46 protein-coding genes and 1 pseudogene (1 of these 47 running past the window's edge) are annotated in these 57671 nt (G+C 42.6%); 29 read left to right on the top strand and 18 right to left on the bottom strand.

Annotated features, from left to right (window positions below):
- Together RG963_RS00880 and RG963_RS00875 are read right to left on the bottom strand one after the other, a co-directional pair.
- Positions 1–835: the beginning of a hypothetical protein gene (locus RG963_RS00880; RefSeq protein ID WP_310574384.1), read on the bottom strand. The gene continues 935 nt to the left of window position 1, outside the view; only the first 835 of its 1770 coding nucleotides appear in the window; the start codon lies at positions 833–835; its stop codon lies beyond the left edge, outside the window.
- Between the two features lie 321 nt (positions 836–1156).
- Positions 1157–1870, bottom strand: a complete 714-nt coding sequence (locus tag RG963_RS00875) for a type 1 glutamine amidotransferase (protein ID WP_310574383.1) — start codon at positions 1868–1870, stop codon at positions 1157–1159.
- Between the two features lie 388 nt (positions 1871–2258).
- Here RG963_RS00875 and glpX point away from each other — a divergent pair, with 388 nt between their 5' ends.
- The 11 genes from glpX to RG963_RS00820 all read left to right on the top strand — a co-directional run bounded on the left by glpX (position 2259) and on the right by RG963_RS00820 (position 14386).
- Complete coding sequence (gene glpX / locus RG963_RS00870) at positions 2259–3347, top strand: class II fructose-bisphosphatase (RefSeq protein WP_310574455.1); 1089 nt, start codon at positions 2259–2261, stop codon at positions 3345–3347.
- A gap of 93 nt (positions 3348–3440) precedes the next feature.
- On the top strand, positions 3441–4751 hold the full coding sequence (locus tag RG963_RS00865; RefSeq protein WP_310574382.1) for a tRNA (N(6)-L-threonylcarbamoyladenosine(37)-C(2))-methylthiotransferase: 1311 nt from the start codon (positions 3441–3443) through the stop codon (positions 4749–4751).
- A 277-nt stretch (positions 4752–5028) separates the two neighbouring features.
- Positions 5029–5619, top strand: a complete 591-nt coding sequence (locus RG963_RS00860) for a hypothetical protein (protein WP_310574381.1) — start codon at positions 5029–5031, stop codon at positions 5617–5619.
- Between the two features lie 74 nt (positions 5620–5693).
- On the top strand, positions 5694–6059 hold the full coding sequence (locus tag RG963_RS00855) for a cupin domain-containing protein (protein WP_310574380.1): 366 nt from the start codon (positions 5694–5696) through the stop codon (positions 6057–6059).
- A 247-nt stretch (positions 6060–6306) separates the two neighbouring features.
- The gene (locus RG963_RS00850; protein ID WP_310574379.1) at positions 6307–7014 is read left to right on the top strand and encodes an endonuclease/exonuclease/phosphatase family protein; all 708 of its coding nucleotides are present in this window, start codon (positions 6307–6309) and stop codon (positions 7012–7014) included.
- Positions 7015–7754: 740 nt separating this feature from the next.
- Complete coding sequence (gene pta / locus RG963_RS00845; RefSeq protein WP_310574378.1) at positions 7755–8756, top strand: phosphate acetyltransferase; 1002 nt, start codon at positions 7755–7757, stop codon at positions 8754–8756.
- Positions 8757–8889: 133 nt separating this feature from the next.
- Entirely contained in the window at positions 8890–10116 is a 1227-nt protein-coding gene (locus RG963_RS00840) for an acetate kinase (protein ID WP_310574377.1), read from the top strand.
- Between the two features lie 337 nt (positions 10117–10453).
- On the top strand, positions 10454–11056 hold the full coding sequence (locus RG963_RS00835; RefSeq protein ID WP_310574376.1) for a helix-turn-helix transcriptional regulator: 603 nt from the start codon (positions 10454–10456) through the stop codon (positions 11054–11056).
- Positions 11053–11913, top strand: a complete 861-nt coding sequence (locus RG963_RS00830) for a hypothetical protein (protein ID WP_310574375.1) — start codon at positions 11053–11055, stop codon at positions 11911–11913. The genes RG963_RS00835 and RG963_RS00830 overlap by 4 nt, the downstream gene beginning before the upstream one ends.
- Positions 11891–13372 (top strand): HEAT repeat domain-containing protein, encoded by a 1482-nt coding sequence (locus RG963_RS00825; protein ID WP_310574374.1) that lies wholly within the window; start codon positions 11891–11893, stop codon positions 13370–13372. The genes RG963_RS00830 and RG963_RS00825 overlap by 23 nt, the downstream gene beginning before the upstream one ends.
- Positions 13373–13579: 207 nt before the next feature.
- A complete protein-coding gene (locus RG963_RS00820; RefSeq protein WP_310574373.1) occupies positions 13580–14386 on the top strand; it encodes an S-layer protein domain-containing protein in 807 nt (268 codons plus the stop codon).
- Positions 14387–14591: 205 nt separating this feature from the next.
- Here RG963_RS00820 and RG963_RS00815 read toward each other — a convergent pair whose 3' ends face one another.
- The 4 genes from RG963_RS00815 to RG963_RS00800 form a co-directional block, all read right to left on the bottom strand.
- Positions 14592–14786, bottom strand: coding sequence for a 4Fe-4S dicluster domain-containing protein (locus RG963_RS00815; RefSeq protein WP_310574372.1), 195 nt, complete (start codon positions 14784–14786; stop codon positions 14592–14594).
- Between the two features lie 31 nt (positions 14787–14817).
- Entirely contained in the window at positions 14818–15012 is a 195-nt protein-coding gene (locus RG963_RS00810) for a 4Fe-4S dicluster domain-containing protein (protein WP_310574371.1), read from the bottom strand.
- Positions 15013–15099: 87 nt separating this feature from the next.
- Positions 15100–15396 carry an Hsp20/alpha crystallin family protein gene (locus RG963_RS00805; RefSeq protein WP_310574370.1) on the bottom strand — a complete coding sequence of 99 codons (297 nt, stop codon included), beginning with the start codon at positions 15394–15396 and terminating at the stop codon, positions 15100–15102.
- A gap of 509 nt (positions 15397–15905) precedes the next feature.
- Positions 15906–16499 carry a uracil-DNA glycosylase gene (locus RG963_RS00800; protein ID WP_310574369.1) on the bottom strand — a complete coding sequence of 198 codons (594 nt, stop codon included), beginning with the start codon at positions 16497–16499 and terminating at the stop codon, positions 15906–15908.
- Positions 16500–16761: 262 nt separating this feature from the next.
- Between RG963_RS00800 and RG963_RS00795 the strand changes: the two genes are divergently transcribed.
- A complete protein-coding gene (locus RG963_RS00795; protein ID WP_310574368.1) occupies positions 16762–18000 on the top strand; it encodes a phosphoglycerate kinase in 1239 nt (412 codons plus the stop codon).
- A gap of 317 nt (positions 18001–18317) precedes the next feature.
- A complete protein-coding gene (locus tag RG963_RS00790; protein WP_310574367.1) occupies positions 18318–18926 on the top strand; it encodes a TIGR00296 family protein in 609 nt (202 codons plus the stop codon).
- A 246-nt stretch (positions 18927–19172) separates the two neighbouring features.
- Here RG963_RS00790 and RG963_RS00785 read toward each other — a convergent pair whose 3' ends face one another.
- The 7 genes and pseudogenes from RG963_RS00785 to RG963_RS00765 form a co-directional block, all read right to left on the bottom strand.
- Entirely contained in the window at positions 19173–19622 is a 450-nt protein-coding gene (locus tag RG963_RS00785; protein WP_310574366.1) for an Hsp20/alpha crystallin family protein, read from the bottom strand.
- 631 nt (positions 19623–20253) lie between these two features.
- Complete coding sequence (locus RG963_RS16525) at positions 20254–20394, bottom strand: type I restriction enzyme endonuclease domain-containing protein (protein ID WP_396654679.1); 141 nt, start codon at positions 20392–20394, stop codon at positions 20254–20256.
- Positions 20379–20564 (bottom strand): annotated as a pseudogene (locus tag RG963_RS16520) (type I restriction enzyme endonuclease domain-containing protein); the annotation flags it as partial. The gene RG963_RS16525 and the pseudogene RG963_RS16520, both read right to left, overlap by 16 nt.
- A gap of 92 nt (positions 20565–20656) precedes the next feature.
- Entirely contained in the window at positions 20657–21622 is a 966-nt protein-coding gene (locus tag RG963_RS00780; RefSeq protein WP_310574365.1) for a hypothetical protein, read from the bottom strand.
- A 483-nt stretch (positions 21623–22105) separates the two neighbouring features.
- Complete coding sequence (locus tag RG963_RS00775; protein ID WP_310574364.1) at positions 22106–22492, bottom strand: GNAT family N-acetyltransferase; 387 nt, start codon at positions 22490–22492, stop codon at positions 22106–22108.
- A gap of 348 nt (positions 22493–22840) precedes the next feature.
- A complete protein-coding gene (locus RG963_RS00770; protein ID WP_310574363.1) occupies positions 22841–23011 on the bottom strand; it encodes a hypothetical protein in 171 nt (56 codons plus the stop codon).
- A 335-nt stretch (positions 23012–23346) separates the two neighbouring features.
- Positions 23347–23769, bottom strand: a complete 423-nt coding sequence (locus RG963_RS00765; RefSeq protein ID WP_310574362.1) for a nucleoside 2-deoxyribosyltransferase — start codon at positions 23767–23769, stop codon at positions 23347–23349.
- 375 nt (positions 23770–24144) lie between these two features.
- On the opposite strand from RG963_RS00765, the gene argC reads away from it, so the two are divergent.
- The 11 genes from argC (at position 24145) to RG963_RS00710 (ending at position 39063) form a co-directional block, all read left to right on the top strand.
- The gene (gene argC / locus RG963_RS00760; RefSeq protein WP_310574361.1) at positions 24145–25158 is read left to right on the top strand and encodes an N-acetyl-gamma-glutamyl-phosphate reductase; all 1014 of its coding nucleotides are present in this window, start codon (positions 24145–24147) and stop codon (positions 25156–25158) included.
- Positions 25159–25232: 74 nt separating this feature from the next.
- Positions 25233–25697 carry a CBS domain-containing protein gene (locus tag RG963_RS00755; RefSeq protein WP_310574360.1) on the top strand — a complete coding sequence of 155 codons (465 nt, stop codon included), beginning with the start codon at positions 25233–25235 and terminating at the stop codon, positions 25695–25697.
- Positions 25698–25716: 19 nt separating this feature from the next.
- Complete coding sequence (argJ, locus tag RG963_RS00750; RefSeq protein WP_310574359.1) at positions 25717–26904, top strand: bifunctional ornithine acetyltransferase/N-acetylglutamate synthase; 1188 nt, start codon at positions 25717–25719, stop codon at positions 26902–26904.
- Positions 26905–27052: 148 nt separating this feature from the next.
- Positions 27053–28528, top strand: coding sequence for an ADP-specific phosphofructokinase (pfkC, locus tag RG963_RS00745; protein WP_310574358.1), 1476 nt, complete (start codon positions 27053–27055; stop codon positions 28526–28528).
- A 55-nt stretch (positions 28529–28583) separates the two neighbouring features.
- The gene (locus RG963_RS00740; protein WP_310574357.1) at positions 28584–30089 is read left to right on the top strand and encodes an ADP-dependent glucokinase/phosphofructokinase; all 1506 of its coding nucleotides are present in this window, start codon (positions 28584–28586) and stop codon (positions 30087–30089) included.
- On the top strand, positions 30076–30918 hold the full coding sequence (locus RG963_RS00735) for a DNA-3-methyladenine glycosylase family protein (RefSeq protein ID WP_310574356.1): 843 nt from the start codon (positions 30076–30078) through the stop codon (positions 30916–30918). Before RG963_RS00740 ends, RG963_RS00735 begins: the two co-directional genes overlap by 14 nt.
- Positions 30919–31213: 295 nt before the next feature.
- Positions 31214–33352: a type I restriction-modification system subunit M gene (locus RG963_RS00730; RefSeq protein WP_310574355.1), complete on the top strand. Its 2139-nt coding sequence runs from the start codon at positions 31214–31216 to the stop codon at positions 33350–33352.
- Between the two features lie 2 nt (positions 33353–33354).
- Complete coding sequence (locus RG963_RS00725; protein WP_310574354.1) at positions 33355–33627, top strand: hypothetical protein; 273 nt, start codon at positions 33355–33357, stop codon at positions 33625–33627.
- A gap of 50 nt (positions 33628–33677) precedes the next feature.
- Positions 33678–34700: a PDDEXK nuclease domain-containing protein gene (locus RG963_RS00720; RefSeq protein ID WP_310574353.1), complete on the top strand. Its 1023-nt coding sequence runs from the start codon at positions 33678–33680 to the stop codon at positions 34698–34700.
- On the top strand, positions 34697–36076 hold the full coding sequence (locus RG963_RS00715) for a restriction endonuclease subunit S (protein WP_310574352.1): 1380 nt from the start codon (positions 34697–34699) through the stop codon (positions 36074–36076). Before RG963_RS00720 ends, RG963_RS00715 begins: the two co-directional genes overlap by 4 nt.
- Positions 36073–39063 (top strand): type I restriction endonuclease subunit R, encoded by a 2991-nt coding sequence (locus RG963_RS00710; protein ID WP_310574351.1) that lies wholly within the window; start codon positions 36073–36075, stop codon positions 39061–39063. The genes RG963_RS00715 and RG963_RS00710 overlap by 4 nt, the downstream gene beginning before the upstream one ends.
- 167 nt (positions 39064–39230) lie before the next feature.
- Here RG963_RS00710 and RG963_RS00705 read toward each other — a convergent pair whose 3' ends face one another.
- The 5 genes from RG963_RS00705 to cca all read right to left on the bottom strand — a co-directional run bounded on the left by RG963_RS00705 (position 39231) and on the right by cca (position 45599).
- On the bottom strand, positions 39231–39431 hold the full coding sequence (locus RG963_RS00705; protein WP_396654678.1) for a hypothetical protein: 201 nt from the start codon (positions 39429–39431) through the stop codon (positions 39231–39233).
- 330 nt (positions 39432–39761) lie between these two features.
- Complete coding sequence (locus RG963_RS00700; protein WP_310574454.1) at positions 39762–41732, bottom strand: S-layer protein domain-containing protein; 1971 nt, start codon at positions 41730–41732, stop codon at positions 39762–39764.
- Positions 41733–42741: 1009 nt separating this feature from the next.
- A complete protein-coding gene (locus RG963_RS00695) occupies positions 42742–43266 on the bottom strand; it encodes a winged helix-turn-helix transcriptional regulator (protein ID WP_310574349.1) in 525 nt (174 codons plus the stop codon).
- Between the two features lie 6 nt (positions 43267–43272).
- On the bottom strand, positions 43273–43542 hold the full coding sequence (locus tag RG963_RS00690; RefSeq protein WP_310574348.1) for a hypothetical protein: 270 nt from the start codon (positions 43540–43542) through the stop codon (positions 43273–43275).
- A 692-nt stretch (positions 43543–44234) separates the two neighbouring features.
- Entirely contained in the window at positions 44235–45599 is a 1365-nt protein-coding gene (cca, locus tag RG963_RS00685; protein ID WP_310574453.1) for a CCA tRNA nucleotidyltransferase, read from the bottom strand.
- Positions 45600–46167: 568 nt separating this feature from the next.
- Here cca and RG963_RS00680 point away from each other — a divergent pair.
- The 5 genes from RG963_RS00680 (at position 46168) to RG963_RS00660 (ending at position 57548) form a co-directional block, all read left to right on the top strand.
- The gene (locus RG963_RS00680) at positions 46168–48750 is read left to right on the top strand and encodes an S-layer protein domain-containing protein (protein WP_310574347.1); all 2583 of its coding nucleotides are present in this window, start codon (positions 46168–46170) and stop codon (positions 48748–48750) included.
- A 389-nt stretch (positions 48751–49139) separates the two neighbouring features.
- Positions 49140–49634, top strand: coding sequence for a YqaA family protein (locus tag RG963_RS00675; protein WP_310574346.1), 495 nt, complete (start codon positions 49140–49142; stop codon positions 49632–49634).
- A 2213-nt stretch (positions 49635–51847) separates the two neighbouring features.
- A complete protein-coding gene (locus RG963_RS00670; protein ID WP_310574345.1) occupies positions 51848–53014 on the top strand; it encodes a cation diffusion facilitator family transporter in 1167 nt (388 codons plus the stop codon).
- Positions 53015–53595: 581 nt separating this feature from the next.
- A complete protein-coding gene (locus tag RG963_RS00665; protein WP_310574344.1) occupies positions 53596–57102 on the top strand; it encodes a PAS domain-containing protein in 3507 nt (1168 codons plus the stop codon).
- 38 nt (positions 57103–57140) lie between these two features.
- The gene (locus tag RG963_RS00660; RefSeq protein WP_310574343.1) at positions 57141–57548 is read left to right on the top strand and encodes a response regulator; all 408 of its coding nucleotides are present in this window, start codon (positions 57141–57143) and stop codon (positions 57546–57548) included.
- Positions 57549–57671 lie beyond the last annotated feature (123 nt).

Genomic DNA, 57671 nt, shown 5'->3' with positions numbered 1-57671 from the left:
ATGGAGTTGTTAAGCTTACTACCCAACGCGGCTGAAGTTTATCTGTAACTTCAAAATTAATATCTTTTAATTCGACATTCTGATAGCCATTTGAATAAAGATGTCTGATAATATAATCACCTAAAAATGAGGAGGTCATATACTTCATTTTATAGCCAGTGTAAAGTTTTGCAGGTGCAGAAGGATCTTCAGCATCTACCATTATGAAGCCGGGTGATGTTTTTGCACTCCACCACTTAAAAATATCTCTAAACTCTAAAGGAGCAACCCAGTACAATCGACCATTTACATTTTGGATCGTAAAATCATTCTGTTTTACTTCAAACTGGCTACCTAAATTCTGCTCACTGCTTCCAATTACTTTATTTCCTAGGTAATAAGCCATGGATTGATCAACAATTCTCATATTCTGAGCATCGATAGGGGCAAAATTAGATCCTTGAGAAATGTTATTATAAACTTTTACTTGGGGAATATCATGTAACTGTTGATTATACAAAATCGGAGTGGCTAGTAAGTATATAAAAACCCCAAGTATTGCTATTATTTTTAATGCCTGAATTCCAATTTCTATATTATCTGAATTACTCGATATACCTATGGATATATAAAGTGCCGAAATTATAAGTATTGGTATTGCTGCGACTATGTAGTACCCGCCTAATATGCCAACAAAAGCAGGAGTGAACAAATATAAGTATACATAAATTAATATAGTTCCAAAAATGGCAGTAATTCCGTAATATTTGAGTGTTTTCTTTAGACTAAATTTTTTGTCCTTAAACCCCAAGAAAAATGAAGCTATGAGAGCTACAATAATTGATTCTACTAGCATATTTTTTACCTCATTAAAATACTATTATCTAAATATGTAAGGGTTTTATTTCCCCCTGAATTAAAATCAACACTCATATTATCCCCGGTAATAATTTTCTGAAACTGCATCCCGAGTTTCTCGTCAGCTTCTCTTTCGCACTTTACTCTATCTTTTACATTTTATTTCTCTTCACACCTTACTTTTCTTTCACACTTTACTCCATCTTTTGCATTTTATTTCTCTTCACACCTTACTTCTCTTTCACACTTTACTTTCTTTTTTTCTTTTTCACTCTGTACTTTATCGAGTCCACATTAGTTCTTTCTCACACCTTTTTTCTTATTTACATTTCTCTTCAAACCAATCCATGAGAGAAAAAGCCAGGCTCATGGAATTTTCAAAAAAGCTTTGCTGCCAGCAGATTTCCTTTTCGGACTGGATATACTTTCCTGGAACAAGCTCGTGCCCCGAATCTTTGATGAGATTTCTTACCCACTGCCTGTCAGCCTCAGGATGGAACTGTAGCCCGAGAACGTTTCCATTATAGATAAATCCCTGATTAGGGCAGGCCTCACTTTCAAAAAGCTTCATTGCGCCGTCTGGAATTTCAAACATGTCCCCATGCCACATAAAACCGGTAAATTCCGGAAACATTCCTGATGGAAGTTTTAAACTTCTGATCTTGTTCAGGTTTTTCCCTTCCATAGCTCGTACCGTGTGCCAGCCGATTTCCTTATACTGATTCCCCGTAACTCTTCCACCCAGCACTTCGGCAATCATCTGAGCCCCAAAACAGCTTCCAAGCACCGGAATGCCTGTTTCTATAACTTTTCTAACAAATTCTTTTTCAGGCTTTAACCAGGGATATTCCTCTTTCTGGTAAACGCTCATGGTGCCACCCATTATCAGGAGCAAATCGAGTTCCTCAGGGTCAGGAAAAAGAGAGTCTTCATAGAGCAGGGTTTTCGTAAGTCTATATCCTTTTCTGGCTATCCAGGTCCCTATATTTCCCAGGGTATCGTTTTTCAGGTGTTGTAAACAGTGAATTCTCACGGGTGTTTCCCCTTGAGGATTAAATAGAGCAGAAACTGCTGTTTTTAAACCACTCTTTAAGTTACGCTTTAAGTTACGCTTTAAGTTACGCTTTAAGTTATGCTTTAAGTTACGTTTTAAGTTAAACTTTAAGTCGAACTTTTTTAGTCATTCTTTTATATTTCTTCTCTTTATTCTCTATTTTGAAGCCCGTATGAAAGCTTTTTATTTACAGAGCTTTCTGCGATAAACGTTTTATAAGATAAATATCTGTTTCCTGCCTGGCAATACATTCATTAATTACGATTGTGTTAAGAAATCACATAAACAGGTAAAGGAAATCACCGAAAAAAGAATTTCATTATCAGGAAGAAGATTATCAGTAAGCAGAAAATGGGAGTTGATTATCATATCTCATCCAAAGACAGTAGAAGAGATGATTGAGTGCGCAGGACCTATTGAGTGTGAGTTATTGCCCAGGCTTATTCAAGTAACAGAAGCTGCTGCCATTGCCGCAGCCTATCAGATGGGGCGCGGGAACAAAAGTTTTGCCGATCAGGTAGCAGTCGCCTCCATGCGAAGGACACTGAACAAGCTTGATATGAAAGGTATAATCAAAATCGGGGAAGGAGAAAGGGACGAAGCTCCCATGCTTTACATCGGAGAGCAGGTAGGAACAGGAAATGGAGACCTGGAGGTCGATATTGCAGTCGATCCTCTTGAAGGAACAAACCTTACCGCAGATGGGTACCCTGGTTCGGTTGCGGTCATGGCCATGGCGGAAAGGGGTGGAATTTTCCACGGCCCTGATATCTACATGGACAAAATCGTTGTCGGGCCAGATGTGGTACGCTATGAAGAAGATCATCCTGGTGAAAAGATTGACCTGGATGCCCCTGTCAGGCACAATCTTGAGATAGTCGCAAAGGCTCTCGAAAGAAGTATTGAAGAGCTTGTTGTTGTAATTCTTGACCGGCCCAGGCACGCCCAGAAGATAACCGAAATTCGGGAAGCAGGCGCCCGCGTAAAGCTGGTCAGTGATGGAGACCTTATGCCTGGGGTTTCAACTGCTGTCCGAGGGTCAGGTATTCATATGGTAATGGGTGCAGGCGGTTCAGGTGAAGCCGTGCTCACAGCGGCTGCAATCAAAATCCTCGGTGGAAAGATCCTCGCGAGGCTTGTGCTCCCCACGGTTGCAAACGGAAAGAGTCAGGATAAGATCGATGAAGAAATCGAAGAAAAAATGCCAAGGCTCGAAAAAATGGGAATTACCCTTCAAAACCTCAACGATATCCTTGATACCAACAAACTTGTGCCTGGGAATGATGTGATCTTTTCAGCAACAGCTGTAACTCCCGGTCATTTTCTGCGAGAAGTCAACCTGTTCGGCGGTGGAGACGCCAGGGTACACACGATTTCGATGGGTGCATCCGGGGCTGTCAGGTTCACGGACAGTATTTATATAAAGGACAAGCAGGAGACTCCTCTCTATCTGTAAATCCTTTTATCCTCTTCTTTTTCATTCTTTTTTGAAACACGAATTTCCAAAAGAGTTACAAAATTAAAAAACTATAGAGTTCAGAGTCAGAATATGAAGGTCTATCTTGAAAGTTTTGGCTGTTCGGCAAGCCAGGCGTCAGCCGAGATAATGAAGGCAAGCGTCGAAAGTCTAGGGCATGAACTTGTGGGTCTTAATACTGTCGATCAGGCAGATGTCTATATTTGCAATTCTTGCACAGTCAAATACACTACAGAGCAAAAGATTCTCTATAAGATCCGCAGGATGGGTGAGCGAGGTATACAGGTGATCGTCTCTGGCTGCATGCCGGAAGTCCAGCTTGAAGATATCCTTCACGCAAATCCCGAAGCTCATATTCTGGGAGTAAACGCGGTTTCCCGCCTTGGCGACGTTCTTTCCTCAATCGAGCAGAGAAAAAAAGAAGGACGATTGCAAGGAGAAGAACGTCTTGAGTTCCGGACTTCCGAACCTCTTGGCTTCCTCAATGTTCCACGAGAGCGCTCCAACCCCAATATTCACATCTGCCAGATCTCTCAGGGCTGCAATTTCGCCTGTTCGTACTGCATTGTAAAGCATGCAAGAGGCAAACTGCGCTCTTTTCCTTCGGATGAGATAGTCGAAGATATCCGCACCGCAGTTGCAGATGGCTGCAGGGAAATCTGGCTCACATCACAGGACGACAGCCAGTACGGGCTGGACACGGAATTCAAACTCCCAGCCCTTTTACGTATGATCGCGGAAATTCCCGGCGACTTCAAAGTTAGGGTCGGAATGATGAATCCCTTCTCCGTCCTTCCTATTCTCGATGATCTTGTGGAAGCTTTTGATTCCGATAAAGTCTTCAAACTACTCCACCTCCCGATCCAGTCCGCATCTCACTCTGTCCTGAAGAAAATGAACCGCCTGCATAAAATGGATGCTGTGGACGCGATAATCACGAAATTCCGTGCCCGTTTCGAAGACCTCTCTCTCTTCACTGACATAATTGTTGGCTTTTGCGATGAAACCGATGATGACTTCAAAGAAACTGTCGAATGGGTACAGAAATACCGCCCGGAAAAAGTAAACATTTCCCGTTACTCTCCCCGCCCGCATACGAAAGCTTTTTCCTTCCGAAACCTCGATTCCAGGATTTCAGTGCAGCGTTCCCATGAACTGCACAAAGTATGTGAACAAATCAAGATCAAGTCCAAGCAGGTAATGATCGGCTGGAAAGGAAAAGCCTTCGTCTCGAAGTACACGGAAATGGGGGATGTTCTCACCCGCACGGACTCCTACCGCCCGGTTGTCATAAGCGGCTCTGATCTCAAGCCCGGCCAGTATGCTGATGTGGAAATCGTTGGTGCGAAGCCTGGTTATTTCCTTGGAAAGCTTATCACTTAAGCTTACAGTTTTTCACTTTTTTCAACTACGTTTTTTCAGTTATACATCTAATTATCTAAAATCAGAATGTTAGATTCTTTTTTTACAGGTTATACATATATATAATATTATTTAGATATAAATCCTATAATTAATACTTTACGACTTTAGATTTGAGTTCTTATAGGCGGGTTTTTTGTCCTTTTATTTTTTTTGGCTGAAGTAAAAGAATGGCATTAGCGGGGGTTTCGTTCTGAAAGATATCGCTATCGGAACATGTGTACACCTGTTATCCCGGATGGATAACGAAGTTCTTGATGGTTTCTGGGAAGAAGTCTCTACAGGAAAATATCCGATAGTTGATTTTCAGGGTAATCTGTGTTATTCGCTTTTGAACCCGGAAGGCCTGTTATTTGTAAAAAATGATTTTACGGCGCCGAGTTATGAAGAGTTTGAGCTGGTTTTTGGGGATCTTTTCCTGCCAGATACGGTCCAGGAGCTTCTTTTTAAAGACAAAGTAATGCTTCTTATGGTGTACGGGAAGGGAACGCAAAACCTTCTATTATCCGAGCTTCGTATGGATGTCAAATTCATGCTTGATCTGCCGCGTGGACAATATTTCTTTTTTGTGTTCCTTCTGGATGTGAGAGATAAATCCCTTTTAAATTCCACAATCCATGCCATAGGTTTTCTATCCAGGCTGCATTTGAACAGTCCGGAGCTTGAGGCTTTTTATCTCAAACATCCTGTTGATATCTGGGAGTTCGTGAACCTCAGTTCTATAGAGATCACGCGTGGAGGACCTTTCTATCTCAATCTGATTATGGTAAATATTGAAGAGATTCCGGGTTGTTCCCTGCTCTTTTCCGAACTTTTGCAGGAAGATTAATCCCCATATCTTCTTTGAAATATTCTTTTTCGAATGGAAAATAGTTATATAATTGTAATTTCCAGTAATTTAGAATGCAGCTACTTACCAAATACAAAGAAGTAGAACCTTACATCACAAAAGACGGTTCCATAATCCGTGAACTTATGCATCCTTCCGTCCACGGCAACTCAAACCAGAGCCTTGCCGAAGCCACCGTCCCTGCCGGCGGAAAAACTCTTCTTCACAAACATCACCTGACCGAGGAAATCTACCACATTACAGAAGGCAGCGGGATAATGACTCTCGGCTCTGAAGAATTTGAGGTCAAAAAAGGGGATACCGTTTGTATTTCTCCAGGAACACCGCACAGAATTCAAAACACAGGATGTGCATTGCTGAAAATTCTCTGCTGCTGTGCACCGGCTTATTTGCATGAGGATGCTGAATTGCTGGAATAAGTTAAGGAATTCTCTTCACAATGTTCGTGCCCATTTATTAAGCATATTGTTTTTGAATTACTTTTTGATGCCTGGGTTTTTTAAGTTTTTCTCTTCCCCACGCTCTCACCGGCCGCAAGCGGCCGGCCTTTAATTAATTGACAAAAAAATGATTTTTTTTCTTCAGGTTTCTTATTTAGAACCAGGATTCTAATTTGATTGAGGTCAAAGACTTTTAGTGATTGGTGACTGTATTAATAACGGTAATATGAAAGTTATAACTTGGAACTGTAATATGGCTTTCCGAAAGAAATACGAACAAATTCTTCCTTATGATCCTGATTTATTAATAGTTCCAGAATGCGAGCATCCAGACAAATTCAACAATAAGTTTTATGACAATGTTTTATGGATAGGCGATAACAGAAATAAAGGTTTAGCTGTTTTTAGTTTCAATGATTTTGAAATTACAACCCACGAGTCCTATTGTAATAATTATAAATATGTTCTTCCTGTCAAAGTGACCGATAATGAAGCAATAAATCTTGTTGCTATTTGGTCACAGAACAATAAAGAAGATCCAAGAAGAAGATACATTGGAGAAATTTGGCAGTCATTGAATTATTATAAAGACATGTTCAAGTCTCCAACAATTATTGCAGGTGATTTCAACTGGAACGTTATCTGGGATAAGGAGAACCCTAATTATCCCCTTAATGGAACACTTACTGATGTAATCAATCTGTTAAAACAATTTGAAATATTCAGTATGTATCATACCTTTACAAATGTAAAGTTTGGGATTGAGGGGGAACCGACACTATATTTTAGGAAAAACAGAAAGACTCCTTATCATATAGATTATATCTTTGCACCTGTTGATATTATTAATAGTGGGAAATCATTTTCTATTGGTAAATATGAAGATTGGATCTCTCTAAGCGATCATATGCCTTTAATAGCAGAATTAGAGTGAACTACTCCCGTCTTGGAGTTTTTATAGTTAACTCTTTTAGTATCTTCTTATTATCTGTCCTCTCTTTTTTTACGGGAAAGGCCGCTCTCCTGCGTCGAGCGTGACAGGAACGATCCGGTATGGCGAATAAGGTTGTAAGGGTTAGAATGATCTGGAATTTAGTTCTTTTGACCGAAAATAATTGCTATAGCCATAAATTAGTCCTCTTGAGCGAAGCGAAAAGGACCTCGTGCTCCCGAAGCGAAACTCGGGAAGCGAAACTCGGGAAGCCGAAACTAGGGCGGGACAGGAAAAGTCAGAATACGCTGGTAAGGTTTCTCTGTCTTGCCTACTTATTTTTTACTCGCTCTTATATGTTTTGCGTTTGTTTTTCAATCCTTTTCCTCATACCACTCGCCCCTCAACTCTCTCTTCTGCAACTTCAAGGACAGATCAGATTATTTTTCACAATTTTAGCCCTTTCGCGGGCTGTCTAATATTCTCATTGAACTCATTCCGGAATTCTTTTATATTAATTTATCATCTATATTCAGTAATATTATTCTAAGTATTATACATCTGCCCTAAAAATAATTCTGGATCTTTATAATTCTCAAGGAAAAAATTCATAACAAATATTTGCTGGAACTCAGAAATATATATTTCTCATTTTTATATATATCATTATGCATTTTACGTAAATTTATATATCAAGACCCAGCTAAAATAAGTCACTCCAATTATATAGGAGGTTGGTTGATTTGGCAAAATTTTTAGATAAAATTAGTGAAAGAGCAAAGAAACTTAACAAGACAATCGCTTTACCTGAATCTGATGATATCAGAACTCTCCAGGCAGCTGCTAAGATCCTTGAGAGAGGTATTGCAAATATTGTACTTGTCGGCGATGAGGCTGATATCAAGGCGCTTGCAGGAGATCTGGACATCTCGGGAGCAAAAATCGTAAATCCTAAAACTTATGAGAAGAAGGACGAATACATTCAAGCCTTCTACGAACTGAGAAAGCATAAAGGTGTCACACTTGAAAGTGCAGCTGAAATCATGAGTGATTACGTGTACTTCGCTGTTATGATGGCCAAACTCGGTGAAGCCGACGGTGTTGTATCAGGCGCTAACCACTCTTCTTCAGACACTCTGAGACCTGCTGTCCAGATCGTGAAAACAGCACCTGGTGCTGCTCTTGCATCCGCTTTCTTCATCATCGCTGTACCTGACTGTGAATACGGGTCCAATGGGACATTCCTCTTCGCTGACTCCGGTATGGTCGAAATGCCAAGCGTAGAAGATGTTGCAAACATTGCAGTGAGTTCCGCAAAGACCTTCGAACTGCTGGTCCAGGACGTGCCAAAGGTTGCAATGCTCTCCTACTCCACCAAAGGAAGCGCCAAGAGCCCGCTGACCGCCGCAACTATCGCTGCTACAAAGCGTGCACAGGAACTCGCTCCTGATGTCGCAATAGATGGTGAACTCCAGGTAGACGCAGCAATCGTTCCCAAAGTTGCAGCCTCAAAGGCTCCAGGAAGCCCTGTTGCAGGCAAGGCCAATGTCTTCATCTTCCCTGACCTTAACTGCGGAAACATCGCATACAAGATTGCCCAGAGACTTGCCAAAGCTGAAGCCTATGGCCCTATCACCCAGGGTCTTGCCAAGCCAATTAATGACCTGTCCAGAGGCTGTAGTGACGAAGACATTGTCGGTGCAGTTGCCATTACCTGTGTTCAGGCCGCAGCACAGAAAAAATAATCTTAAACGTTTCAATACTTACGAACGTTTTAGAAAGCTTTTTATCAACTTTTATACATAATATATACATAATATATTCTACCGGAAACTGTGAATGCGACTTGAAAGCAATTTATTGAACTGGGGTTTACACATGAAAGTACTGGTAATAAACGCAGGAAGCTCGTCTCTCAAATATCAGTTAATTGATATGAGTAATGAATCCGCCCTTGCAGTAGGTCTCTGCGAGCGGATAGGAATCGATAACTCGATCATTACTCAGAAAAGATTCGATGGTAAGAAGCTGGAAAAGCAGACTGACCTGCCGACCCACAAGACAGCTCTTGAAGAAGTTGTCAAGGCCCTTACAGACCCGGAATTCGGTGTCATCAAAGACATGGCCGAAATCAATGCAGTCGGGCACAGGGTTGTGCACGGTGGGGAAAAATTCACTACCTCTGCTTTAATTGATGCGGGTGTGGAAAAGGCTATCACGGACTGCTTTGAACTGGCTCCCCTTCACAACCCTCCAAACATGATGGGAATCTCCGCCTGCGCCGAAATCATGCCTAGCACACCGATGGTTGCTGTATTTGATACTGCATTCCATCAGACAATGCCGGCATATGCCTACATGTATGCTCTGCCATATGAGCTGTATGAAAAGCATGGGATAAGAAAATACGGTTTCCACGGCACCTCTCACAAATATGTTGCCGAAAGGGCTGCCCTTATGCTTGGGAAGCCTGAAGAGGAAACCAAAATTATCACCTGTCACCTTGGAAACGGTTCAAGCATTACAGCTGTGAAAGGCGGAAAGTCTGTTGAGACCAGCATGGGCTTCACCCCACTCGAAGGGCTTGCAATGGGCACCAGATGCGGTTCCATTGACCCGGCAGTCGTTCCCTTCATTATGGAGAAAGAGGGCCTGACATCCAGGGAAATTGACACTCTGATGAACAAAAAGTCTGGTGTGCTTGGAGTTTCCGGGCTCAGTAATGACTTCAGAGATCTCGATGAAGCAGCTTCCCAGGGCAACAGGAGAGCAGAACTCGCTCTTGAAGTCTTTGCATACAAGGTCAAGAAATACATAGGTGAGTATTCAGCCGTGCTCAATGGTGTGGATGCAGTAGTCTTCACCGCAGGCATCGGAGAAAACAGCGCAAGCATAAGAAAGAGAATTCTTACCGGCCTTGACGGCATAGGCATAAAGATCGATGACGAAAAGAACAAGATAAGAGGTCAGGAAATCGACATCAGCACTCCGGATGCGAAAATAAGAGTTTTTGTCATCCCAACCAATGAGGAACTTGCCATTGGAAGGGAAACAAAAGACATTGTTGAGACAGAGATTAAATTACGCAGTTCTATACCTGTCTGATAGTAAAGGAGATTTCTCCTTTACCTTTTTCTATTTATATTCTTAAGCTTAAACAGTGCGCCCTTTTGTTGAAATTATCTTTGCTGTTAAGAATTCCTTTTTTACTATTCGTTTTTCTGTTTTTTTCAGGCTATTTTTTGTTTTAACTTCACTGGACTTCTCAGTTTTTCAAAATGTTATCTAAAACATTTTTTCAGAATCATTTGGCTGTGGTTTCAGAATTCTGAAACGTCTCGAAAGCAGGTCATAGTAAAAATATAACATTTGTTTCGTACATAATAGAGGTAGTAAATGAGGTGGTAGTACGATCCAGGAACGGAAAATATTCATACTTGCTGTGGGCATCCTGCTTCTTTCGAGCACTGTCGCCATCAACCTCCTGCTTGAAGATTCACCTGTGGTTATCCAGCTTGAGGGAGACACGTTCAAGGTTGTGGATATTCCGTATGTATACACTGTAAAAGAAGCGTATATCCTCCTTTTCTCCGGTTTTTTCGGGGGTCTGGCGCTGGCCCGGGTTCTACTGTTCCTGGGGCTTCAAGGTTCTGCTTTTCCAGAAAATGGATCTGCAACACAGGTAATGGCTCTTAATATTGCAGCAGAGAAAATTCCTGAGGAGATTTTAGAAATCTACCCTGAGAATGCCCCTGTTGAGGAATTCAGATCTGCCCGAGCTAACATTGACCCTACAGATGTCCTTTTGCGGGCCCTTGAAGGAGATGAAAGAAAAGCTGTCGAACTAATCACAACAAGAGGAGGAAGAATTCTCCAGAATGAACTCGTCAATTCCCTGGATTTCTCCAAGGCCAAGACTTCCAGGATTCTTATGAACCTGGAAAAAAGAGGCGTAATAACAAAGAAAAAGTATGGGCTTACCAACTGCATTTCGATAGCTGATGAGCTTAAGGATAACACAGGGATAAAGGGGGAAATGAAATGAAGAAAGGTACTCTAATCTCGATCTCAGTTGCCTTTCTGATCCTTTCTTTTGGAGCCTTATGGTATGGAAGCGGGGCTGATGTGAAAATTGTTGATATGCACGCCTCTCCTATCGGGATAGGGGATAGGGGACAGCTGAACATAGTCCTTCAGAACAATGGTTCAAAACCCGTGGATGTCTGGCTTGAAGTAGAGAATGCTTTTGTTGATGAGAACGGAAGGAGCTACTCAACCTCAAGGTTGATAATTTCAAACAATTCCACCTCAGGGGATGAAGAATCAGTTTCGCTCCAGAAACCCATTAATCTTCTTCCAGGAAACAATTCTGTCAGTGTAATGCTTGGGTACAAGCTTCCCGGCAAGTACCCTGTAAAGGTCAAGGTTGTTGAAAACAACAGACTCCTGGATGAAGCCACCTATCTTGTAAATATCCCACTTCCCGAACTTCACCTGAAACTGGAATACGAAGTGGAGAGCAAGAACACTTCTGACGTTTACAGAATCTATGGCTATCTGATCAACAAAGGATTAAGCCCTGCAAGGGATGTTCGCACGAATCTTACAGTAACAAATGAAAGAACAGGAGAGATTGTGCTTAAGTCTTCCGATCTTTATTATGTGGGAACAGAAGATAAAACCGCTCTTTGGACATGGCCGGATTACCCCTATACAATCGTGGAAATCGCACATAAAGAGCCTACAGGGGATTCCTATATGCCTGTCCAGAATGTGGTAGTAGGCGGAAGTGAGGACCGTTTCAAAGTTGATGTAATGGCCAGATGGCAGGACCAGGTAACTTCTGCCGAATTATTGATCCCTCCGAGGAGAGCAGGTGATGCGTATGATAAAGCTAGGTGAACTTTTCAGTCGCAGGCATGCAAAAATTTTGCTTCTCTTGATTTTGCTTTCCGGAATATGTAGTGGTTTTCTTGGCCAGGACCCTCTCAAGGCTAGGGCAGAAAAACTGGTTGGAAGCCTCGGAGATGAGGACCAGAACATTTGCTACGCTTCGGCTGATGCACTTGTCGATATAGGAGAGCCTGCAGTTAGCCCCCTTATTGAGGCCTTAGAAGACGACAATCCACAGGTGAGAAGCCTTGCAGCTCTTTCTCTCGGAGAAATCATGGATAAAAAAGCTGTGAAGCCTCTCCTGGAAACTCTTAATGATCCCTCTCCTGAGGTTCGTATGACTGCAGCTTATTCACTTGGGGAGATTGGAGATATAGAAGCCGTTGAACCCCTTATTGAGCTATTAAAGGATGAAGACGGAGAAGTGGTTCGCTTGACTGTGATTGCGCTTGGACTATTGAAAGACCCCAGGGCGACTGAACCTCTTTGTGAGGTTATGGACCGTGATGATGCTAATATACGCCATGAAGATAATCCCGATATACGCCAAGAAGCTGTATACGCTCTTGGAGAAATCGGCGATCTAGGGTGTATAGATACTCTTCTGGACCTGTTTGCTGATAAAGAACTGGGATATTCGGCGGCTGCCATTCTTGGAAACTTTGGAAGTGAACCGGTTTTTGGAAAACTCACTAAAATGCTGGACAGCAGGAACCCAACAATCAGAACCAACGCAATAATTGCGCTTGAGTCTACCCAAGACCCTGCTAGTGTTCCCTTTATGATTAAAATGTTGAACGATAGATCTCCAGAGGTGCGGAAGGAAGCTGCTTTAGCGCTGAGTCATTTCAAAGGATCTGATGAAGTTGCTCAAACAAAGCAGCCCTTGATTAATGCTCTTGAAGATAATAACTCCGAGGTACAGGAAGCTGCTATCCGCTCTCTCGGAAGGCTCGGAAGCAAAGAAGCTATAACTCCTCTAGAAGGCTTTCTCCAAGCTAATAACAAAAATCTCCAGAGTGCTGCCATTAAGGCTCTTGGAGAGATTGGCGATCCTGAGGCTGTGGACTCTCTTGTTGCTACCCTTGAAGATGAAGACTGGTTAGTAAGAGAAAATATTGTGAATTCCCTGGTGGAGATAGGAGACTCTCGAGCAATTGACCCTTTGATTTCTTTACTTGGGGATGAAAACTACAAGGTGAGGAAAAGTGCTGCAGACGGCCTTGGGAAATTTGGAGATCGTAGAGCTGTCGAACCACTCCTCAAGGCTCTTGAGGCCGAAAGAGAGAGGGACGTAAGGCAATCGGAAGTTCTGGCTCTGGGAGAACTTGGAGGACAACAGGCTATAGAAGGCTTGAGCCGGATCAGCACGGATATGGATGAGTATCGATTTGTAAGAACTGCTGCAGAGGGGTCACTGGAAAAACTCAAGGGAGGTGAGGCAGGAAATGCCTCTTCTCCTTCTTAAACAGTCCATTTGGACTGCAAAATTTACGTTTTTATTAGTCTAGCAATAATTGTAAACATTTGGGAGCCTGGAAAGAGCCTTTACATTTTCCAGATTTTTGATCGATAGTGATCAACTGTTAGTGGAAGCTATGCTAGATTTTGAAAATCCCAAAAAAGAGTGAAGTGTTTAGAAAAAATACCAACAAAAGTAAGGAGGAACAACAAAATGAATAAATATACAGCAATTTCACTGGCTGCTCTTATTGTCTTAGTTGTATTTGCAGCAGACACTGTAAGTGCAGCAGACAGTGCTAGCAGTAATAACAGCACTTGTAATGTTGTAGGCATCAATTATAAATGCGAGAGCTGGTCTGAGGAGCAATATCCAGTAATCGATTTATTTGGAGAAAAGAATGTTCCGCTGTTCAATGCTAGCGAAAATATCTGGAATTCACATGTTAACAAGCTTTCAAGGTTAATTCTTGACAGTAATGAAACATATACCCTCAAAAATGGTGAAAACCTCGACCTCGGCAATGGATATGCGCTCGAAGTCAAGCAGATCGACATTGATAGTGAGAAGGTTTGGCTAGAATTCACTAAAGATGGAAAATATGTAGCGGATCAAAATATCTCAGTTAATACTGATGATACTAACAAAACATGGACAGTTACCCTTGACAATATTCAGGGTGAAAACAATATCGTTGTAATGAAAGTCCACGTCAAACAGTTATTCGTGGGTACAGAAAAGAGCATTGTTTGGATTGATGCTATCTGGCTTCTTGATTACGTGAATGCCAAAACCATTAATACCGGGGACCAGGTCGGAGAATACACACTGACGGGAACCATAAGCGGAGTGGATGAATCTAACCTGGGCAGCCTCGTATTCGAAAAAACTCCAGTTGACAATTGTTCCGCATCTTCTAATTCAGGAAAAGGAGTAACGAAATTTGCTGACAAAAGTACAAAACCATCTACTTCATGGTACCAGGACTTTTGTATATTTGCCGCAATGAAAGGCAAATAAAAAATATCTTAAAAAGCAATAAAAAAGAAGTGGAAAGTCGATTGATAGAAAGGTGTTTTATCCTGAAAAGAAATATTCATAAATAATTTATTGAAATCGAGCATATGGAATCAAAGATTTAACCAGGCTTTTCAAATATTTTAAGGATAAAACACCACCTAACAAGCTTAAACACCAAATAATCTTAAACAGGCATAATATCAACTTAATCTTCTACCAGCACTATTGCATCTGTCGGGCAGACCTGTAAACACTGCTCACACTCTATGCAGTCTTCAGGACGGGCTACCACTGCTCTTTTCCCATCTTCTGTTTCTTCCACGTCAAATACGTCCACAGGGCAGATATCGTAGCATTCAAGTGAGCCAACACATTTATTGTAGTCAATCCTGGGGTGCAATTTTTTTCACCATTCTTTTTGGGGTTTGAATTCAGTCTTTAACAAGTTCGATAGCATCTTCCGGGCACGCTTCCACACACTGGTTACACTCTATGCAATTTTCCGGGCGGGCCACGACTGCCTTTTTTACCCTATCCATTTCCTCAACATCAAAAACCTCTGCAGGGCAAACTTCATAGCAGGCAAGAGCTCCGGTACACCTGTGATAATCGATTACTGGATGCATTTTCTCTCCATCTTATCGGTTTTTTTGAATTACAAAACTCTATTCACTATGCTAATATCAGTATCGATAATTTATTACTCCGGGATTTTACTGAATTTTGATATCCACGGTTTCCGTATTCTCCCTGTAAGGTACTGTTACATACAGTTTTCCGTCGCAGTATTTCGCAACAGCTTTTTCAGGGACGACTCCACAGCAAAATGCGTAAGTTCCGGCGTATTCGACCCCTGTCTCTTCTCTTTTTGCTCTTATGAAGAAACCGTTCTCAACCATCTTTAATTCGATATTCTCTTTCTTTACCCCGAGCAGGTTAATTTCGATTTCCAGATTTCCCTGGTCATCCGAACACGAAAATACGTCAGGCGTCATTTTAACCATTGACATAACCACTACTCCCAAAGAACTTTTTTTCCACATATAGAATAATAAAATATTGTTTACTATTCGGGAATTTGCTATCAGGCGTTAAGTATTTGCGTTTTAAGCGTTCAATTCTGGCGTGAGATGCCCTGGTCATTATTAGTATTTCTTCCCTAATCGCCCTACAAATCCCAATAATAGAGTAAGGATCTCGATATTTATAATTTATGAATCATATATTATTAATTCCAGAGACCGTGCAATTCAAATTTATAAGGGACAAAAAGTTGGTCTATAAACTTTCCAGAAGGCAGAGACTTCTCTAAGCAATTTTCTCTCAGCAATTGACTTTTCCGTTTAAGTTTTTTATGAAAAACTGAAAGTAAAAGTAAGAAATAAACTCCAGGAGATTTAGCTAGGATAATAACGCTTCATTCCCGGATTATCAACGTCAGTGTCTGCAAATCGATTCTTATCGGATAGGTAAATTTTTCTTATTTTTTGCGGAGGATATGGCTGGTCATTCGAAGTGCTCAGCTCCATAATTCCCGGTTTTTGTCAATGAAAGCATGCTGGATCTCTATCTTTGAAGATGTGTAAATCAGCGCTGCAGGATGATAGAGTTTCAGGATCGTTCTTCCTTCATGTTCTACAGGGACTCCCCATTCCAGTTTTTTCTCTGGGCAGTAAGACTTCTCAGCTGTATTGCCAAGGAGAATTATTATTTTCGGATCAAGCAGGGTTATCTGGGCAATAAGGAAGGGCTTGCAGCACTCAATCTCGTTTGCCTTGGGTCTTCGGTTTTCCGGGGGGTGGCATTTGACCGTATTTGTTACCATCCAATCCTTTTCAGAAAGCCCCATATACTCGATCATCTTGTCCAGTTTTTTTCCTGCCCTTCCGTAGAAAGGAATCCCTGTTTCGTTTTCACTTTTTCCGGGTGCTTCTCCTATGAAGAAAACTTTCGGATTACAGGATCCTTTTCCTATTACTCTCCGGATTGCACTTTTATGAAGCGGGCAGCGTGTGCATTTAATTATCTCTCTTCCAACAGTTGTATATCCTGCTTCCACCATAGTTTTGACCCTTTCTTCAAAGTCTCTATGGTTTTCTTTTTCATACGTCATCGCTTTCTACCTCCTTTAATATTTTGCCCTCAGGCGCGGTATATTTTTAAAGTGTTCTGGCTTGATTGGTCCGTTTTTCTGTTATAAAAATTTCACAATCCATCTGGTGAGACCTGGCTGCAGACAAACTTATTTATGGAAAAAAATCCCATGACAAAGATAACCACTATTATAATGAAGAAAAATTCCCTATAATTTTGTCTTTTAAATTTTATTCTTCTATCTATATATAAAATATTATTCACAAAGGTGCGCTGAGGGTATGACTTCTAGAAACTTTCTTACAATCGATGATTTTGACACACATGGAAAGACAATTCTTGTAAGGGTTGACCTGAACTCTCCTATGGATCCACGGGGTAATATTCTGGATGATATGCGAATCCAAAGCCATATTGCTACCTTGAAGGATCTCGAGGACGCAAAAGTTGTTTTGCTTGCGCACCAGAGCAGGCCAGGGAAAAAAGACTTCACAACAATGAAGCCTCATGCCAACTTGATGTCCAAATATCTGGGCAAGCAGGTTCTCTATGTAGACGATATCTTTGGAACTTATGCAAAGACCCGGATTGCTTCTATGGAAAATGGTGATGTCATCCTGCTTGAAAATGTAAGGTTCTATTCCGAAGAAAGCCTCGAAAGGTCTCCGGCAGAACAGGCCAACACATATCCGGTTAAAAAGCTTGCACCCTTTGTGGATATTTTCCTCAACGATGCCTTTGCCGTATCTCACAGGTCTCATCTCTCTGTGGTTGGATTTACGGAAGTTCTTCCGTCTGGAGCTGGAAGGGTAATGGAAAAAGAGATCACATCTCTGGACAGAGGAATCAAAGGAGGGGAAAGGCCAGCTATTTTCGTGCTCGGAGGGGCAAAAGTGGACGATTCTCTTCGAGTGGCGGAAAATGTGCTTGCAAATGGAGGGGCTGACCGTGTACTCCTTACTGGTGTAGTAGCGAATGTGGCTCTTGCTGCATCCGGGGTAAATATCGGAAAAGCCAATTTGGATTTCATCAAATCCCAGGGTTATGAAGGCCAGATCGAAAAGGCAAAAGGCCTGCTTGAGAAGTTCAAAGACAAGGTGGGCCTTCCTCAAGACGTGGCTTTAAACGATAATAAGAAACGGGTCGAAGTGCCGGTTTCGGAACTTGATTCCGATTCTCTTCCCATAAATGATATAGGGCTTGAAACCATAGTGGACTTTACCCATGAAATTGAAAATGCAAAAACCGTTGTCTTAAACGGTCCTGCAGGCGTTTCCGAAATTGACGATTTTGCCCTGGGAACCCACGAAATAATAAAAGCTGCAATTAAATCCGAGTTTTCAATCGTTGGTGGCGGGCATATCTCGGCAGAAGTTGACCATCTCGGCCTTGAACACCGTTTTTCCCATGTCAGCACAGGTGGAGGGGCATGCATTGACTATCTTGCCGGGGTAAAGCTTCCAGGCGTTGAGGCTCTGATAGCTGCGGCCAAAAAATACCAGGACGCTAAGAAACTTTAATTGTTCTGCTTCCTAGAGTTCCGGACTTTATAGAGAGAAACGTAAAACCCCGAAGTCTTTAGCTTCGGGGCAGTTCACAATAGTGAGCTTTCTATTCGGCAGTCCTTTCAGGTAGAATTTTTTAAATTCTTCTTTTTTAAATAGTTTTTCTCATCTTCCGACTGCTCAGAAATCAAGTTCTGGAAATCTACTTTAACCAGCGCCGATAAACATATTGTTATAAGAGCTTCTATACACATCTTGTCATTAACCTGTAGCTGATACTACTGGCTGACATTCACATGTTAGAATAATAAAATAGAGGTGTTGGTTCAAACATGCTTACAGACATCGAAGGCAGAACTGCAGTCAAACTTGCAAGGAAGACAATTGAATCGTTCCTATCTGAAGAAAGGCTCTCGGAACCTCAGGAACTGGGTTTTGAGCTTTCGCCGGTTTTTGGGGAGAAAAGGGGCGTTTTTGTCACACTTACGGAGAACGGGCTCCTTAGAGGCTGTATAGGGCATCCTTTTCCTGATTCCATACTTGAGGAAGCAATTATGGATTCTGCCATTTCTGCAGCAACCCGTGACCCACGTTTTCCACCTGTCGGGGAGGATGAGCTGGATGATATAGTTGTTGAGGTTACAGTTCTTACCCCTCCCGAAAAGATTAATGCTCCTCCAAAAGAGCTTCCTAACCATGTAGAGATCGGAAGGCATGGTCTTATTGTAAAGCAGGGCTATTGTCAGGGACTGCTTCTTCCTCAGGTCGCTCCTGAAAATAATATGGATTCTATCGACTTTCTTAATCATACCTGCCTGAAAGCCGGCCTTTCTCCGGATGCCTGGCTCAAAGGAGCCGAAGTCTCCTGTTTCGAAGGGCAGATTTTCAAGGAAAAAGAACCACAGGGTGAAGTTTTTGAGGAAAAGTTCTCCTGTGAATGAGAATCCTTCCGGCTCCTGAGAGCTCTTAAGCTTCTAAAAATTCTACAATTCAGGTAGTGGATGCGCCGAATAAAAAAAGGTAAATGAAAGAATATTTGAATTTTTTGTTTTGTGGGGCGCAGCCTGCTTGCCTCCAAATCCTGTTTCTGAATCTACCCGCAGGTACCTCTTAGAGTTGGAGATTCTTTTTTCAGGCTGACTTCTGGCTTATTCCGGATTACAATATTCCGTATCCTCAGTACCGGTTTATTCGATCTGAATCCTTTTTCCGGTTACGGGCTCTATTTTTGGCAGGGTGACTGTTAAGACGCCATTTTTGAGCTGGGCATTTGCCCCTTCTTCTGTTACGCCATCCGGAAGAGGAATTTCACGGTAATAGCGCATGAAAGACCGCTCTCTTCTGAGGTAGCCTTCCTTTTCGGCCTCTTTCTCTTTTCCTGCACTAATTACGAGAACATTGTCCCTTAGATTCAGCTCAATATTTTCCCTGTCAATACCAGGCAAGTCGGTTGTGACAATTACCTTATCACCGTCTTCTGCAACATCAGTCAGCGGAGATAAAGTATCGGTTCCGAATCGGCTTTCCAGCGTAGGGTATGTCTTGAACATCTGTCCCATGTATTCCTGCATTCTTCTAATCTCATCAAACGGGTCCCAGCTATATACGCTGCGGTCTGTTCTTTTTATCGGTTTCATATACAGATTCCTCCGTGTCTGATCCCAGGATTTCCCTGGATTCAAAGCTTGCTTGTTTTTCGCAGGTCTTCCTGGTTTTATTTAGCTTCGTAAGTGGTTTATGATGTAATTTCGAAATTGATTTAAAGAACGTCTTTTCCTTCTTCTCAGAAAGCTGCCTGCAAGGTGCGGGACCCGGTCAAGGTGAGTGGAGGGTTTTTATTCAGTAATCTTACCCGCTTCTCACAGACGTGATAAATGAGAGGTTGAAGCTCTCATATTCTTTTTTTCGGAGAGAAAAAAATTCGTTTTTTGAAGGTGTGCAGGGCGCCTTCTGTCTGTTCGCAGGTTGTTGACGGGTAACTGAGGGCCAGTCGCCCTTACAGTTATTATTTCACTTCTCTGTAAGAGGGTTATTGTTTCTCAGTTACTGTCATAAGGTTATCATCATTAGTATTTAACTGTTTCGCTTATTAACATTTGCTGTTTCTAAAATAAGGTTTTTTTCGGGCAAACTGTAAGATTTTTGGGTAAAATAGGGCTCTACCATGGGCTGAACTAACCAACTTCTTTAAAAAAGTTAAGTCTGGAAATTAGAATCTATCAAAGTAAGGTTTATACTAAAAGTAATAAAATAAGTAAAAAGCAAAATTTATGCTACCGAAATGTCCGCATTTCTGCACAGCAATTTTGCCTGTTTAAGGATATTTTCAGTAGTCAGTTTTTGTTTATCCGGAGGATATCCATACCTTTTCAGCAGTCTTTTTACACTCACCTTCACTTTTGTCCGGATATTTTCCCGGAGGGTCCCGCAACACCTGTATTTTGCCTGATAAATCTAACAAATTCTACTGCCATGAGTCTTAACATCCAATTGCCCAGGATTTCCATGGCACTTTCATTGTCAGCAAGAGAATCATAGAACGCAATTTTTTCACAATTCAGGCCGAATTCTTCGCCTCTGTTGTCGGCTTTTCAGTCATTGAAACGACGCCCTCACTCTAAACAATGGCGTAGAAGACCCTGGTAATTGTGGGCTTTCTGCTCGAGCACAGTCATTTTATTTTATCAATTAGATCGAGGAGAGTGTCTTTTAATACTTCTTTAGTGGAGTCCGAAAAGTCTTCGAGTTTATCCAGGCTTTTCAGGGCTTTTTCAAAATAAGATTTTGCAAGAGCAGGGTCTATCTCGACGTAGGCTCCTCCCATGAAAACATACAGGTAAATGAAGTCGTCATATTTTTCAATAAGCTTTCTGTACAGTTCCTGGATCTTTCCAAACTCGCCTTTTTCGGATAGATCTGAGATATAAAGCCCCACGAGTTCATAAAAATCCGGGCCGTTTTCCAGCAGGAAATCAAATTTTTCGGCATCTGTTAGTGAAAGGAACTTTGTTTCCATTTCGGCTATCAGTTCTTCTTCAGTCAACTCTCCCTCTTCGTCGTCTCCATAATTTTCTACAAATTCGAAATAATCATCCTCGTTCCCTTTCAAAAGCATGAGGTCGGCGTGTTTACTGGACAGTCCCAGATTAGCGGCAAACTTTTTGACGCTCTGTTCGTACTCTTCACTCTCTTCTTCCGTGAAAAGCCCCATAAAGTAAGTAGCCCACTTTAGGTACGCCTGTTCGTCTTCCATCCAGGCCCTGTTGTTAATAACCTCTAAAACATAGTCAATTACCAGTTTGAACTCATGATGGGTTATTGGCTCTTCTTCAAGAAGTTCTATCAGGTTTTCGGTAATTTCTTTTTCAAGGTCATGCTTAAAAAAAGAGATATCTTTGTCGCAGTTTTTCCTGATGTTTTTTAATGCTGATAGTGCATCTTTGTCTTTTATTTGTCTGTCGTCCTCATAAAAATGCCTGGCAATCGAATATTCGATTGTCCCCAGATAATCGGAGTATTCATACTCTTCTCCTTGCAGGCTTTTTATTTTCATTACTTCCGGTGTATCGGGCTCAAGATGCAGGAAAAGTGAGTCTTCCCCCTCTTCAGTGAATCTATTCCCATTTTCAGAATTCATGGCTGTGCTCTCCGTTTATTCTTTACCTTCTTTAATATTCATTGTATTCGGCATGTGTTTTAAGCTTTGTTTTTAAGCTTAGTTTTTCTTCTATTTTTTCAGTAATTTTAAGCTCAAAGATCTCAGATTCTTTCAGCCTGAAATCAGAGTTCGTATCGGAGCCCTGCCAGATCTTCCTGAATCTTCATTTCCGGTTCCCTTGATTTCCTGAACTGTTCCGACAGTCCAGCAGTCAGCCTGTCCATTTTCTCTTCAAATCCCTTACCTTGATCTTCGGTTTCTTCAAAATCAACATAGCGGGCTGGGGTGAGAATATAATCGTGCTCCTTTCTCGTGATAGAATAATTTTACAAACAATTGAGAAGTTTTTTGATTAAGCCAGATAATTTTGTTTTTTTGGTTTGCCCTACAATAATGTATTTAATATCTTGAAATGCATTTAAAATCCTGAGTTCCAAAACTTGCCACCTTTAAATTCTGAATTTATTCCCACTTCATCAGGATCATCACGCAGCCTGTATGCTCATCAATCTCTTCTCCGGCTGCTACAAAACCATACTTCTTATAAAAGCCAAAGGCACTTTCGTTTTCTCTGTAGACTTTGAGGGAGAGCTTTCCTCTCAGAGTTTTCGAATTTTCAAGAAGAGTTCTGCCGATTCCTTTGCCCTGCATTTCCGGCGCTACGAAGAGGGCACAGACTCTGTCCTCAACAAGAGAAATGAATCCTGTGACCTTTCCATCTTCTTCAAAAACTAAATTTTCGGCAAGTGGAAGGTACTTATCTTTCATTGCACTTTTTTTCAAAGCCCAAAAAGAGGCCGGGACGAAGGAGTGAGCAACGACAGAGGCATCGTACCAGATTCTCACCATTTCTTCAAGATCTGTTTTCCTGCAATTTCGGATCAATGTATCAAATTCCTGTTTTTAAGGTTCTATCGGTGTTAAAGTTAAATGAAGTATATCTTTATAACTCGAATGTTACAGAGCTTCTTAACTCGAATGTTACGGAGCTTCTTAACTCGAATCTTGTTATGATCTGATAAACCTGAAAGTACCAGTTCAAAATACTGTATGTAAAAAGTTCAGGTAAAAGAAAGGTATATATAGAAAGAAAAAAGTTTAAAAAATGTCAGACCGAAAAAGCTTCGATCTGGAAAAGAGACTTTCATGAAAATGGGTCCGAATCAAAAAGAAAAAGTCGGAAAAATTTATTTTCATTTATTCCATGGACTCGATCTGGCGGATCAAGTCGTTGGTGTATCTTTCGGATAACTTCACACATGGACTGCATGGAATTACTCTTACCAGTTTCCCATATCTGGATACGTACATGTCAGGTCCATGTGAAGTTTTTACTTTTGTAAAATTGTATCCTTTTGTAAAGGTCATTTATTTAACCTCCACTAATTATTATGGCGGGCATTCCATATTAATATTTTTTTACTTAATAATCATTATAGATTATGGCTTCTGTAATTGAATATGTTCTCAGACTTATCTCAATTAAGAAATAATATTAAATACACTCATGGAAAAAAACGAGTTTTAAAAACTTTCTAAATATAAAAGGTTATATTTATAACTCTATTCACGGGCCATATCACTTAAAATTAAATTATAAGCATATCCTCAAAGAAATTAAATTGTAAGCTAAATTAAATTGTAAGCTTATCCTCCAAGAATAAGCTGCCTGTGGATAAACAAGGTCCAGAACCGGCCAGAAGTTACTTGTATTTTTCCATTATTTTGAGCAGTTCTTCTTCATCTCTGGCAAGGGCGACTATAGCCATCTCAACCATCAGGTTAACTATCCCGTCCGACAGAGCCCTGAAATCGGTCCGAAGTCCTATAACAGTTTTTTCACTGGCATAGGCGTAGCCGATCTCCCAGGCAGTCCCTGAGTCTACGTCCACGCCGTCAAGAACCGCAACTACAATATCCGAATTGTCCACGCCTTTCACGCATTTCCTGAAAATGCACTCCTGATTCTGTCTTTCGCGCTCATTTGCGGCATCTTCTGCGTCTTCCTGGGGTAAAAAGACTGAAAAGCCTTTTTTGAGCAGCAGATCCTTCAGTTTACGGTTGTATTCGAGCTCCGCATGGGTAAAAAGGGGGCCTGCAAGGTAGATAGTCTTTTTTTTGCTCATGTTTTTCTTCCTGTCACTTCAGAGGTCATGCCCAATAAAATTTTCTTACAGTAAAAGATATTCAAAAGGTAAAATAGTTTGCCTGTAAACTGCAACTTTTCCTGTACTATTAGCTTGAATAAACCCAATATGGAATACACTTATATATTTAAAAACTTAAGTTCCACTGTATTAATATTATCAATCTCATTAATATTATCAATCCCATTCATTCCTTAGAAGAAATATGCCAAATAAAAATTCTTTCGTAGTGGGATTCTCTTTCTAAGCGCAGTTCATGACCTTAAATCAATATCTGGATTAAGTTTTTCATTTATTATTTCCGATAATAAGTTTAATTATCTTGTATTAAAATTACACAGGCAGTGAATATTTATGATCAAGGCTGGAATAATAGGAGCTTCAGGATATACAGGAGGAGAACTCCTGCGCTTGCTCGTGAACCACCCAAATGTTGAGCTGGAGCTGGCAACCTCCCGAAGTCTTGCAGGGAAGCCCGTAACAAGCACTCACAGGCATCTTGAAGGTTTTCTGGACCTCAAATATGAGAATCCTGATTCTGAATATATCAGGGAGCGCTGCGACGTAGTTTTTCTGGCAGTGCCGCACGGATCTGCCATGAACTATGTCCCTGAACTGCTAGACGGCAGCACGAAGGTTATCGATCTTAGCGCGGATTACAGGCTTGAAACTTCAGAATTTGAACAAATTTATGGGATGAAACACAGCGACCCGAGGAAAGCAGTTTACGGGCTTGTAGAGCTTCACCCTGAAGCTGCAGAAGAAGATCTTGTGGCAAATCCAGGATGTTTTCCCACAGGCGCAACTCTTGCAGCAGCTCCCCTTGCGGCAGCAGGGCTTATCGACATAGCAGTCTTTGATTCCAAAACAGGGGTCTCAGGGACTGGTATTTTGCCTACTGAGACTTCACACTACCCGAACCTTGCGGAAAATATCATTCCTTATAAACTCACAGCCCACAGGCACAGAGCTGAGATCCTTAAGGAACTTACCAGGCTGGATGGAAAGCTTCGGAATATCAATTTCACTCCTCATGTTATACCTTCTATCAGGGGCATATTTACAACCGCTCATCTCTTTACAAAGGAGCCTCTCTCCACAGACGACTTAAAAGCAATTTATGAAGACTTTTACAGGAATATGCCGTTTATCAGGCTTCCTTCAGGAGTTCCTTCCCTTACCGCAGTCAGGGGTTCCAACTTCTGCGACATAAGCTTTGAAGCAGACACGGCAAATAACAGGGTTGTAGTGCTCTCCGCGATCGATAACCTGGTCAAAGGCGCATCAGGACAGGCTATCCAGAATATGAACCTCATGTTCGGGCTGGATGAAACACTTGGGCTCTGGCTGCCTGCGGCAGCTCCTTAAACCCGGATAGGCGAGAACATATAACTGGTGACGGATTAAAGTAAAGAATATGATTTATTTCAAGGGGTAGTCAGATGAAAGTAAAAGATGTCATGAACCCTAACGTTGTTTTCTGCAAGCCTGACGATACAGTCCGGGAAGCTGCAAAAATATTGAAGGAAAACAGTATCAGTGGAGCTCCTATTCTTGAAGGGGAAAAGCTTGTGGGAATAATCAGCGAAGCGGATCTGCTGAAACTGTTGATACTCCCCGAAAAAGGAGAACTCTGGCTTCCAAGCCCTTTTGAGGTTATAGAAGTTCCAATCAGGGAACTCATTGGCTGGGAGGATACAAAAAAGATGCTTTCTGATGCTGGTGCCATAAGGATAAAAGAGATCATGACAAAGGATGTGCACACGATCTCTTCCGAAGCATCTGTAGAAGAAGCCTCCGAGCATATGATCAGGCACAGGATTAACAGGCTTCCTGTAACTGAGGACAACCGCGTTGTAGGAATTGTTACTCGCGGTGATATTATTGAGGGTCTTGCAAAGCTCTGAAAGAAAAGGAGAGTTTTTCATGAAGCAAATCGAGGGTGGAATCTGTGCGGTAAGAGGTGTATCCGCAAACGGAATCAAAGCCGGAAAAATGGGACTCACGGTCATTCTTGCGGAAGGTCCTGCTGCAGGCGTCTTTACGAAGAACAAGGTGACTGCAGCCCCGGTTACCCTGAGCAAAGAAATAATCGAAACCCGTCACCATCTTTCGGCTGTGATCGCAAACAGTGGCAATGCCAATGCCTTTACAGGGGATGACGGTTTTCTGGATACTATGGAGATGGCATCAATGCTTGCCGAAAAGCTTGACATGGATGCTGATACTATTGCCGTTGCCTCAACAGGAGTAATTGGCAGAAGGCTTAACGTCTCCCGGATCAGGGAGCAACTTCCTAAAGTCCTTGAAGGGCTGGGCAGTTCCCCTGAGTGCAGCCAGGAAGCTGCAAAAGCGATCATGACCACTGATAGGGCCGTAAAAGAAGTAGCCATTGAGATGGACTGCGGGATCAGGATAGGTGCAATTGCTAAAGGTTCAGGGATGATCGAGCCAAATATGGGAACTATGCTGTGTTTTGCATATACCGACGCAAAGATGCCTGCAGATGTTTTGGATGCGGCTCTCAAAAAAGCAGTCGATAAAACTTTCAATATGGTTGTTGTGGACGGGGATACGAGCACGAATGACATGGTACTTCTAACCTCTACCTGCAAGTCCGGAGTCAAACCCTGCATGGACTGCCTGGATGATTTTCAGGAAGGGCTAATTTACGTATTCACAGAGCTTGCAAAAAAAATGGCAAAAGATGGAGAGGGAGCTACAAAACTTATCGAAGCAAGGGTCTTGGGCGCAAAAACATATGGGGGTGCAAGGCTTGCTGCAAAAGCAATTGTACGTTCCCCTCTGGTCAAGTCCGCGATCTTTGGAAAGGATCCCAACTGGGGTAGGGTTGTAGCTGCTGCAGGTTATTCAGGTGCAGAACTTGAGCAGGAAAGGCTTTCTCTTTCTTTTTCAGGAGGAGGAGAAGAGGTCGAACTTGTAAGATCCGGCGAGATCTCCGGTTCTTCTGATCTTGCGCTTCTGAAACAGATCATGGCAAATGAGGAAATCGTCATCACCCTTGACCTTGATATGGGGACGGAAAAGGCAACTGCATGGGGTTGCGACCTGACTTACGATTATGTCAGGATTAATGCCGAGTATACGACTTAATGGGGCTATATCCCTTAATTCAGGGTTCGTACACGTCGATATGAAATACAGGCTAGCTTAACTTTAGAAAAAATAAACACCCGGATTTCCCCTAATTTCTGAGAATTATTCTTTGATTCTGGTATTTATTTCCAGGGGGTTTTATTAAGTGGATATACAAGAATGGGAACAGCGCCACACCGATGCCTTTTACAATGTGAAAGAAGCCCTTCCCTATCTGGAAGGTATGTTTGTAGCTTATAACAGTAATATCGATGCCATCAAACACCTTACAGACAAAGAACTGTCCAGGCTTATAGGATTTTTTAAAGAGACTGAAATTCAAGAGAGGGTTGAAACATATCCGAGGGAAATAAAAGACCCTCTGGATTTCATGGCTCGCCTGCTTATTTCAATGCGAGAGGGAAAAGCTGCCGAAATCCCTGCCCATACCTCAGATATCCATGAATGGCTAAAAGAGCACATGGGTTTCGACTATGCGCGCATGGGCGGCCAGGCAGGGATCATTTCTAACCTTCTTGCTTACCTGGAACTTAAAAAAGTAGTGGCATACATTCCCTGGCTTTCTGAAGAACAGGCAGAGTACTTTGTAGCTTCTGACAATCTTCTGCACCCGAAGGTAGAAGGCGAAACAGTCACTCTGAAGCGACCGCAGGAAGCTTTCAAACCCGGAATCGAGTCAAAAGTCAACTGGATCTTTGAATATTCCAAAGACCTGGAAGTAACCTGTAATGGAATCAAATTCAAGGTGCCGAGAGATAACCGCCTGATAATTTCCTCCCGTCCGAAATGGCTACGCCTGGATATGGACAGGGAAGTCTACGAACACCTTGATTCGCTTCTCCCGATTGACGGGGCAATACTTTCAGGTTACCAGATGATAAAGGAGCAATACGAGGACGGGTCTACATATAAGGACTATGTTGCAAACTCCGTAAAAGTCATTGAGAAACTCAAGTCTTTAAATCCAGAACTTCGCATCCATGTAGAACTCACATCCATCCAGAACAGACTCATACGAAAGGCTATCCTGACAGAAATTGTTGCCAAACATGTCCATTCTCTGGGCCTTGATACCGTAGAAGTGGCAAATGCCCTGAATGTGCTGGGACATGAAGAACTCTCTTATTCCGTAATCAAGAAAGAAGAAAACGGGATTATGTCTCTTTACCAGGGAGCTGTACAGCTTTTAAAGGACCTGTCACTTGAAAGAGTCCATGTGCATTCTCTTGGTTTTTACATCTGTATCCTGGCAAAAGGTCACCCTCTTACGCTTAAAGAACACAGGGATTCGCTGCTCTTTTCTTCAACCCTGGCCGCTGCCAAAGCCCTTAACGGAAAAATCGAGAACCTTGCGGAGGCAGAAGCCGGACTGGAGGTTCCTGTTTCAAATAAAGGACTTGAAGACCTGGAAAATTTCAAGCTTTACTGCATAGGGAGAAAACTCTGTACTCCCGAAGAGTCCGAATACGGTTATCTCTACGGGCCAGACCATGATGCAGTTCTTATTCCTTCCAAAGTGGTCGATAAACCCAAAGCTACCGTCGGGATAGGAGATGCAATCTCAGCAGGAGCTTTCACAGCCATGCTCGCGAAAATGAAGCAAAAGCGGGCAGGAAAATAAATTCTCTCTCATTTGATCTTAAGGCTTTCCATTACCCGGATAAGGAACTGGTCAGATGAATATACTTTGCGAATATAATGTCAACATAGACTCTGTATACAGAGTTAGCGGAGCCGAGGTTTCGGAACTGCTGGAAACCTTCGAGAAGGCTGAAATCCTTGAAAAAATAGAAAATCCCCCCGGAAAAATACTTTCAGAGTCCGATTTTGTGGCAGGGCTTGCCTATTGCATGAAAAACGGGTGCGGAGCCGAGTGGCTTGTTTTTGAGCAGTCTATTTTCGAATTTCTTAAAAACCGTTACTTTGAAAAATCTCTCGTAAGAATGGGCGGAAACGCCGGAATAATGGCAAATGCCCTTTCCCAGCTAGGAGCTTCCAGGGTAATTCCGAATGTTGCAGTGCCCTCAAAAACTCAACTTTCTTTGTTCTCAGAAAAAGCAATCTACTTCCCAGCTCCCATTCAGATTAAGGAAAACTCAGGTGGCGAACCTGATAAAAATACGGACATCGTTTCCGGGAGTCCGGAACCAATACATTTCGTGTTTGATTTTTCCGTGGGGGATACTTTTTCCCTGTACGGAATAGAGGTCAGGGTTCCGAGGGAAAATCGCTTCATAGCGACCTGCGACCATTTAAACCTCAGGCTCTTTGTCAATCCTGCTTTTGAGCGGTACGCCCTTCAGCATGTCTGCGAGATTGATGGTGTGCTCATATCGGGTTTTCATCTTCTGCTTGAGAGTTATCCCGACGGCAGCAGCTATAAAATGATCCTTGAAAATTCTCTTTCCCAGCTCAGGCGCTGGAAAGCCGCAAACAATAAACTTCGGATTCATCTGGAATTCGGGCACTTTGCAAGCAAAGAGATTGCAAATTCGGTTTTCTTGGATTTTGCAGCTATTTCCGACAGCATTGGAATGAACGAAGACGAGCTTTCAATGCTTCATCATTTACACGGAATTCCTGTAGAAGACCTTTTGCGCATGGAAGCGGAAGCCGTGGGAAATGCGGCCTGCAGGCTTGCTTCGCGGTACGGGCTTAAAAAGCTCCTTATCCATACAAGGGAATTTGCGCTGACTGTGTTTAAACCGGATTTTAACTTGAATTCTAAACCGGAATCCAAATCGGAATCTAAATCGGAATCAAATTCGGAATCTAAACCTAACCCTGAAAACTCTAGAGATCTCCGGGTCTCAGAGGATTTGGAAGATCTAAAAAGCTCAATCCTGCAAAAGATGGCTGGGAAAAAACTTGAAGCCCTGAGGTTCGGAGTCAGGTGTGCAGGAGCATATGCAGCTTCAGGCAGGCTTGAAGGGCGGGAGTTTGTGGAAGAGGAAGCTTCAAAGCTTCATGAAAGCCTGTTTGGAAGAGAACAGCTTGAACTTTTCCTTAAAGCATTCCATGGAGTAACTTTCGGACAGGGCGCTTATGCTTTTAGGGAAGGATATGTTATTTGCATGATTCCGACGCTGCTTTCCGGCTCTCCGATAACCACGGTCGGGCTCGGGGATACTTTAACTGCAGGGACTTTCCTGAGGGGGCTTGAGCTGGATGTACAGACTTAAACCGGAGCTTTTTGACCTTAATTATACGCTTGACTGCGGGCAGGTATTCCGCTGGGCAAAAGATGGAGACTGGTGGACAGGAGTTGTCGGAGACCAGGTTATCCGGCTTTCGCAGGACAGCGGAGGACTGCTCGTTGATTCGAAACTCCAACCTGAGTTTTTTTCTCGTTATTTCCGCCTGGACGACGACCTGCCTTCAATCTATGAGAGCATAAACAGAGACCTTCTTATAGACAGGGCGATCTGTAAATACAGGGGTTTGCGGTTGATTCGGCAGGACCCCTGGGAATGCCTGATTTCTTATATGCTCGCCACGGCTTCAAGTATCCCCACAATTCAGAAAAGAATCTTCCTTCTCAGCCAGTTTTTCGGACAGGAACTCGAAGCAGGATATTTCAGCTTTCCTGACCCTGAAACCCTTGCAAACGCTGACATTTCCCTGCTTGACAAATGCAAGCTTGGCTTCAGAACCGAACGCATAAAAGAAGCAGCCAGAGAAGTGGCTTCGGGAGAATTGGATCTTGACGTCCTTTTCCGCCTGGAATACAGGTATGCGCGGGAACGCCTCATGAGGATTCGGGGGATAGGAGAAAAAGTTGCTGACTGCGTGCTTCTTTTCGCCTTTGAGAAAATGGAAGCCTTTCCCGTAGATACTCACATCAGGCAGATCATCCAGCATTACCATATCGACGACAATTTCTTTGAAAATTGCACGAACCTGAGCAGGATGGGAGACTGGGGAAGGGAGTATTTCGGTCTCTATTGCGGGTATGCCCAGCAGTATCTGTTTTACCAAAAAAGGATGGAGGGTTTTGTTCCTCTTTATTAAATTCTGTTTTACGAATTTCTCTTTTATCAATCTCCCTTTTAGTGATTTTTATAAGCTCTTCCTTAGTATACGCTTTAATTTCGTGTACACAGGTAATCTTAGAAAGCAGACACACCTGAGTAAGAGTATTCAAAGACTAAATCTCAACCAGTTAATAGGATACGACCAGCAAAATAAAGCAAGAGTTAAAAGGATTATTAGATATACTTGAATATAAAATCCTCAAACAGTAAGATCAAAGGCTAAGAAATCCTCATTGGAAATAAGGATTGAGCGCACATTTCAAGGTTACAAAATGAGTGAAAACAACTTAAGCTGGATCACTAATTTTATCTGGGGAATCGCAGACGACGTACTCCGCGATCTCTATGTTCGTGGCAAGTACCGTGATGTAATCCTTCCGATGATGGTCTTGAGGCGCCTGGACGCAGTGCTTGAACCTACAAACCAGGCTGTTCTCGATATGAAGGAGACTCTCGACAGGGCAGACATAACAAACCAGGACCAGGCTTTACGCGAGGCTGCAGGTCAGGCTTTCTATAACACTTCCAAGTTCACGCTGCGAGATCTGCGTTCCCGTGCAAGTCAGCAGCAGCTCAAAGCCGATTTCGAAGCTTATCTTGATGGTTTTTCTCCTAATGTCCAGGATATTCTTGACAATTTTGAGTTCCGAAACCAGATTCCACGCCTTTCCAAAGCCGATGCACTCGGAAAGTTAATCGAAAAGTTCCTTGACCCTTCAATCAACCTGAGCCCTAATCAGGTGATGAATGGCAATGACTCAGTGAAGCATTCTGGCCTGGACAATCACGCCATGGGTACTATCTTTGAGGAACTTGTAAGGCGCTTCAATGAAGAAAATAATGAGGAAGCCGGTGAGCATTGGACTCCCCGTGATGCTGTAAAACTGATGGCGCGGCTGATCTTCCTTCCAGTAGCCGATAAGATTGATTCCGGCACATACCTTCTCTATGATGGAGCATGCGGAACAGGCGGTATGCTGACCGTAGCTGAAGAAGAATTGAAGCAACTTGCAGAGAAACACGACAAGCAGGTTGCAACACACCTGTACGGTCAGGAAATTAACGCAGAAACTTATGCTATAGCCAAAGCCGACCTTTTACTCAAGGGTGAAGGGGACGAAGCAGACAACCTTGTGGGCGGGCCTGAATATTCGACTCTTGCTAACGATGCTTTTCCTGCACGAGAGTTTGACTTTATGCTCTCAAATCCTCCTTATGGCAAGAGCTGGAAGAGCGACCTTGAAAGGATGGGCGGAAAAGACGGCATTAAAGATCCTCGTTTTGTTATAGAACATGCAGGTGATCCGGAGTACTCGTTACTTACACGTTCGAGCGACGGACAGATGCTATTTCTGGTCAATATGCTCTCAAAAATGAAGCATGGCACCAAACCTGGAAGCCGGATAGCTGAAGTTCACAATGGCTCGTCGCTTTTTACTGGTGATGCAGGCCAGGGAGAGAGCAATATCCGCAGGTGGATCATAGAGAATGACTGGCTGGAGGCAATCGTTGCCCTTCCCCTGAATATGTTTTACAACACTGGTATTGCGACCTATGTCTGGGTGCTCACAAACCGCAAGCCTGAACACAGGCAAGGCAGGGTACAGCTTATAGATGCGACGCAGTGGTATAGGCCTTTGCGTAAGAACCTGGGCAAGAAGAATTGTGAGTTCTCTGAAGAGGATATCCGGAAGATCTGTGATACCTTCCTCGCTTTTGAGGAATCCGAGCAGTCAAAGCTCTTCCCAAATGCCGCTTTTGGATACTGGAAGGTGACCGTTGAAAGGCCGCTGCGCCTTGCCGTGGATCTCAAGCCGGATGCCCTCGACTCTTTCCAGAAGAGCTGTACCGAAGCGGGGGAAGAGCAGCTTGCCACACTTCTCAACAAGGCGGCGGCTCAGCTTGGTCCAGGCCCGCACAATGATTTCAATTCTTTCCTTGATTCTTTTGAGGTTCTGGCAGGTAAAGCTGGACTTAAACTAACTGCCAAAAAACTCAAACTTCTTCAGAACAGCCTTGCTAGAAGAGATGAGGCAGCAGTGCCTGTTATTAAAAAGGTGCATAAGCTCGGAAAAGCTGAAGCCGATCCTCTGCATGGTCGCTTCGAGGCAATTGTAAGTGGCAAACCCTGTGTGGTTGAATATGAGCCGGATACCGAGCTGAGAGACACTGAACAGGTTCCATTACTCGAACAGGGTGGTGTAGAGGCTTTTATCCAGCGCGAGGTACTGCCCCATGCTGCAGATGCATGGATAGACGAGACCAGCATCAAGACAGGCTACGAAGTGAGCTTCACCCGTTATTTCTACAAGCCACAGCCTCTGCGCTCGCTTGAGGAAATTCGAGCAGATATTCTCGCGCTGGAAAAAGAGACAGAAGGGCTTCTGGAAGAGATCATCGGGAGAAACTAGCGATGAAGCTTTCAGGCTATGGAAAAGAGATTGTCATATCACTGTCACACCAATTTGGTGAAGGAATTCTCGTATCAGTGATACGGCAATTCAAAGAGGAAATCGTCTCCGCAGTGAGGAGGCAATTGAACCAGAGATATTTCATGCCGAAGAGGGAAATTCTGCAAGAACCTCTTGCACAAATTCGCTGGTACTACATCCTGCCAACCATCGAGGAACTGAGGAAAAAAGAAAGTGCACTGCTTGGAAAAATTGTCTGGAGAAATGTATCATGATCCGAAAAGACAAGCAGGAAATCGGACCGGCTTTAAATAACTCCCTGCTGGTGAGCGATGTTCGTCAAATGATCAAAGAAACTCGTTCGGCGGTGGCGACTGCTTTTAACGCCGGGCTGACGATGCTCTACTGGAATATTGGTAAGCGTATCCATGAGGAAATTCTGAGAGGGGAGAGAGCAGAATACGGGCAGGAAATTGTCGCCTCGCTGGGGCGAGAATTGGCAAAAGAGTTTGGCCGGGGTTTCGAAGAGAAAAACCTGCGCCGGATGATTCAGTTTGCAGAGGCTTTCCCAAATGAGAAAATTGTCGCCTCAGTGCGGCGACAATTAAGCTGGACTCATTTCAGGATGCTTATCCCTATCGAAGATCCCCTCAAACGTGAGTTCTATGCCGAGATGTGCCGAATCGAACGCTGGAGCACCCGTATACTTCAAGAACTCATCGATTCTATGCTGTACGAGAGGACAGCCATTTCACGCAAGCCGGAAGAGGTAATTCAACACGAACTTGCCATCCTGCGCGAACAGGACAGATTGAGCCCTGAACTGGTTTTCCGCGATCCCTATGTCCTAGATTTCCTTGGCCTGAAAGACCGTTATCTGGAAAAGGATCTGGAAGATGCCATTCTACGTGAACTGGAGGCTTTTTTGCTGGAACTTGGTGCAGGATTTGCCTTTGTAGCCAGGCAGCGGCGCATCCAGATCGACGATGACGATTTTTACATTGACCTTCTCTTCTACCACCGTTCTCTGCACAGGCTGATCGCTATCGATCTTAAGCTTGGAAATTTCAAAGCCGAATATAAAGGCCAGATGGAACTCTACCTGCGCTGGCTGGATAAATATGAGAGACAGCCAGGGGAAGAATCCCCCCTCGGGATCATCCTCTGCGCCGGAAAGAAACAGGAACAAATCGAGCTGCTGGAACTGAACCGTTCAGGAATCCATGTGGCTGAATATCTAACAGAACTGCCGCCTCGCGAACTGCTCGCTGAAAGGCTGCACCGCGCCATCAAGACCGCACGGGCCAGGCTGGAGGCATACGATACTAAAACGGAGGTGGATACATGATCCACGACCTTAAGCCCTACCCCGCATACAAAGATTTCGGTGTTCTTTGGCTTGGAGATGTGCCGGAGCATTGGGAAATTAGAAGGCTGAAACAAGTATGTCGTTTTGCCTACGGCGACTCCTTGCCGACAGAAATTCGACAGCAAGGCGAAATTGCCGTGTTTGGCTCGAATGGTCGCGTGGGTTTTCATTCCACCGCCAATACTCATACACCATGCATCGTGATTGGTCGAAAAGGATCTTTCGGGAAGGTGAATTTCTCTACTGATCCAGTGTTTGCCATTGACACAACATTCTTTATTGATGATCGTTTCACCAAAGCTAATCTGCACTGGCTTTATTATTTACTTGGTTGGCTCAGACTTGATGAAGTCTCGAAGGACTCAGCGGTACCTGGTCTCCATCGTGAAGATGCCTACCAAAGAATTGTTGCCTACCCGACAGATAGCGATGAACAATCTGCTATCGTCCACTACATCGACTACATCGACCGACAAATCCGGCGCTACATTCGTGCAAAACAGAAACTTATCAAGCTGCTGGAGGAGCAGAAACAGGCGATTATCCATCAAGCCGTTACCCGTGGGCTTGATCCTGATGTAAGGCTCAAGCCTTCGGGGGTGGAATGGTTGGGAGATGTGCCGGAGCATTGGGAAGTGTTGAGACTTAAATCGTTGGTTACAGAAGCTGTTGCGGGCCCATATGGTTCTTCTTTGACCAAAGAGATGTATACGCGACAAGGGTATCGAGTCTATGGACAGCAGCAGGTTATTCCAGACGACTTTACCATCGGTGATTACTATATCTCAGCGGAACAGTTCTCCCAGATGCAGCGATACCGTGTGTTTACCGGTGATGTGCTTGTCAGTGTAATGGGCACCGTGGGTCGAGTTGCAGTCGTTCCAGAGAATGCTGAACCTGGAATAATTAATCCTCGACTCGTTCGCTACCGTCCTGACACTACTAGAGTGAAGTCACGTTATCTCCAGCTTGCAATGCAAGGTACCACTTCTCAGGTGCAGCTTCGTGAAGCGGCTAAAGGAACCACGATGGAGGGACTAAATATGCAGATTCTCGGCAAACTCGTATTAGCCATCCCACCGTTGAATGAACAAGATACCATCCTGAATGAGTGGCATACAAAATCGGAGGTTTTGGTATTTACAGAAAACAACGTCCGAAGCGAGATTTCCCTCCTTCGCGAATATCGCACCCGCCTGATAGCTGACGTTGTAACTGGAAAACTGGACGTGAGGGAAGCGGTAGCGAACCTGCCTGAAGAAATCGATGAAACGGAAGTGCTTGATGAAGGGCTGGTCGAGGACGAAGAAACTACTGAAGAAGACCTTGACAGAGAGCCAGAGGAAGAAACATGACAACCGATACCACCGAAAAGGGCCTTGAAACCCTCATCGTCGGAGCGATGACCGGAGCGAAAGCCGACCCTGTGCAAACAGACATAGGCAAAGAACCCACCGCCCTCTACGGGGGTACCGGCTGGATACTCGGGCGCTGGCAGGACTACGACCGCGAATATGCAGTAGACATTATACAGCTGGCTGCATTCCTTAATTCCACGCAGCCCGAAATGGTAGAATCACTTGACCTTAAAAATGCCAGCCCAACCCGGCAGAAGTTTCTTGCCCGCCTGCAGGGGGAAATCACGAAACGCGGCATAATCGACGTGCTGCGCAAAGGCGTAAAACATGGGCCTCACAACCTCGATCTTTTTTACGGCACTCCAACACCCGGAAACACAAAAGCCGAAGAGCGCTATGCTCTGAATCGCTTCAGCGTCACCCGGCAGCTCAGGTACAGCCGGGACGAAACAAAACTTGCCCTTGACCTTGCTCTTTTCATCAACGGGCTGCCTGTAGCTACCTTTGAGCTGAAAAACAGCCTCACAAAACAAACAGTGGAAGATGCTGTAGAGCAGTATAAAAACGACCGTGACCAGAAAGAGCTGCTTTTCCAGTTCGGGCGTTGTGTGGTCCACTTTGCTGTGGACGACCATGAAGTGAAATTCTGCACGCATCTGAGCGGCAAAAGCTCCTGGTTCCTTCCCTTCAACCAGGGCTACAACGACGGAGCAGGCAACCCACCAAACCCGAACGGCATCAAGACCGATTACCTCTGGAAGAAAATCCTCACTCCAAAGGGACTTACGGATATCCTCGAAAATTACGCGCAGGTAGTAGAGGACAAAAACGAGCTGACCGGGAAAAAGAAGAAAGAAGTGCAGATTTTCCCGCGTTACCACCAGCTAGACGTAGTTAGAAAGCTTCTCGCCGATGCCGGGCAGCACGGCGCAGGCAGCCGCTACCTTATCCAGCACTCGGCCGGAAGCGGCAAGAGCAACTCCATTGCCTGGCTTGCACACCAGCTTATCGGCCTCAAAAAAGACGACAAATACGTCTTTGACTCCATTATCGTAATCACTGACCGGCGTGTTCTCGACAAGCAGATCCGTGACACAATCAAGCAGTTTGCTCAGGTGAGTTCGACAGTCGGGCATGCCGAAAATTCCGGAGACCTCAGGAAGTTCATCGAAAGCGGAAAGAAGATCATCATTTCCACGGTGCAGAAGTTCCCGTTCATTCTCGATGAGATCGGAATGGATCACCACGGGCAAAAATTCTCAATCATCATTGATGAAGCGCACTCCAGCCAGGGCGGGAACACAGCTGCAGCAATGAACGAAGCTCTTTCCGATCCTGAATATCCTAAAGATCCGGAAGATACTGTCAACGATGCTCTGGAAAAAAGGATGCAAGCCCGCAAAATGCTGCCCAACGCCAGCTACTTTGCATTTACCGCAACTCCCAAAAACAAAACCCTGGAACTCTTCGGAGAGCCTTATCAGGAAGGTGGACAGGTGAAGCACCGACCCTTCCATAGCTACACAATGAAGCAGGCGATCCAGGAAGGTTTCATCCTTGACGTGCTCAGCTACTACACTCCGGTTAACAGCTACTACAAATTGATCAAGACAGTGGAAGAAGACCCGGAATTCGACACCAAAAGGGCGAAGAAGAAACTCCGCAAGTACGTCGAAAGCCATGATTACGCCATCCAGCTCAAGGCTGAGATCATGGTAGATCACTTCCATGAGCAAGTGATCGCACTTAAAAAGATCGACAGACAGGCGAGAGCAATGGTAGTTACAAGCGGGATTGAGCGCGCCATTCAGTACTATCATGCCATTAGCACCTACCTCATTGAGAGGAAGAGTTCCTATCAGGCAATTGTCGCTTTTTCCGGAGAACACGAATACGGCGGAGTGAAAGTTACCGAAGCTTCGCTCAACGGTTTCCCGTCAAGTAAGATTGAAGATAAGATTAAAGAAGACCCGTACAGGTTCCTCATCTGCGCCGACAAGTTCCAGACCGGCTACGATGAGCCGCTCCTGCACACGATGTATGTTGACAAGGTGCTGGCTGGCATCAAAGCAGTACAGACACTCTCAAGGCTGAACCGGGCGCATCCGCAGAAGCACGACGTTTTTGTACTCGATTTCATGAACGATACTGACATTATCCAGGCTGCTTTCTCAGATTACTATCGCACCACAATCCTGAGCGACGAGACCGATCCCAACAAGCTCCACGACCTGAAGTCCGACCTCGACAGCTACCAGGTCTATGCACCGGAAGATATAGAGCAGTTAGTTGACCTTTACCTCGGCGGGGCCGACAGGGATAAACTCGATCCGATACTTGACACCTGCGTAGCCGTATATAAAAACCAGCTTGATGAAGAAGGACAGGTTGACTTTAAAGGCAAGGCCAAAGCTTTCAATCGTACCTATGGTTTCCTCGCTTCTGTCCTTCCTTACACGGATGCCGGCTGGGAAAAGCTCTCGATCTTCCTCAACTTCCTGGTGCCAAAACTGCCAGCTCCTATAGAAGAAGACTTTTCAAAAGGCATCCTCGAAGCCATTGACATGGACAGCTACAGAGTTGAAAAGCAGGCTGTGGTGAAGATCCAGCTTCCGGATTCGGATGCCGAGATTGAGCCTGTACCGACAAGTGGCGGTGGATTCAAGCCTGAACCGGAACTGGAACGGCTTAGCTACATCCTCAAGGGTTTCAACGATCAATTTGGGACACTATTTACAGATGCCGATCGGACTATCCGCCTGATAACGGAAGAACTCCCGGCAGCGGTGTTGGCAGACGTCGCCTACCAGAACGCCAGAAAAAATTCGGACAAGCAAAACGCCCGCATTGAGCATGACAAAGCTGCTCGACGTGCAGCAATCGCACGCATGAGCGTTGAGACTGAGTTCTTCAAGCAATTTAGCGACAACGAATCCTTTCGGCGTGCTGTGCTGGACACATTGTTCTCACTCACTTATTCGTAATGACAATACATCTGCCATTTTCATCAACTACCAAATCGACGTCTACCTCTGAACGACTCAGCGAAAAGTTATAAGTCTAAATTTCCGTGCTGTGTACATTTCAATTTTTGTACCCAGCTAAACTTAGAAAACAAGTGGTAGATAAGATTATTTTATAGCAAATTTTTTCACAGCCATTTCCTCAAAAAAACCCTGAAATCAGTATCCTTTAACCTGCAAATTTCAGCATTTTCTATAAGCTCAAAGCCCTCATTCACGCTCTGATGTACCTGCTTTCCAAGGGAGCAATGCATAAGCTGGTTTTCAAGAAGTTCTTTTGCCATGGGATATTTGCGCCGGATTTCAAAGACGTATTTTCCATTTTCGATATAGCCTTCTAAACCTCAAATACTTCTCATTCCCTTTAAGCTCCACTTTGGGTTCGTTTTAAGTACTTTTTCACCAGCTCCGTGTCTTTTAGTAATTTAAAACTCACAAATCCTCCTGCTACAATATTCGTATAAAATGTAAAACCCCCCCATGCTGCCACTGTAATTTCCAAGAATATTTGCCGGTACAAAGACTGAATAGAGGAAAATTACGGCAAGTTCCGCCACCCCACTTGAACCTGGGATCAAAGCGTAGAATCCTATCGGTCAATTGGGATTTTAGTAAAAAAAATTAAAAGAAGGATTAAGGAAATCCTTCACTCAGAGAACTTATCTGTTCTTCCTGACTAAGTAGAAGACTGACAGCAGTCCGAGAATTGCTGGGGCCATCTCAAAGCCAGGGGCGTTGTTCTTTGTTTCGGTGGTGTTGTTTGCAGCATCTGGTGTATCTGGAGTTGTTGTAACCGGGGTCTCCGTGGTTGTAGGAGTGTTCGCGTTTACATCTGGAGTTTCAGTGCTGTTCGCAACTGGAGCTGGATTAACACTTGTGTTATCGGTGCTTGTTGTGTTACTCGGGGTGGTTGTAACTGTTCCGTTGCCGAGGGTCTGCTGAATGTATGGATAGTATCTGAGCGCATCCGAGTCAGCAACCTTGAAGTACATTCCCTGTCCGATTTCCTGATCAGAGTCTCTGGTCAGACTGAATGTATCCTTGTTGCTGATGGTAATGGTGGGGCCATTGATGCCTACATTATCAAGTTTGCCGAATTCATCGCTAGTATCGATCTTCATGGCGTTTGCATAGTCAATGAGCCAGAGACCGTCAATCTGTGCAATGCTATCGACTGCACCCTGGAATACCTGATTTACGTGGACCTTCAAGACAGGAACATTGTCTTCGCCCTGCACGTCGTCAACTTCGCAAGTCCAGATATGATCACCAGAGTCAGTTGAGACGATCTGGTCATCCACATACTGTCCGTCCTTGTCTAATTCGAGCCAGACCTTATCACCGTCAACATCTACCTGCTTAGCCTGGAGAGAGTATCCTTCACCGAGGTCAAGGGTTTCGCCGGTCTTGAGAGTGTACTTGTCATCACTGTCAAGAACGAGCTTGGCAAGCTTGCTGGCGTCGTTGGATTTAAGTGGGACATACTTCTGGGCAAAGAAGCCGAGGACAGGGTATGTTCCATTGAAAGCATCACTGGCATCGTAATCAACACTGTTTATAGTGGTGCTGTATTTGAGGCCGTCTTCAGGAATAGTTCTTCCGCTAACGCCAGAAACGCTCAAAGTTTCGGTTCCAACGTTCTTATTCAGGTCGTAGAAGAAGCCAGCAAAGTTGTCTGAAGTCCAGGTGTAAGGCTGTGTGCCTGAAACAACGGTTCCTCTTATATCATAGGTTCCAGGAGTTGTTTGCTGTTTAAAGGCATAGAACCTGAGAGCATCGGAGTCAGCAACCCTGAAGTACAGCCCCTGTCCGATTTCCTGATCAGAGTCTCTGGTCAGACTGAATGTATCCTTGTTGCTGATGGTAATGGTGGGACCGCTGATGTCTACATTATCGAGTTTGCCGAATTCATCGTCAGATTCGATCTTCATGGCGTTTGCGTAGTCAATGAGCCAGAGACCGTCAATCTGTGCAATGCTATCGACTGCACCCTGGAATACCTGGTTTACGTGGACCTTCAAGACAGGAACATTGTCTTCGCCCTGCACGTCGTCAACTTCGCAAGTCCAGGTATGATCGCCAGAGTCAGTTGAGACGATCTGGTCATCCACATACTGTCCGTCCTTGTCTAATTCGAGCCAGACCTTATCACCGTCAACATCTACCTGCTTAGCCTGGAGAGAGTATCCTTCACCGAGGTCAAGGGTTTCGCCGGTCCTGAGAGTGTACTTGTCATCACTGTCAAGAACGAGCTTGGCAAGCTTGCTGGCGTCGTTGGATTTTAGTGGGATATACTTGTCTGCGAAGAAGCCAATCACGCTGTAGTTGCCCCAGTCGACATCTTTATTCTTGTATTCGTTCTTTCCGATTGTTGTCGTATATACTAACCCGTTCTCTCCTATAGTCCTGCCAGAAGTACCGGCAACGTTCTTAATGGAAAGAGACTCGGTTGTTACATTGTCATCAATGTCGTAATAGAATGCTGCAAATTTGTTAGCATCCATTGTAATAGCTGTACCGTTATCGTATGTACTATTTGCAAGGATATCGGTTAAACTTGAGCCATTGTACACAGGACCGCGGATCTCAACTGTACTCGCTGCTGAGGTTGTATTATTATCATCAGCCATTGCGGCGGATGCAAATACAGTCAGAAGCATGAGAACTGCCAGTGTACTGGCTATGAATCTCTTCATTTTATTATTTCCTCCATATTTTTTAAGATCTATTATTATGTAAGAAGAATTATCGGGATCAATAATGAAAGGGGTTCACAATCCTCCATCAATCAGAATTAATTATTACGTCAATTGTCGAAGATAGCTTAGTTTCTCTTCATCCCGAAAATTGGTTTACAGCGTTTTATAAAATAGTGTCTTATAAATCTTTTTTGGTCATTGATTTCTGAAGTCTAAGGTCGCTTGGTATTTTTTCGATAAGCTTCGACGTCATTAGAAAATTAAACTCGTCAACTACTCAGAACCTCAATTATTCGAATATTGTACTAATGTTCGACAATTGTACTAATCTTCGACGAATGTACCAGAATCGTTATCATGTCTAATGAAGACTGAAAACTGAAGGTTATTGTGGTGAAAAATCGGGATCAACACTGCAAAATATTTTGAACCTTCCTCCATAGAAGAATGTGGCGGAACCTTCTTCCATAGGAGAATGTGGCGGGTTTTCCAAGTTTCTTCCATGTTTCCCGCCACCATAAATAATTTCAACTTTTGTTCAGTAAACATAAAAGTTTTCGTCCATTTTTATCCGGTTAATTTTTAAGAACGTATAATTCAGCTAACCTCTTAATGAAATTTGAGTTCGCAGTTCAACGTTCTTTTGCAGGTGTATTTTGAATTTGGTGTATAGATCATCCACGTTAACTAACCAAGATGTCTCAGTAGAGTTTAAAATCAGTGAAGTAGGACTCAGATAACGAGACTAAACCCAAAACTTTGATAGTCCGGCAATACCTGATTGATGTTTTCCTAACGTTACCTGCAACATGGCTTGTGATTCAGTTTAAATGTCATATTGAAGGTTTCTTAAAAAAGTGCTAAGCTTACAGGAAAAGAATATCTAAAGCTGTATTTCGATAATATTGGAATAATATCAATCAAACGATGGACGATCAAATTATTTAGGGTTCTTGAATTCCCACATTTCGATAAAACCATCAACCAAAGTATCAAGAAAGCTTTCTTTGTAGCATATAAGGAGTTCTGCAATCGCGGGAGGGTCAATGATTGTGAATTTACTTATCCTGCCGATTTTTTCCCTTTCAATTATTCCGGCTTTTACAAGTTTGTTCAGGTTCCAGGAAATAGTTGAAGGAGAAAGGCCAACAGCCTGAGAGAGTTCTCTGTTATTCAGATTAGGATTATTGAGAAGCTGAAGAAGAATATGCCTGCAACCGGATCTTCTTAAGAAAGACATTATTTTTCTCTCGGTTTCGCTTAAGCTCCTGTCTTTTACGAAATAACGTACATAATCTCCATCATTCGAAGCCCTTATCAGATTTTTCTTTTCCAGATACTGAAGGTGGTACTGCAGGTTGCCAACTACCATTTGCAGCCTCCGTTCAAGTTCCCGGAAGTGAATACCAGGAGATTTTTTAATTTGTTCATAAATTCTCCTTCTAGTCTCTAATTCGAATTCCATTTTACCTTACTCTTTTGTTATCATGGAAAGAAAAAACAATGCAAGGACGACAAAATTGAGTAAACTTCCCCAGATTTCGGGGTATTCACCCGCTTGAGGGAAAAAAATATCTGCTGCATCCAAGAAATTCATCGTTGAATAAAATAAAAATGCTAAAGATAAAATACAAAGCTTCTTTCTACGCTCTCGAAGATATGCAAGAAGGGAAATAACAAAAAGGATTAGCGCTAATAAACTCGATACTAGTTGGATTATTTGTTCAGGTTCAGTCAGCATGGACTTCAGTTGCCTCCGTCGACGCATTACATTAGATTAAACATTAAAAAGTCAAGTTTTGAGACTCACTCCATAAAATATAAATTTGTAACTGTTTTTGGGGAATTTTATTAACTTTTTATATCTGGCCAAAATAATTTATCATACCACAATGAAGTATTTGAAATCTATGCCATGTTATTAATAATGCTTACACAAATAGGACTGACGCAGTTGAACAGAAAACAGCAACGCTAAATACTTAACTGTCTAAACTCCAATACTCACAATTAAATTGCTTGTACTTGATTTTGTACTTCAACTGCGTAAGTCCTATTACCCTTCCAAATAACTAACAAATCCAAAATAATCCTAATATTTATTAACATGCGCTATCAATTAATGCAACATGAATAAATATTTTGGATTCATCGTTTTCTTAATGTTGCTTTTGTTAATACTAGGATATTTCTTATCAATCAACAAATTAACACTTATTGCACTCGGCATATCATTCTTTTTATCAATAATAACTAGAGTATTATCCGCAAGGGCAGAGAAAAAAAACAAGAATAAGGATTAGAGTCAATTCGATTTTACAGAACTTTCGCTACACTGCCGAAAAGACCCACCAAAAAAGAATTTTTGCGGAAAAATTCCGCTTTGTGTAAAATCAGCTAATTGGCAACTACTTTTTTCCCGTTGAATACTTTTTACATCCATTTTCTCAAAAAAACCCTGAAATCGGGATCTTTTAACCTGCAAATCCCGGTATTTTCTATAAGTTCAAAACCCTCATTCACGCTCTGATGTACCTGCTTTCCAAGGGAGCAGCTCATAATTCGGTCTTCGAGAAGCCCTTTTGCCATGGGATATTTGCGCCGGATCTCAAAGACGTATTTTCCATTTTCGACATAGCCTCCGAAAACATCATCTGCCCCTTTGTATTTCTCCTTGAACTTCTCAGCATGTACTTTGACCCAGACAGGGGGACCAATGTGTTTTTTGACGTTGGGAAGGGTACCTGAGATAAGTTCGAGCATAATTACGGTTTCGTTTTTCCCTGACCACACCCCGGTTTTAATCACGGAAAAATTATATTCACTTAAAAGGGCAGCTACCGCCTGCTCCATTTTATACAGCTGCGGGTAGAGCACGTCCTCGACTACGTCCGGGGTTTTAAAGACGATTGCAAACTGTGCGCTTTTTCTGCTTTCAAGCCTTTTCAGAATTTCTCTGTCCTGAAGGGGCAAGAGGGCTGCGGGGAAGAAGAAGCTGAGTTCCGGGCTTTTTAATAATTCCCGGCAGTGATCTATAAACATGCAGAATTTGTCAAGGGAAAGGGCTGCAGCCACGTTCCGCCTGGGATCGGTCGGATCAACCACTACAAGGGGCTCTACGTGCTCGATTTCCGTATGCTGCATTATATCTATTTTCTCTCCCTGCTTCCAGAAACAGGCTGCATTGACTGTATTTTCGAAGGAACCGTAGTGAATTACCAGGAGTTCGGTCAGGTATCCTGAAAAACCCTGAGTCCTCAATTCCGAGCCGTAGACTCCGCCTCCACGCATGAACTGCTTCAACAGCAGGACCTCATCTTCGCATCCTTTTATACGGGGTTTGATAAAGTCGTTGTGAAAAGGGGTCCTATCAACTGCAGATTTGATCCGGGAAGCTGAGGCAACCCGGAAACACGGAACAAGGTCTACGTCAAATCCTTTGTATATAATATTCAGGTAGGGATGTTCGGCATGGCGGTCTTCGGCGTGTTCCGCAAGCTTTGCCACTTCCCTTGCAATTGCCATGCCCAGGGTTTCCAGGTCTTTTCTGGGTGTCTCTTCAGGAAAGCTTATAAAGACATCAATATCATGAGTGCCTGAAAGCCAGGTGTCTCTGGCAGCGGAACCTACCATTTTTACAAGTACGCCTGATATGCCAAGTTTTTCTGCTGCTGCTTTCACCTCTGAGGCGAGTTCTTCTTGGATCTCCAGGAGCTTTTCTCTTTCAGGTGCAGTGGGTTTTATCCTCTCAAGGACTGCAAGCCTTAATTCTTCGGGAATGCCTGTATACGTTTCCATGCCAGGGACGGCTCCATATTTTTTGCAGAATAGATCTTGATGGTATTCTTGATCATAAATGTCAGAAATCGTCTCTTCAAACTTATAACTTGTGGATCTCGAATACAATTATTGAGGAAAGGGAGTTTTTCGTTAATTTATTTCCTGACCATTATTCTAAACATGTATAAAACCCGGCTGTGATAAAAATACTTTTCTAGCTGTACTGGGGCCATCCCTGTAATTGCTACCTGTGTATTTTTATATTTTCCAAAAAAGCACCTGAAAACAGTTTTACAGTTTTTACGGCCTATAGTTCCTCTTTTTGTTGTTTTTAATTTTTCTATTGCCTAAATTGCTCAAAAATTTTTAATTAATATCCAAAAATTTTTTATTTGATGCCCGAGATATTTAATGCATATAGTTGAATACCTTGATATCTACAGGTAAACGGGCGTACCTGGGTTCAGGATATCTTCCGGATGTTCAGGAAACTATTTTTGTTCCTATTTTTTCCATTCGGAAGCCTGAAAATGCGTTCCCGCTTCATAAACTATAGAGGAGGCTTAATTTGGGGATTAAAAACTACATGAAGATTTTATATCTACTTCTGGTACTCGGGCTGCTATGTATAAATGCTGCTGCCCAGTCAGATTCCACAGGCAACCGCATCTGGGATGAAAATACAAACCAGAGCCTTACTTATACATGGACGCCTCAGACCTATTCGGGCTTTTATTATGACCTGGACACCGGAGAAGGCTCAGAGAATCTTACAGTCCGGCTCACCGAGGGAAGCCGGACAATTGAAAAAAATAACCTGCAGTATGAAACAAAACCCATACAAACCGATTTTGAGCACGGTGAATGGGGTTCGTATCAGGTTATAGGGTTTATGGCAGAACGCTACTTTGCAGGATACACGGGAAACTCCGGATTTGCAAATAAAAATATCAGCGTTATTTCTGAGGGGCAGCTTTCAAAGGTATTGACAGATACCGACGAAAAGAAATCCCTGTACACGGGTTCTTCCCTCATTCTTGAGGAAGGATATACCCTGAATATCGTTGAAGTTGATGTGAACGGAAACACTGTCTGGGTACAGCTTGTAAAGGACGGCAATATAGTAGATGATGCTTTCCTGTCTTCTAACAGTGATTATGTGTATAAAACCGGACTAGGGGATGCAGAAGATGTGCCCATAATTGCAGTCCATTTCGCCCAGATCTTCAGTGGTATAGAGACTAACGCCGTTTTTGTGGAAGGGATTTTCCAGATTTCGGACAAATACCTGGAAATTAAAAATGGAGACGATTTCGGAGAAATGGAGGTAAGTACGATTTCAAGCTCAGGCATAAGGATGAGAAATAGTGATTCCATCTCTCTTAGCAGGGGCGATACAATAGATATCATGGGTAAACTTAGTTTTATTGTGGCTGATGCCAGCGAACTTCGCTTTGCCCCAATAGTTGAAACCTCCGAGCCCGGGACCTATGAGTTAAGGGGAACCGTCCATGATGATAAATTTGATACTTCTATCTGGACACCTTTTAACTTCGAGGGTTTTTATTATAACATCGACGAAAACATCTCCACTGAAAGTCTTGTCATTGAAGAACTCGATGATAGGACAATTGATGATGAAGCACTCGTTTATTCTACAAGACCGGAACCTGTTGAATTTGAGCATGAAAGCTGGGGAAATTATGAAGTTCTCGGCTTCATGGCAGAGAAATATTTCGCAGGATATCCTGAGAACATTTTTGGGAATTCAAAAAGTATAAGTGTGCTTTCGGACAGCATCCTTTCAAAAGTTCTTATTGATGACGATAACAAAAAGTCCCTGTTTACAGGCTCTTCTCTAGCTCTCGAGAACGGCTATTCTCTTAAGGCAGCAGAGGTCGACGTTAACGGGGAAAGGATACTCTTCGAGCTTTATAAGGATGGGAAGCTGCTTGATTCGGGAATAATTCCTCAGAATGGGGACTATATCTACGAAGCAGATCTCGGAGGGGCTGAAGCTGTTCCGACTATTGCAGTCCATGTAAGTACTGTCTTCCGTTCCCGGGAAACTGATGCCGTGTTTATAGAGGGAATTTTCCAGATTTCGGAAGATTACCTGAAAGTTTCTGAGGGAGATTCCTTTGGTGAAATGGAAATAAGCTCGATTTCCAGTTCAGGAATCACAATGAAAAATACGGATGCAATCTCCCTTTCAAAAGGGGACGTTATTGACCTGATGGGCAAAGTCAAATTCAGGGTAGCCGATGCTTCTGTCCTGCGCTTTTATCCCTTCGTTGAAATCGAGACCAGTAAAGGCGATCAGCTGGATATCGAAATGCCCGCTGTCATTGTAACCGGGAACCAGACCGAAATCCTGGTTAAGGCGAGAAATGTTTCAGTCGGGGGCGTTGAAGTCTCCTTTGGAAATGAGAGCATAGGGACTACCGGAGACGGTGGGAACCTTACCTATACACCTGGTAAGGAAGGAAGCTTCACTGTATCTGCAAGCAAAGCAGGTTACGTCTCGGGAAGTAAAAAAGTTGATGTCGTTAAACAGGGCGTCCTGAAACTTCAGCTTTCAGTCTCTCCGAACATCATCAGGGAAGGAGATCAGATAAAAATAAAAGTTACTGACTCAGCGAATAATGGGTCTATATCCGGAGCAGATGTCTTTTTCGGCGGGAAGAAGATTGATGAACAGACCAACGCAGAAGGTCTCACATCTTACTGGGTTACTGCTCCGGGAACTTATATGATAAATACTACAAAAGCAGGTTATGAAGAAGGGGAAACCTTGATTGAGGTAATTGAAAACGTAGCACAGTTTACCTTTTCGAACCTCACGGTAGAGCCGGCTTCAGTTGAGGCCGGAACCGCAGTAAATATCAGGGTAAATGCTACGAATAGCGGAAACGTTGCAGGAGGATCAAAAGTGGAATTGCTGGTTAATAACGAATCAGTTGATTCAAAAAACATAAGCCTGAATCCAGGTGAGAGCAAGCCAGTCGAATTCTCCCATACTGAAAATGACGCAGGAACATACAAAATTGAGGTAGGAGGCCTGAGCAAAAGTTATGAGGTAACGAAAAAAGCTCCTTTCTTCAGTGGGATGGCAACTGTTGGAATACTTGCCACAGCATTTGTCGTTCTCCGGAAAAGGAGGAAATAACCGAAACTTCTGGCTTTCGTACTGAAAGCTGTGTAACCGGAAATCCCAATCCTGATTTCCGGCTCTCAAATCTTTTTTTCCTAAGTTTTTATCTCTTATGATCTTAATCGGGCTCTTTTTTGCTTTAATTTTATATTTGTAGCCAGGATAACCCTTATATTTAGAATCACCCTTGTCTCATTCTTCAAAAATATTTATTCTTCAAAAACATTTTATGGAAATGATATATTTGTGTATAAATTTTTACATTTTTCACGTCAATTCTTACTCCGGAATAAAATAGTATAAATACGATAGTGGGCAGGAATGTAAAAAGAATTAATTAAAAGTAAAGCCGGCAGGAATATAAAAAATGAATTAAGAGTAAATTCCGGCAATTAATGCCTGAGATGCAGCTTAAAATACTGAATTACGATGGTATGAATACAATGCTTGAATTTTTGGGTTCCTTTATTGTTAATTACGGTTACCTCAACCTCTTTGTCCTGAGTTTTCTGGCTTCCACTGTCTTGCCTTTCGGGTCTGAAGCGCTGGTAGTTGCTCTTATCTACCAGGGTTTTAATCCTTTTGCTGTTGTTATGGTGGCGACCTCAGGTAATTATCTAGGGTCCTGCACAACTTATTATCTTGGACTAAAAGGGCGGCCTGTGCTTGAGAAATACTTATCTCCTTCTCATGAAATGCTTGAGAAAAGTGAAAGGCTTTTTAAAAAATACGGAGTTTACACCCTTCTTTTCACTTGGGTACCGGGGATCGGAGACGCAATTACAATGGTTGCAGGACTTATGCAGCTTCCTTTCAGATCTTTTTCGGTTCTGGTTTTTCTTGGGAAATTCGGGCGTTATTTTGTACTTGCTTATCTGACAGTCTTTTTCAACAATTGATCTGGTCTTTTTTAAAATCGATTTTGAGTTTTCAGGTAGTAAATTTTTCTTTTCAAGTTCTATTTATTTCTTTTATAATGTACATTTCCGAACTCATCTTCTAAAAGTTATTTTTTACGAAATGAAAATAGATACATTTATATAACGCAGGGAACAATATTCCATTGTTAAAGCAAATTTAGTTGATCTCCATTGCTTTAACCTATCGTTTTTTGCCTGCCTTCCAGGTCTTTAAAACGGGCTACATGTTTGATTATAACCTCCATTTTTTTCTTTTTTCTTTTTTCTTATTTCTTTTATTCCTTCATTTTTATACACAATTTAACTTTACATAAGATTAGATCCCTGATGACGTCAATGAATTTCCTTACTTTCGTTTTTCGGAATTATACTTAGCTTATCCCATAAATCGGAATTTTCTTCTTTTAATCAGTATTTCAGATGATCAATGAATTTTGCATCATGAAAATAATACTGAAACTCTTAATAATTACAGAGTAAAATGGCTTTTGGGATAAGCTCATAAAGTAACAGATTTGTTTGAAGATGTATTTGATATCTATTATTGTTTAAATCCCATAAGAAGAGTATTAAGAAAAATAAGCATTTAGAACCCTTAATTTACACACTGATCTTGAGGAGTCCTCAAGGCTTCTCAGGCACTTCTCCGTCCTCAAATTTCTCCCTTTTGAAGCTTATTTTTTCACCGGGTACTCAACTTCATCCATTATGAATATTTTCCAATAGATTGGCGGGAAACGGGCCAAAAAGAGTTAAAATTATTCTAAAAAAGGTTAATTCATTCAGATTTTCATTGAAGTAAGCCTATTTTCGTTACTGCAGGATATTTGGAGGTTTACTCGAGAGCATCTACCCTCGAGCGATATTTAATAAGGTATTACATGGTTTTTTGGAGATTTGCTCATTACATGGTTTTTTGGAGGTTTGCTCGAGAGCATCTGTCCTCGAGCGATATTTGATAGACATTTGAAAACCGGTTGTGTTTTTTAGGTTTTATCTATAAGGCTGCTAAATTTCATCCTTCGCCTATTGCACTGGTGTATCTGTGAAATAGGAGCATGTAATTTTTCTGGTAAGATTTTCCATCTTCATTATATCAAGTTTCTATGTAATTCGAGGTAGTCTAGCTGTTTATCCCAAATCGTCTTATTCCTCCTAATTCCATATTATTTCAGAATTTGTTCTTTTTTCTATCTTGATACCCATATCCCGGATTGTATGCTCCCTGGATGAGTGAGGGTCCGATAGAATGGTTTGCCCTCACTCCCCGGGTTGCACGCTCCAAGGATGAGCCCCAGTCGATTTCAGGTCTATTTGCCTGGATAGAGGATTGAGTTTCTATCCAATCTAACTAAACTCGAAAACTAAGTAAGGATATGGATTTAGGTAACGGATCTTAGCTTCAGAGGTAACGTAAATACGGAATAAGGGAGTACCCTTTTTAGGTAGAATTTAATAAGAAAAGGTGTGCCGATTCCGGCAGAAAAGGATAGGATATAAAGGTTCTTGTTTTATGGAGGGGGAAACCTAACTTTGTGAAAAATGAGGTCTAAACACAATTCGAGTTGTGTTTTTGTTTTGTCTATTTATTTTACTTTTTTTCTTCACCTGTTTTTCACATTTATTCATATACCAGGGTAAATTCGTCATTTCTTGTTTTCATTTTTGAGGCTATTTTTCTAAATTCCTTATAATTTTATATTCCATTGTAAGAATTTGTAATAATATTTTAAAAATTATTTAGAATTCTAATTTCACTTTGGCACTAAACTGAAGTATTTATGGATTAGTCAATCCTCACGAAAAATCCGTATCACAGTCGATTGTCAATAGAGGAGATTGCTACATTTCTGATTTTTAGTAATAAATATCCAATTTTTTGTTTCTTTCAGGAAAATGAAGTCTAAATCGCCTGGAAGAAAAAGTCCATTTCTATGGCATTTATCCGAAAAAACGTATGAATCCCTGCATACAAAATTATTTTCTAAAGATAAATACCTATTTATAAAAAGGCTTCCAAGTTTGCTTGATGAGCTTATCCCATAAATCAAAATTTGCTCTTTGAATCTCGTTTTTTCAGTAACCGATCGAGCTTCTTATCATGAAAGAGCAATCCTGAAAACTTTTGATGATTAAATACGAAATAGGTTTTAAGACAAGCTCGAAAATCGAATATTAACCAAGGTGCCAGCATGTCTGAAAAGCATTCTAATTCTCATTCCAATGAAAAGGAGGGCGATTCCGAACAGCCCGAGGAAAATCCCCGCAAAAAAGGGTTTTTCAATTTCCGCTCTCCTTTTCACGCTCATGCTCATGATCACTCCGGCAATCATCCCCAGGATCACTCTTGTACTCATCCGCACGCACATTCCCACGGGCACAGTCACACTCATGGGACTGTGGACCCTTCCATACTTGCTACTAACAAAGGGCTCTGGGCTGTTAAATGGTCTTTTATAGGGCTGATGATCACAGCCGTTCTGCAGATTGTAATCTTTTTTAAGTCTGGCAGTGTTGCCCTCCTTGCCGATACCATTCATAACTTTGGGGATGCATCAACTGCAATTCCTCTTGCAATAGCTTTTTCTCTTGCCGGAAGAAAACCAAGCAAATGCTTCTCCTACGGATACGGCAGGGTAGAGGACCTTGCAGGTATAATCATTGTTCTCCTGATCCTTTTCAGTGCTGCAGTTGCGGGTTATGAGTCTGTGAATCGCTTCTTAAACCCCCAACCTGTAGAGCATTTGCAGGCTGTAGCTATTGCCGCAATTATAGGTTGTATCGGAAACGAGGTTGTGGCCCAGTTCCGGATGAAAGTTGGAAAGGAAATAGGGAGTGCAGCCCTTATTGCAGATGGATACCATGCCCGAGTGGACGGTTTCACCAGCCTTGCCGTCCTTATCGGGGTAGTTGGCATCTGGTTGGGTTATCCGATCATTGACCCTCTCATTGGAATATTAATCACGATCAGCATTCTCAAAATAGTCCTTGATTCGAGCAAGCTCGTGTTTACCCGCCTTCTTGACGGCGTTGAGCCTGAAGTCATCGATAAAGTTAAAAATATTACTGAAAGTGTAGAGGGTGTCTGTGAAGTCACGGACCTTAGAGTCCGTTGGATAGGACACAGGCTCCATGCAGAGATCAATGCTTCCGTTTCTCCTTCTCTTTCGGTTGGGGAAGGGCATGAAATCGCCAACGCGATAAGGGAAAAACTTCTTGAAAACTTCTCTTACCTTTCCGGCACCACTATCCATGTAGACCCTCTCACAGCCTCAGGGGAATGCTGTCACTGTGGGCCTGAGAATCCGGAAATACTGCAGGGAAAACACAAGCAGGTTTTGAATGCCTGTTCCCAATAAGGTCCAAAGAAATTTCAGTTTCAGTTGGCCTTTTACTGTAAAAATCTTCTATTTATAAGCACTTGTCTTAATTTCATCATCAGGGTTCGGTGAACTTGCTTTCAGGCTATTGTCAAGTAAAAAAAATGCAGTAATTTTTCCTATAAAACTACTGTATTTTGCCCTTTATTTGAAGTGGTGGCGCGAACATACGCCGTTGCTTGCAGCGGGGTGCGCCAGCACAACTTTGATTGAAATAAATCAGGCCCAACTTTGTAAATCCTCAACCACATCATATACTTTTTAAATAGTGGGTGCATATGGGCTAATATATTTTTACGCGAGATAATCCAGGAAGCGTCGGACTAAAAAACAGACCACGGAAAAATGGGAAAATCCGTAACAGCTATTTTTAACCTGGGTTGTGAGCAATACTGAGGTCCATTCTTCTACGATTGGCAAATATATAGATTGAAAAGAATGGGGGACTGGAAGTTATTAAAAGTAATGATTTCATCGAGAAAGTAGAAGAGATAGGGGAAACAGGTAAAGAAAAAATTGCAGCTGAACTTTATTTAAAAAATCCTAATCTTTTTCTGAAGGTGGGAAAGGAGGGAACTGTTTTATATACTAACAAGGCAGCTGGTGATCTTCTTGAGTACTGGGGTATAAAAGAAGGAGAAAAGGTTCCTCAATCATTAAGACATAGTATAAAAAGAGTCCTCTCAAGGAATGAACCGAAAAATCTCAAAATTCAAGCAGGGGAAACAACATATGCTGCAGTGGTCTATCCTTTTCCGGAAGGAGATTATGTAGATCTTCAAGGGGTAGACATAAGTTTTAGAGCCTTTGCCGACGAAAAACTTCGTAAAAAGGAAAGACAATACCTTTCCCTAAGCAGCCTTGGCAGAATATCTATCACATGCAAAGACGTTCAGGCAATCCTGGAAGAAAGCGCTCTGCTTATTGCCCAGGGTTTTGATGCGGATTTTTCCAGGATTCTGGAACTCATGCCTGATGGAAATTTTATCCTGAGAGCAGGGTATGGTTGGGAAGATGATCTTAAAGGCAATATTATCATAACAGTAAAGGAGAAGTCTCAGGCAGGATACACTCTCTTTTCGAGGAAACCAGTTGTCTTGAAAGATATTGAGACCGAAACCCGTTTTGAATTCACTGAATTTCTCAGGTGCTACGGGGTAGTTAGTGGCGTAACGGTTCTTATAGGAGATATAAATAAGCCTTTCGGGGTAATCGAAGTTTACAACACAGGAAAGAGAGAATTTACTGTGAATGATATAGATTTCCTGAATTCTGCCGCTTTTTTGTTGTCTGGGATCATAGAGCGTCTGCAGGCAGAGGAAGAACTCCGGATTCATCAACAGGAACTGGAAAAACTCGTTGAAAGAAGAACCCTGGAATATACCGAAGCAAATGAGAGCCTTTCGCGGGAAATAGCTGAAAGAAATAAAATTGAAAAAACTCTCAGGAATAACCTGAAGTTTCTGGAAACTCTCCTGAATACGATACATGTACCTGTATTTCTTAAAGACAACGAAGGCAGGTACCTTGGCTGTAATAACCTTTTAGCCAAACAGGTTCTCGGGAGGGAAAAAGAAGAGATTATAGGAAAAATATTTCCTGAAGTATACGCGGGTTCTCCAGCTGAAATTTCACTCGAAATTCATAAATCCGACCTGGAATTGTTGCAGAAAGGAGGAGGCGACAATTACGAAAAAGAACTAATGTGTGCCGATGGGACAAAAAGAAACTTTCTGGTGAACAGGGCGACTTTTTCCGATGACGAAGGAACAAGAAACTTGGTTGCTGTAATGCTTGATGTAACCGAACTCAGGAAAATTGAAAATAAACTTAAGAATAACGTACATTTTTTGGAAACGCTGCTTGATAATATTCCAAGCCCTGTGTTCCAGAGAGATTTGAATGAAACATATGTAAATTGTAACAAGAATTTTGCCAGGCAGATCATGGGGCTTCCCAAAGATGAGGTTATAGGGGGCTCTTTCGTGGAATTTCAGAAGAGAGTTCCAAAAGAGCTTTCAGAAATATATCATAAGCACGACAGGAAACTCATTGAGACAGGGGGAAGTAATTATTACGAAACCAAGGTGGTCTGTGCCGACGGCGTGCAAAGAGATTTCCTTTTCCACAAAGCTACCTACCAGGACAGTTCTGGGGGAGTAGCTGGAGTTGTTGGTGTGATGCTGGATATAACCCAGCGAAAAGTGGCCGAAAAAACGTTCAGGAAAAGCGAGGAACGATACAGGATCGTTGCAGAGCAGACAGGGCAGCTTGTGTATGATTATGATGCAGAATCAGAGCAGATCGACTGGGCAGGAGCCATTTCACAGATTACAGGATGCAGTCCTGAAGAGTTCAAGCATGTGAATCTGGAAGGCTGGCTAGCACATATCCATAAAGAAGATCAGAAAAGAGCATGGGAAACTCATGAGATGTGTATGAAAACCGGGGGAAAATACCTTGAGGAATACAGGTTCCGAAAAAAGGACGGGAGTTATTTCCATGCCGAAGACAGTAGCATCTACCTTTTAGATGAAAAAGATCAGGTGCACCGGATTGTCGGAGTAATAAAAGATATAAATGAAAGAAAACTTGCCAGGGAAATTCTGGAAAGGAGCGAGGAGAGATATAGGGCTGTTGCAGTACAGACCGGGCAGCTCGTCTATGATTACGATGTGAAAAATAATCACAGTTCCTGGGTAGGAGCAATTGAGGAGCTCACAGGGTACAGCTTTGAAGAGTTCCAGGGCTTCACCCCTGCTGTCTGGGCTGACCATGTCCATCCTGAAGATCGGGAAAAAGCTGCAAAAGCCCATGAAAACTGCACGAGAAATGGTGAAAAGTATCTTGAAGAATACAGATTCAGAAGAAAAGATGGAAGCTATTTTTATGTGGAAGACAGCGGTGTCTACCTGAAAAATGAAAGTCGAGGTATATACAGGGTACTAGGGGTAATGAAAGACGTCAGTGAGAGAAAAAAAGCAACTGAAAAACTGACTGAAAGCGAAGAGCGTTACAAGTCCTTCATGAAAAACTTTAGAGGCATTGCATTCCAGCAGAATACGGATTTCACCCCTATTCTTGTAGAAGGAAGTGTAGAAGAAATTGCAGGGTATACAGGAGAAGACTTAGTATCTGAAAAAGTAGACTGGTATGAAATTGTCCTTCCTGAAGACCGGAAAAGATTTTTTGAAAATAGAAATAAATTGATAAATGATCCGGCACTTTTTATAGAGCATGAATACCGTATAAAGCACAGGGATGGAAAGGTAAGATGGGTTCGTGAGATTATCCAGAATGTTTCAGACACTGCACACAGGAAGAGAGTCCTGCAGGGTGCAGTCTACGACATAACCAGACAAAAAGAGGCTGAAGAAACTCTGGGAAAAGTAGAAGAAATTCGCAAGAAAGAAATCCATCACCGTATTAAGAATAACCTGCAAGTCATTTCCAGTCTGCTGGAACTTCAAGCAGAAAAGTTCAATGAAAAGGAAGTTCTGGAAGCTTTCCGCGAGAGTCAGAATCGAGTTGCCACCATGGCCATAATCCACGAGGAACTGTACAGATCAAGAAACAACGAAACCCTTGATTTTTCAGCATATCTTCAAAAACTGACAGCAGATCTTTTTCGCTCCTACACTGTCAGAAAAGGCGATGTCAAGATGCGGCTGGATATCGAAGAGACTTTTCTGGGAATGGACACGGCAGTTCCTTTAGGGATAATCATTAATGAACTGATATCCAATTCTCTGAAACATGCATTTCCTCCAGGTACAAAAGGGGAAATCCGGATAAAACTCTACAGGACTGAAAAGAATGGAGAGAATAAAAGTATAAGTAATAGCACCAATAATATTGGTTCTGAAAGTTCAGTTGATAAAAGTATTCACTATTCACTGGTAGTTTCGGACAATGGGTTGGGTTTTCCGGAAAATATTGATTTCAAGAATACGAGCTCTCTGGGCCTGCAACTCGTAAATATTCTTGTTGAGCAGCTGGAGGGTGCAATCGAACTTGAAAATGGTGCAGAGACTACTTTCAAGATATTATTTAAGGAGAACGACTGATTATCCAGAGGCTTATCAGATATCAAAGGGGAGGTACAATGACAAAAGCAAAAATTCTGGTTGTCGAAGACCAGAATATCGTGGCTCTTAACATTAGAAATAAACTGAAAAATCTCGGTTATACTGTGCCGGGTACTGCGTCCACAGGAGAGGAAGCTATAAGAAAAGCAGAGCTAACGAACGCAGACCTTGTTTTAATGGATATAATGTTAAAAGGAGACATGGATGGAATTGAAGCTGCCCGTGAAATTAAAACCAGGCTTCGAATTCCAGTGCTTTATCTGACTGCTTATACTGATGATGAGACTCTTGAGAGGGCAAAAACAACAGAGCCTGCAGGGTATATCTCAAAGCCTTTTAAGGAAGAAGACCTGCACAGCAATATAGAAATGGCACTCCACAAATACAGAGCCGAAAAAAAAGAAAGTGAGGACAATACTGAATAAAATTTTCATAACTCAAAGATAAAAATTTCCAGAGATAATTACAAATTACAAATCCTGCTTATATCAAATTAGTTCTATGAATGGTAGAAAAATTGAAAAGTTAATTGAGAGAAAGAACGGACA

Source organism: Methanosarcina baikalica, assembly GCF_031461075.1.
In the GTDB taxonomy this organism is placed as follows: domain Archaea; phylum Halobacteriota; class Methanosarcinia; order Methanosarcinales; family Methanosarcinaceae; genus Methanosarcina; species Methanosarcina baikalica.
Note: the sequence above shows the minus strand (reverse complement) of the source record. Positions and strands in the feature narration are given on the sequence as shown.

Excerpts from the sequence above, each read along its gene's own strand:
- RG963_RS00700 (WP_310574454.1), bottom strand. The coding sequence starts at position 41,732 with ATGGCTGATGATAATAATACAACCTCAGCAGCGAGTACAGTTGAGATC.
- RG963_RS00790 (WP_310574367.1), top strand. The coding sequence starts at position 18,318 with ATGCTTACAGACATCGAAGGCAGAACTGCAGTCAAACTTGCAAGGAAG.
- RG963_RS00850 (WP_310574379.1), top strand. The coding sequence starts at position 6,307 with ATGAAAGTTATAACTTGGAACTGTAATATGGCTTTCCGAAAGAAATAC.
- RG963_RS00775 (WP_310574364.1), bottom strand. The coding sequence starts at position 22,492 with ATGGTGAGAATCTGGTACGATGCCTCTGTCGTTGCTCACTCCTTCGTC.
- RG963_RS00735 (WP_310574356.1), top strand. The coding sequence starts at position 30,076 with ATGTACAGACTTAAACCGGAGCTTTTTGACCTTAATTATACGCTTGAC.
- argJ (WP_310574359.1), top strand. The coding sequence starts at position 25,717 with ATGAAGCAAATCGAGGGTGGAATCTGTGCGGTAAGAGGTGTATCCGCA.
- RG963_RS00725 (WP_310574354.1), top strand. The coding sequence starts at position 33,355 with ATGAAGCTTTCAGGCTATGGAAAAGAGATTGTCATATCACTGTCACAC.
- RG963_RS00810 (WP_310574371.1), bottom strand. The coding sequence starts at position 15,012 with ATGCATCCAGTAATCGATTATCACAGGTGTACCGGAGCTCTTGCCTGC.
- RG963_RS00855 (WP_310574380.1), top strand. The coding sequence starts at position 5,694 with ATGCAGCTACTTACCAAATACAAAGAAGTAGAACCTTACATCACAAAA.
- RG963_RS00660 (WP_310574343.1), top strand. The coding sequence starts at position 57,141 with ATGACAAAAGCAAAAATTCTGGTTGTCGAAGACCAGAATATCGTGGCT.
- RG963_RS00830 (WP_310574375.1), top strand. The coding sequence starts at position 11,053 with ATGAAGAAAGGTACTCTAATCTCGATCTCAGTTGCCTTTCTGATCCTT.
- RG963_RS00770 (WP_310574363.1), bottom strand. The coding sequence starts at position 23,011 with ATGACCTTTACAAAAGGATACAATTTTACAAAAGTAAAAACTTCACAT.
- RG963_RS00780 (WP_310574365.1), bottom strand. The coding sequence starts at position 21,622 with ATGAATTCTGAAAATGGGAATAGATTCACTGAAGAGGGGGAAGACTCA.
- RG963_RS00805 (WP_310574370.1), bottom strand. The coding sequence starts at position 15,396 with ATGTCAATGGTTAAAATGACGCCTGACGTATTTTCGTGTTCGGATGAC.
- RG963_RS00795 (WP_310574368.1), top strand. The coding sequence starts at position 16,762 with ATGACTTCTAGAAACTTTCTTACAATCGATGATTTTGACACACATGGA.
- RG963_RS00715 (WP_310574352.1), top strand. The coding sequence starts at position 34,697 with ATGATCCACGACCTTAAGCCCTACCCCGCATACAAAGATTTCGGTGTT.
- RG963_RS00675 (WP_310574346.1), top strand. The coding sequence starts at position 49,140 with ATGCAGCTTAAAATACTGAATTACGATGGTATGAATACAATGCTTGAA.
- RG963_RS00860 (WP_310574381.1), top strand. The coding sequence starts at position 5,029 with ATGGATAACGAAGTTCTTGATGGTTTCTGGGAAGAAGTCTCTACAGGA.
- RG963_RS00690 (WP_310574348.1), bottom strand. The coding sequence starts at position 43,542 with ATGCTGACTGAACCTGAACAAATAATCCAACTAGTATCGAGTTTATTA.
- RG963_RS00680 (WP_310574347.1), top strand. The coding sequence starts at position 46,168 with ATGAAGATTTTATATCTACTTCTGGTACTCGGGCTGCTATGTATAAAT.
- cca (WP_310574453.1), bottom strand. The coding sequence starts at position 45,599 with ATGGAAACGTATACAGGCATTCCCGAAGAATTAAGGCTTGCAGTCCTT.
- RG963_RS00865 (WP_310574382.1), top strand. The coding sequence starts at position 3,441 with ATGAAGGTCTATCTTGAAAGTTTTGGCTGTTCGGCAAGCCAGGCGTCA.
- RG963_RS00820 (WP_310574373.1), top strand. The coding sequence starts at position 13,580 with ATGAATAAATATACAGCAATTTCACTGGCTGCTCTTATTGTCTTAGTT.
- RG963_RS00695 (WP_310574349.1), bottom strand. The coding sequence starts at position 43,266 with ATGGAATTCGAATTAGAGACTAGAAGGAGAATTTATGAACAAATTAAA.
- RG963_RS00710 (WP_310574351.1), top strand. The coding sequence starts at position 36,073 with ATGACAACCGATACCACCGAAAAGGGCCTTGAAACCCTCATCGTCGGA.
- argC (WP_310574361.1), top strand. The coding sequence starts at position 24,145 with ATGATCAAGGCTGGAATAATAGGAGCTTCAGGATATACAGGAGGAGAA.
- RG963_RS00765 (WP_310574362.1), bottom strand. The coding sequence starts at position 23,769 with ATGAGCAAAAAAAAGACTATCTACCTTGCAGGCCCCCTTTTTACCCAT.
- RG963_RS00670 (WP_310574345.1), top strand. The coding sequence starts at position 51,848 with ATGTCTGAAAAGCATTCTAATTCTCATTCCAATGAAAAGGAGGGCGAT.
- RG963_RS00740 (WP_310574357.1), top strand. The coding sequence starts at position 28,584 with ATGAATATACTTTGCGAATATAATGTCAACATAGACTCTGTATACAGA.
- RG963_RS00840 (WP_310574377.1), top strand. The coding sequence starts at position 8,890 with ATGAAAGTACTGGTAATAAACGCAGGAAGCTCGTCTCTCAAATATCAG.
- RG963_RS00730 (WP_310574355.1), top strand. The coding sequence starts at position 31,214 with ATGAGTGAAAACAACTTAAGCTGGATCACTAATTTTATCTGGGGAATC.
- RG963_RS00755 (WP_310574360.1), top strand. The coding sequence starts at position 25,233 with ATGAAAGTAAAAGATGTCATGAACCCTAACGTTGTTTTCTGCAAGCCT.
- RG963_RS00800 (WP_310574369.1), bottom strand. The coding sequence starts at position 16,499 with ATGACGTATGAAAAAGAAAACCATAGAGACTTTGAAGAAAGGGTCAAA.
- RG963_RS00785 (WP_310574366.1), bottom strand. The coding sequence starts at position 19,622 with ATGAAACCGATAAAAAGAACAGACCGCAGCGTATATAGCTGGGACCCG.
- RG963_RS00825 (WP_310574374.1), top strand. The coding sequence starts at position 11,891 with ATGCGTATGATAAAGCTAGGTGAACTTTTCAGTCGCAGGCATGCAAAA.